Source organism: Nocardia sp. A7, from assembly GCF_046549215.1.
In the GTDB taxonomy this organism is placed as follows: domain Bacteria; phylum Actinomycetota; class Actinomycetes; order Mycobacteriales; family Mycobacteriaceae; genus Nocardia.
Genome location: NZ_JAJPWE010000001.1, coordinates 1,884,616 through 1,942,286, shown reverse-complemented (window position 1 = coordinate 1,942,286; position 57,671 = coordinate 1,884,616). Strand labels below are relative to the sequence as shown.

Here is a 57,671-nt window from a genome sequence, read left to right as displayed (position 1 = left end):
TCGAGCCTCGGTGCAGGTCGGGGCGGTGATCCGGAAATCGCGCGACAGTTGGCCGCCGCGGCCGCGCGGCGTCGGCGTCCGCTGCACATCCAGATCGCGGGCCGCGCGCTCAGCGGGCGGACCACCGTGCTCGCCGCGCTCGCGTTGTTGTCGGCGCAGGAGACCCCGCCGGTCGATCAGCCCGAGTTGCCAGATCCGGTTCTCGACGGTGATCTGGTCATCTACGTGCTGGCCGGTGCGCCACAGGCCGCCGACTACCGCCTGCTCGCCACTGTGCCGAAGGGTCGCGGGTTGGTTGTACTCAACAAGGCCGACGCGGTGGGCGCGCGGTGGGGCGAGGCCGTGGCCGCGGCGCAGCGGCACGCGCAGGAACTCGGGCTGCCCACTGTGCCGATCGTCGCCTCTGTTGCCGCAAGGACCAGGGCGGGAGCGGTGAGCGCCGACGATCTGAGCGACCTGCGCAGGCTCGCGGTCGGGCCTGATGTGCCCTCGGTGCTGGCGGCCGATCTGTTCATCGGCAGCGGTTCCGATCAGGACGCGCGCAGGCGGCTGATCGCCAACTGGGACCTCTACGGCGTGGACTGCGCGCTGTCTGCGCTGCGCGCCGATCCCGATCTGCCCGCGTCGGCGATCATCCAGATCCTGCACTCCGCCAGCGGAATCGATCCGCTGCACAAGCTGGTCCACCGCCGGTACGAGCAGGTCGAAGCGGTGCGCGGCGGCGAACTGCTCGACGAGCTGACCCGGCTGGCCGCCCGCGCGGTCCCCGGCGACGGTGGCCGCGCCCGCGAACTGATCGAGCACTATCTCGCCGGTGACGAAGCGCTCTGGGCCGGACTGTGCGCGGGACTGGCCTGTCCGCAGGTCTCGCACCTGGCCGCAGGCTATCCGTCACCCGCGCCCACCGACGCCGACGAGGCACTCGCCCGCGCCACCCGCTGGCGTGCTGTCGTGTCCAGCGATATGCCGCCTGCCGCCCGCCGCGCCGCGCTGCGCGTCCACAACGGTTACGTCAGAGCCTGGGAGCGGATGTCAAGTGCCGGCCTCTGAGGGCCCCGATCGGTGGTTGGCCGAGGCCGCGCGAGGCAGCGGCGACTCGCCGGACGGTGAGTCTGTCGACGCGGCACGAAGCGACGGTCTTGCATCGGCGGTAGATGCGGTGATCGAACGGTGGAATCCACAGGGCGCCGCACTACTGCGCGCCATGACCGGTGCGGGTCATGGCACCAGTGTCGACTTCTACGCACCCGACGACGCCAACACCACCCTGCTGCGCACCGAACTCGCCCGCTTCGAACCCCATATCGACCTGACCGATCCCGCCTCGGGCACCGATCCCGCCGCGGCTCTCATCGTCTTCGACGCGGGCAGTGTTCTCGGCGCCGACATGTTCGCCCTGATCGACCGCCTCCGCGCCGCGGACCGGCGAATACTGCTCGCCATGAACGGCTTTCACGCCTACCAGGACTGGCGTGCGAGTCGGGATCGCAACCTCGAACTGCTCGCCGCCCGCGGCATCACCGACCTCGACATCGTCGCCGTCTCGGCCCGCATGTCCGCCGCGGCCCGCGCCGCCGACGACTCGGCCCTGCTCGACCGCTCCGGCGTGGCCGGACTGCACGCCGTCCTCGCCGCGGCCACCGCGCACGGCCCGGCCGACGGCGCTCAGCGCCGCGACGCCGTCCGCACCCGCGTACTGACCGACACCAGGGCACGCATCGACGAACAGATCACCGCTCTGCGCTCGGGCACCGACACCGCCCGGATCAGAGAGGAACGCATCGGTCTTGCCGCCGAGCGCGACGGCGGCCGCCAGACCGGGCTGGCCGCGGTGCGCAGCCAGGTCCAGCTCGCCCGCGTCGACCTGACCACCGAACTCGGCGCGATGGTGCGCGCGCTGCACACCCGGTCCCGTGCCGAACTCGACCGCTGTGACCGCGCCGAACTGCGCGATTACCCCCAGCGATTGCAGCAGGCGGCCGGTGAACTGTCGGTCACCGTCGACGCCGTCATCGACGGACGAGTCATCGAGGCCGCCCGCCGGATCGGCACCGCCGCGCCGACCGCCCGCAGGCGCGAGCCGGCGCCGCGGGTGGGCCCCGATCCCGGTAAGCGGCACCGAGGTGTCGAAGATCACCTCATGATCGCGCTCGGCGCGTCGGCCGGTGTCGGCCTCGGCCGGTTGATCGTGGCGCCGCTGTCGCTGGTGCCGACACTCGACGTGGCGAGCGTCCCGGTGACGCTGCTGCTCGGCGCGGGCGCGGCCGCCTGGGTCGTGCGCGCCCGCGGCCAGCTCGCCGAGCGCAACCACATGTCGCAGTGGGTCTCCGAGGCGCTGGTGAACATCAAAGCCCTGCTGGAGCAGCGTGTCGCGGCGGTGCTGGTCGACATCGAGGCCGAGCTGGCCGAGCACGTGGTGCGCGAATCGACCGCCCGCGCGATCGCCGTGGACCGGCGTGTCACCGAGCTCGACGCGCTCGCGCGCAGGCTCGTCGCGGAGCGTCCGGCACAGCTGACCGCGTGCGAGCGCGACATCGCCACGCTCGATCAACTGCCCGCGCGGGATTAACCGATACACCTGTGGGTACCTGTTAGGGAGCCCGATGCCGTATCGGTGGTCATATCGCGTTAACCTGGAGGCAGGAACCTGGGCGTCCGCTCTTGCCAGTCGATGCGCGGCCTGAAGTCTGTGTACGGCCTCTTCAGCCGTCTATCGGGGTTGTGCGGCGGTTGGTCACTGCGGACGCCTTCTGCCCATGGTGGCGATCGATGGATCGAACAACCGCACGATCTCAGGAGAGTTTTCATGACCTCAGCGACCATTCCTGGTCTTCGTGGATCCGACGGCAAGGTGCCGACCGAGCACAGTGAACTGCTCGCCTGGGTAAAGGAAGTCGCAGAGCTCACTACACCTGACCGCGTGGTCTGGGCCGACGGCTCCGACGCGGAATGGGATCGCCTGACCACCCAACTGGTCGAGGCGGGCACCTTCAAGCAGCTCGACGAGAAGAAGAAGCCCAATTCCTTCCTCGCGCTATCCGATCCTTCCGATGTGGCGCGCGTCGAATCGCGCACCTACATCTGTTCCAAGACCGAGGCCGAGTCCGGTCCGACCAACAACTGGGTCGACCCCGCCGAGATGCGCGCCACCATGACCGAGCTGTACCGCGGCTCGATGAAGGGCCGCACCATGTACGTGGTGCCGTTCTGCATGGGCCCGCTCGGCGCCGAGGACCCCAAGCTGGGCGTCGAGCTCACCGACTCCGAGTACGTGGTCGTCTCGATGCGCGTGATGACCCGCATGGGTGCCGCCGCGCTGGAGAAGCTTGGCACCGACCGCCCGTTCGTGAAGGCGCTGCACTCCGTGGGCGCCCCGCTCGCCGATGGCCAGGCCGACGTGCCGTGGCCGTGCAGCGACACCAAGTACATCACCCACTTCCCCGAGGACCGTGAGATCTGGTCCTTCGGTTCGGGCTACGGCGGCAACGCGCTGCTCGGCAAGAAGTGCTACTCGCTGCGCATCGCCTCGGCGATGGCCCACGACGAGGGCTGGCTGGCCGAGCACATGCTGATCCTCAAGCTGATCTCGCCCGAGAACAAGAACTACTACATCGCCGCCGCGTTCCCGAGCGCCTGTGGCAAGACCAACCTCGCGATGATCCAGCCGACCATCCCCGGCTGGCGCGCGGAGACCCTGGGCGACGACATCGCCTGGATGCGTTTCGGCGAGGACGGTCAGCTCTACGCCGTGAACCCGGAGTTCGGTTTCTTCGGCGTCGCGCCGGGCACCAACCACAGCTCCAACCCCAACGCGATGGCCACCATCGACGCGGGCAACACCGTCTACACCAACGTCGCCCAGACCGACGACAACGATGTGTGGTGGGAGGGTCTCGAAGGCGACCCGCAGCACCTGATCGATTGGAAGGGCAACGACTGGACCCCCGAGTCGGAGGGCCACGCCGCGCACCCGAACTCGCGCTACTGCACCCCGATGTCGCAGTGCCCCACCCTGGCACCCGAGTGGGACGACCCGCAGGGCGTGCCGATCTCGGCCATCCTGTTCGGCGGTCGCCGCAAGACCACCGTCCCGCTGGTGACCGAGTCGTTCGGCTGGGAGCACGGCGTGTTCATGGGCGCCACCATGGGTTCGGAGCAGACCGCCGCCGCCGAGGGCACGGTCGGCACCGTGCGCCGCGACCCGATGGCGATGCTGCCGTTCCTCGGCTACCACGTGGGCGACTACCTCAACCACTGGATCGACCTCGGCAAGAACGCCGACTCGAACAAGCTGCCGAAGATCTTCTACGTCAACTGGTTCCGTCGTGGCGACGACGGCCGCTTCCTGTGGCCCGGATTCGGTGAGAACTCCCGCGTGCTGGAGTGGATCGTCGGCCGCATCGAAGGCCGTTCGGGCGCAACGGCAACCGCGGTCGGCAACGTCCCCTCGGCCGCCGATCTCGACCTGGCCGGCCTCGACGTGGTCGCCGCCGACGTCGACGAGGCGCTCGCGGTGAACGCCGACGAGTGGCGCAAGGAGATCCCGTCGATCGAGGAATGGTTCGAGTTCGTCGGCGAGAAGCTGCCTTCGGGCGTGCGTGACGAGTTCGAGGCACTCAAGGAGCGCCTGGGCTAGTCGCTAGTCGCCCCCTACGAACACGAAACCGCCCGTACCTTTTTCGGTACGGGCGGTTTCGGCTTTCGACGGGTCGGACGATTTCGGTGGTCTCTTTATGGGTATATCTTTTGATGTCAGAGAGTCGTCGGCCGGATCAGCGGTACCGTCGCCTATATTTCCTCTCGAGCTGAAACCCCTGCGAGACTCCTGCACCGCCACGCGGTCAACGATGAGATCGACGCTGAGAGGTGGTTTGACGCATGACCGATCTGGTGACCGGATTCGAGTCCGACACCTATTCGAGCACGCCCCTACAGCGTGTGGCGGGCCGACTGGAGCGGGTCCTGCCCCCGGGCTGGCGGGTCGAGGTCGTCGACCTACCGGCCCGGGGTGAGGTGGCCGCGCAACCGGTTCTGCGGGTACTCATGCCGGAGAACTAGGGGGAGCTGGTTACTCTGCGGTCCAGCCCATCGGCATCAGGACCGACTTCTGTTCGCAGAAGGCATCGAGGCCTTCCGGGCCGTTCTCGCGGCCGATACCCGAGTTCTTGTAGCCGCCGAACGGTGCGGTCGGGTCGAAGGCGTACCAGTTGATCGCGAAGGTGCCGGTGCGGATTCGGGCCGCGACCTCGACGCCGTGCTCGATATCGGTGGTCCACACCGAACCGGCGAGCCCGTAATCGGAGTCGTTGGCGATGGCGATGGCCTCGTCCTCGGTCTCGTACGGGATCACCGAGAGCACCGGGCCGAAGATCTCCTCCTGGGCGATGGTGCTCGCGTTGTCGACGTCGGCGAAGATCGTCGGCTCGACGAACCAGCCGCGCTCCACGCCCGCGGGCCTGCCACCGCCGAGCACCAGTCGTGCGCCCTCCGCCTTGCCCTTGGCGATGTAGCTTTCGACGCGGTCGCGCTGCTTTTCGCTGATCAGCGGGCCGAGCTGGGTGGCGGGATCGGTCGGGTCACCGGTCTGCATGGTCTGCACGTGCGCGACCAATGCCTCGACGATCTCGTCATAGCGACTGCGCGGCGCGAGGATTCGGGTCTGCGCGACGCAGCCCTGTCCGCTGTTCATCAACCCGGAGAACGCCAGCAGGGGAATGCTGGCGGCCAGGTCGACATCGGGCAGCACGATCGCGGCCGACTTGCCGCCGAGTTCCAGCGAGACGGTCTTGAGCTGCTCACCGGCCAGGGCGGCCAGCTTCCTGCCGACTGGGGTGCTGCCGGTGAAGGTCACCTTGTCGACGCCGGGGTGGCCCGCGAGGTACTCACTGGCCTCGGCTTCGGCGGGCAGCACCGAGAGCACGCCGTCGGGCAGGCCCGCCTCGGTGAAGAGGTCGGCGAGGATGTTCGCGGTCAACGGTGTCAGCGGCGAAGGTTTGAGAACAACGGTGCATCCGGCCAGCAACGCGGGTCCGAGCTTGTTGGCGGCGAGGAACAACGGGACATTCCAGGCGGTGATCGCGGCAACGACGCCGCGCGGTTCCCGTGATACACGCGAGGTTCCGAACAGGCCGACCCGAGTCTCGTTCCAAGCGAACGTTTTCGCGAGTTCGACGATCGCGTCCAATGCGGCGACGGCGGGAATCTGATTGAGTGTCAAGGCCGCTAACGTCGGCGCACCCATTTCCGCGGTGAGCGCCGCGACCAATTCCGGCGAACGCTGCTCGATCAGCCGGGCGACCTTGCTGAGTACCTCGGCTCGTTCCAGTGGAGGTGTCGATGGCCACGGCCCGCTGTCGAACGCGTCGCGCGCCGCGGCGACTGCCGCGTCGACGTCGGCGTTCGTTACCGCAGGCACGCTGCCGACGGTCTCCTCCGTTGCCGGGGAGACTACCGAAATGCGGTCACTACCGGCCGGGGTGGTCCACTTCCCGCCGATGAACAGACTGTCGTAGTGCATGAGAACACGTTACAGTTTTGCGGGCGAATTGTCTGCAACCTGTTCTAATTCGCTGCGGCACAACGGCTGTGAAGATTGCGAATTCCGACCTGCCGGTTCGCGATTCGGGGAAACGCACTATTGCGTTCCGGTGGTGAAAAGGGGATGCTTTAGCTACTGATCAGCTCGCTCGATTCATCGGACATTAACAGCGAATTGGGGAGACCGACGCATGGCTGTGCAAGTGATCGGCCGATCGTTGATGACCAGCGACCAGACCGACCATCAAGCGAAAAGTGTGGGTAGCGGCGGATGGGTTGTCTCATTCCTGCCGGGCCGCACACTCACGATCGAGCAGGCGACTGCCGCCATCCAGGCCGCTGAAGCGGTCGCGATGGTCGGCGCGCTGGCCGATCAGGTCGGTCTGACCACGTTGGAGACCGTTGGCCTGGCGATTCAGGAATCGCCGTGGGTCAGGGCGTTACCCGAGCCGATTCGGAGGTCGCGGCGCTTGAGCTGGCTGGCGTGATCACACTTTGGTAGCCACCACTACCAGGTTGCTGACCAGTAGCTCTCGGATCACCGGAACCCGGACGAGCCACCAGGCCCACCGCGGGTGGTAGCGCGGAAAAATAGTCCGCACGTCGGCTGAAGTGGTTGCTGCCCAGCGCAACCCGTCTTCTGCCGTCACCGCGAACAGTGACCGGCCGAACCTGTTCTTGGGTTCGTGTCCGTGCTTGCGCCGGTACCGGCGGGCCGCGAACTCGCCACCGACGTAATGCCACAGGCCGGTCTCGTGACCGCCGAAAGGCCCGTGCCACACCGTGTACGAGTACACGATGAGGCCGCCGGGTTTGGTCACCCGCACCATCTCGTCCGCCATCAGCCACGGCTGCGGCACGTGCTCGGCGACGTTGGAGGAGAAGCAGACGTCGAAGGCGTTGTCGCGGAACGGCAACGCCATCCCCGACCCGCGCACCGAGCCCGACACCCGCAGCCCGGCCGCGTGCATCTCCGATGGATCCGGCTCCACCGACACATAGCGTGCGCCCACCGCGGTGAACTCGTCGGCGAAGTAACCGGGGCCACCGCCGACATCGAGGACAACGGTGCCGGTGAGGCCGCGGCCGGTGATGTCGGCGTAGAAGTCGCTGATCAGCTCGGCGCTGTCGGTGGCGATGCCGCCGTAGAAGCGGGCCGGGTCGGTCTGCTCGAAGCGGAAGCTGGTGAGCAGGCGCAGCGAGCGGCGCAGGGTCGCCCTGCGCGCGAACCTGGATCGGTCGCGTCGCGTGGCGGGCTGCTCGGTTCTCGGCTGGGTGGCGGTCGACACGGGGCAGAGTTTATTGGGAGCCCATTCGGGCGCGGCCGGTGGTGGGGAGTTGGGCGGGCTGGTCCGGGGTGCGATCGCTTGATCTGGGCGGACACTGTCGATAGGGCGGTGTTGCGCAGCGCACACCCGCTAGTGTGGGGGCCGACGTTTGTCTGCCCCCGAACCGATTGCGAGACCCGACCGTGCGTGAAGTCCTCCTACTCTGCTGGCGTGACACCGGGCACCCGCAGGGCGGGGGCAGCGAGCGGTATCTGGAACAGGTCGGTGCCCAGCTGGCCGCGCGTGGCATCAAGGTCACCCTGCGTACGGCCGGGTATCCCGGTGCGCCCAAGCGCGAGCGGATCGACGGGATCGACATCAGTCGCGCGGGTGGGCGCTTCACCGTGTACCCCCGCGCGCTGGCCGCCATCGTGGCCGGTCGGCTCGGTTTCGGCCCGCTGAAGGGCCTTCGCCCCGACGTGGTGATCGACACCCAGAACGGCATCCCCTTCTTCGCCACCGCCACGGGCGTGCCCTCGGTGGTGCTGGTGCATCACGGGCACCGCGAGCAGTGGCCGGTCGCCGGTCGCCTGGTCGGGCGGATCGGCTGGTGGATCGAATCCACGCTGTCCCCGCGCGTGCACCGCGACAATCAGTACCTCACCGTCTCGCTGCCCTCGGCCGAAGAGCTGTCGGTGCTCGGCGTGGACCGTGCACGCGTCGCGGTGGTCCGCAACGGTGCCGAACCGGTCCCCGCCGACGTCGTCCCCGGTGCCGACGCCACCCGCGCCACCCACCCGCGCATCGCGGTGCTCTCGCGCCTTGTTCCGCACAAGCAGATCGAAGACGCCCTCACCGCCGTCGCCCACCTGCGCGAACGTTTCCCCGACGTGCACCTCGACGTCATCGGCGACGGCTGGTGGGCCCCCAATCTGCGCGACTGTGCCGCCGCCCTCGGCATCGCCGACGCCGTCACCTTCCACGGTCACGTCGACGAACGCCGCAAACACGAGATCCTCTCGACCGCCTGGGTCCATGTGATGCCCTCGCGCAAGGAAGGCTGGGGCCTGGCCGTCATCGAAGCCGCCCAGCACGGCGTCCCCACCATCGGCTACCGCAGCTCCCGAGGTCTCACCGACTCCATCATCGACGGCGTCACCGGCCTGCTCGTCGACGACGCCGCTGCCCTCGCCGCGGCCGCCGCCGACCTCCTCGCCGACGCGGACGCGCGTTCGGTCATGGGCGAAAAGGCCCGAGCTCGCGCAGGCGAGTTCTCCTGGGAACAAACCGGCGCCGGGGTGCACACGGTCCTTGCCGCCGCGGCCTGTGGAGAACGGGTCTCCGGGCTGGTCGCACCGCGCGACTGAACAACCCGGTCGCGGAACCGTTCGTCGATACTTCAGCGGGGATAGCGCGGCCGAGCCGGGCCACGCCTGATCATGTGACGCTCGAACGGTTCGCCGGGCGAGGCTGTGCCGCGGGGCGTAGTGCGGCGGCGGTCAGGCCCGCGAGTAGGAGGGCGGCCCAGAGCAGGTGGGCTGCGGTGGAGGCTCCGCGCTGGGTGGGCGTGGCAGTGTCGAGAGCGGCGGGGTCGGGGATTCGGTAGAGGGCTAGATCGGGGTCCTGGTAAGCGAGTTCGGCTGTGTCGAGGGTGTTTTCGGATGCGCCGACGGGGCCGGGGGTGGTGCGTTCTATGAGGATCCAGCCGACACCCAGGGTTGCGAGATCCGTGGCCGGGGCCCCTCGGAGTAGGGCTTCCTCGACGGTGCGGGCGCGGTTGCCCTCGCCGGTCACCGCGTAGCCGCGGACTCGGAGTTCGCCGGTTTGCAGGACGTCGTTGGGGAGGATTCGGGGGGCGGGGTCGAGGACGGGAGCTGTTCCGCTGTACGGGAATCGGCGGAACATGCCGGCGGGGAGTACGGCAACGTCGCCGGGGGCGTCGATGTGGTCGACGACCTGTTGCCAGCCCGCGGGGTAGTGGACGGGGCGCATGGCACCGCCGACTCCCCATGCGAGGTCGGCGAGAGGGAGCGTGAGGAGAAGTATGAAAAGAGTGGCGGTGGCTCGTATTCCGATGCCACCGGGGTGTGTAGTCGCGTGTGCGCTGGAGATCGGCGTCGTGGTGGCCGCATTCGACACCTCGCTCGCTGAATCCGCATCCTGGCTCGGCCGCCCACCGGTCAGTAGTCGGCGGCTCGCCGTAGTGACGGTTCGGCACGCGGTGGCCGCGCACAGTACGTAGGCGGGCATCGCAAGTGCCACGTACTTCTGCGTATCCCGCAGCAATCCGGCACCGGGAACGTGCACCACCAGCCATTCCCCGGCGGCCAGCCCCCAGCTGGTCGCGCCGAGAGCCGGGAGCACGATCGCTACCGCCGCGATCACCAGCAGCGTCCGCCCGTCACGCCCGAGCGCCCACACCGCCCGCACCCCGCAGGCGACGATGCCGAGCAGCAACAGCGTGCCGACCAGCGCGAGGGGAGTTGTGCGGCTCGCGGGCACGGCCTCGCCGTTCCAGATCCCGCCCAGCCCGGCGAGGCTGCCGAGCGTCCCGAGCCACGGTTCGGCGCGTGCCGCGAACGCGGATACCCCGGCCGGGTCCGAGGGCTCGGCGCCCGATCCGAGCGCGGTCGCGGTCAGCCAGGGCGCGCAGGTCGCGATCCAGAGAACAGTGGCGGGGAGAAACGCCCGTCGCCCGACCAGCGACAGCCCGATGACAGCGGCCAGCAGCGAACCGGTCGGGGTCAACCCGGCAGCGGCGAAGCTCGCGGTCAGTGCGGCCCAACCACCGAGAGAGCCGGCGCGGCAAGCGAACCCGAAGCGTGGGGTCGCGGCTCCCTTGTCGGCAGAGTCTGCGCGCCCGGGTTCATGCGAGCTGTCGACAGAGTCGGTGTGGCGGGATGGGTGCGCGCTGTCGACAGAATCGTGATGCGCAGCGGATTCTCTGCTGCCGGTGGCTGTTCGGATGCGCGTGGCCGCGAGAGCGGTCCAGGGGAGGGCGGCGTAACCGGCGAGCAGGCTCCAGTGGCCCTGGAGAAGTCGTTCCGCGACATAGGGATTCCACAGCGCGACGGTCGCCGCGACCAGTTGTGCGCCGGTGGAATCGGAAACGAAGTGTCGGGCCAGCGCTGCTGCTCCGTATCCGGCCGACCACAGCGCGACGATGAGGATCGCCTTCACGAGAATCCCACCGTCGATCACCGGCGAGAGCACGGCGAGTAAGGCATCCTGCGGAACGGCGCGGGGCGCGGCCGCGCCGACGCCGAGTGCGGAATCGGTGAGGAAGGAGCGCGGGGTACTCACCGCGTCGCGCAGCAGCAGGTAGCCCGATCCGGCGAGCGGTCCGACGATGATCATCGTGAGCAGCGCGCAGTATCCGGCCACCGAGGCCCTTGCTCGCCCGCTACTCGTCACGTCCACGCACCTTACGTCCCGTCGGGCCGCGCCGTGGCGGGGGTCGAATAGGCGCTGTTGGGGGCCGAATCGCTCGAAGGTGAGTCCGCTCGGACTCACATTTTCGGGGTAGGCGTGATGGCGAACACAGTGGGGTGCGACGATGGGGCGTGTCCTCAGTCCGCCGCCCCCCTGTCGTTGCCGATCTGACCTGGGTCACGGCGGGCGCGATGACCGCCAACGTCGCCGGCTACCTGCTGCAATTGCTGGCGGCGAGCTGGTTGGGGGTCGAGGGGTACAGCGAGTTCGCGAGTTTGCTCGCGGTGCAGTTGTTGTGTGCCGTCCCCGCCCTGGCCATGCAGAACGTGGTCGCCCGGGAAATGGTGCGCGGCGCGTCGCCGCGTGCGGTGCGGGCGATGATGTGGCGGTGCGCCGCGTTGGTCGCCGCGGTCGCGGTGGTGCTGATTCCGGTGGTGGCCGGAGTGCTCGACGTGGGCGTCTGGGCCGCTGCCGCCGCACTCGGCGCGGCGCCCGCGTTGGTGATCCTCTCGGGTGAGCAGGGAATCCTGCAGGGCGGCAATCACTTCCGCGTGCTTGCGACGGTGCTCGCGATGGCGGGTACGGCGCGGGTCGCACCCGCGCTGCTCGCGCTCGCGCTCGGCGGTGGTGCTGCCGGTGCGCTGTGGGCAGGGGCGGCCGGCATCGTCGGTGCGGCAATCATCGCCGGCCGCATCGCGCGATCGACGACTCCCGCTCAGGATCAGCCGACCGACCACGGCAGCGGTGCTGCGGGCGACGCGGCGCCCGGCACGAAGCAGGACGACATCGTTTCGAATGACCGAGAGCTCGCGACCGCGACGAGGACGGTCGGCGTCCTGCCGGTACTCCGCGCCGTCCAGGTGCAGGCGGCGCTCATGGCCCTGTCCTCGGTCGACCTGATCATTGTGCGCATCGTTCTCGACGAGGTCGACGCGAGCCGCTATTCGCTGGGCACCATCGCCACCAAGATCGCGTTCTGGCTGCCCCAAGCTGTCGGCGTCGTGCTGTATCCCCGGATGGCCCAGCCCACCCATTCGGCTCGCGCCATCCGCGACGCGCTCTCGGTCCTCTCGGCGATCGGCGTCGTAGCGGTGATCGGCGCCGCACTGGCGGCACCCCTGGCACCGCTTTTCGCCGGTGCCGACTACGCACCCATCCAGGGCATGCTGTGGCTGTTCGCCCTGCACGGCGCGATCCTGGCGGTCCTGCAGGGCGCCCTGCTCTCAGCGATCGCCGTCGAACGCACCGCCCTGGCCGCCGTCACCTGGATCGGCCTGGCCATCGAGATAACCCTGATGCTCGCCTTCGCCCGCACCATCGAATCCCTGATCGGCACAGCGGTCTCGGTAGCCGCCATCACCACCGCGATCGTCGCCGTCGTAGTCCTGCGCACAGCCCGCACCCACCCAGCCCCGGCCGGGCGGGTCTGACACGTCGCCACCCTCGCATCGGGTGACGCTGTTGTGTCTCCCTTGTGCGCACGGTGTGTCCCGAACGCAAAACAGCCCCGGTCAAAGACCGGGGCTGTTTAAAGCGTCTCCGCCTACCGACGCTTGTCGATATCGATCTGCTCGGTAGGAGCGTCGTAGTCTCCACGCGGGAACTGCGTGGTCGGCGTGTCATCCCCATCCCACCGAGTCGCACCAGTGTCATCCGGTGCGGCAGTGGGCGCGGGCGTTGGACGCGATCCCCGAGGAGTCGCGTGCGCCGGAGTGCCACCACCACGCAACCCGAGGAACAACCCCGCCAGCAACGCCAGCACGCCGAGCACGCCGAACACGATCGGCAGCACCCGACCGAACAGCGACAGCTTGTCGGTGTTCTCCTTTGCGATGGCGATCTGCGACTCGACGGTCGCCTCGTCGAACACGATGTGCGACTTCAGCGCGGTGACCTCGGGCTTGTCGCCGGAGCGCGCGTAGAACAGGTGGATCGACTCGCCACCCTTGATGACGGTGCCGGTCTGCGGCTCGACCCACAGGTCGCGCACGTTGGTGTAGTAGCGCGTCATGGTGACGGGAGCGTCGTTGCGCTCGTCCACGCCCCACTTGGCGGCGGGCAGGGTGAGTCGGTTGGTCGGCGACTGCTGCACGTCCCAGGTGCTGGTGACCGGCGCGGTCATCTGGAACCGGTACACCTTCATGCTGTTGATCTCGGTCTCTTCGATGAAGTTCGCGTCGAAGGACTTGCGCACGTTGATGTCGAAGTACGGGTAGGTCTTCTTCTCGGTGCCGATCGGGAATCGGTAGCCGATGCCGGTGTGCTGCACCGGCTCCATCACGCTGCCTTGCTTGTCCACGGTCACCGCGATCGACCCGTTGGGCTCGGCCTCCACCGGCATGCCGGTGGTGCGCGAGATGGTGACACGGTCGATGGCGGCGGTGAGCAGGCCGGTGTCGCCCTGCACGTCGGTGCGCCGCAGCGTCTGACCGGCCTGCAGCGTCATCTCGTCGGCGTCGGAGGGCTCCTCGACGGTGACGAAACGCTGGGAGACCAGCGGCACATCCTTGTTCACCACGGCAGCACCGTCACCCGAGGTCAACGACTTGGAGTCGAGGACGAGGCTTTCCTCGCCCGGCTGATTCTCCGCGATCGTGGTGATCTCGAGGTCGAGTGGAGTCTTGGCGACTTTGCTCACCGTGTAGGTGGGGATCATCAGCGCGGCGACGAGTAACGCCGCGCCCAGACCCACGAGCACGCAGGCGACCGTTCTTCTGGTACCGGCACTCAGTGCCATGCAAACTCTCCTCGTCGTTCGAACACGGATGGCCCGGTGGTCTGGTATTGCACCACAGGCACTCGTGAGCCCCGACACTAACAGCCCAGGCCGCGAAGGTGCGGCGCTGTGCCGTGGAAATCGCCGACACGGCAGACTGGACCCCGATGACGACCGCCACCGCCCCCGTTTCGCCCTCGCGCGCCTTCATTCCCGCCCTCGAAGGGATGCGCGGAATGGCGGCGCTCGGAGTGCTGGTCACCCACGTCGCGTTCCAGACCGGAACGAGCCGGACCCCGGTCCTCGGCCCGATCCTGGAACGCTTCGATATGGCGGTCGCGATCTTCTTCGCGCTGTCCGGTTTCTTGCTGTGGCGCCCGCACGCGGCGGCCGCGCACGGTCACGATCGCGCCCCGCGGGCCTCCCGCTATCTGCTGCACCGGGTGGCCAGGGTGCTACCCGCCTACTGGGTCGTCGTGGTGTTCGTGCTGGTGTTGCTGCCCGGCGCGGCGCATTCGGCGAACCTGCCGGTGTGGTTGTCGAATCTGTTTCTGCTGCAGGTGTTCGTGCCGTTGACGTTGACCGATGGGCTCACGCAGATGTGGAGCCTGTCGGTGGAGATGGCGTTCTACCTGGTGTTGCCGCTGCTGGCGTGGCTGGTCGTGCGATTGCGTGGTCGGGCGGCCCGGTGGCGGGTGCCGGTGCTGCTCGGATTGATCGCGGTGAGCCTGACCTGGAATCTGTGGCCGGTCCCCTCGCCCGACGCGATCCACGCCGACAACTGGTTGCCCGCCTATCTGCCGTGGTTCGCGGCGGGCATGGTCCTCGCGGAACTGACCTGCCTGGTGCGACCGGAGGCGCGATGGGCGCGCCTGTTGTCGAGTCAGCCGCTGATGTGGGCGCTGGCGCTGGCGGCTTTTCTGCTCTCGGCGACCGAATTCGGCGGCCCGGCCGGCCTGGAGCGCGCCCAACCGTGGCAGTACGCGATGAAGATGGTGCTCGGCACGGTCATCGGCTTCGGCCTGCTCGCCCCCCTGGTGATCCGCCGGCCCGGCGCCGCCAATCGTTGGCTGGAATCGAGTACCGCCGCGATTCTCGGCCGCTGGTCGTACGGGATCTTCCTGTGGCATCTGGTGGTGCTCACGGTGGTCTTCCCGGTCTTCGGCATCATCCCCTTCAACGGCCACTTCCTCTATGTGATCACCCTGACCACCGCGTTGACCCTCCCGCTCGCCGCCGCGAGCTTCGCCCTGGTCGAGGAGCCTGCCCGCCGCTGGGCCGCGCGCTGGGATCGGCGGACCGCGGCGCGCGTCGACAGCGGGGCGGAATCGATCTCGTCGGTGCGCTGAGTCACGGTCAGCGGCGGCGTGGGAGCGCCGCGACGCCGACGGCGACGACCGCGATGACGGCCGGTGCCTGCGCCCAGAGCGAGCCGCCCATGTACTCGGTGCCCGAGCGCCAAGTCCCGGTCGACAAAGCCGCGGCGGAGATCAGCGTCCCGATACCGGCGAACCAGGGCAGCGTCGCTGCCGTCATCGTGGGCCGGAAGTAGCTGCAGCCCAACGCGATCAGCGTGAACGCCGCACCGAACGGCCCGGAGATGACAGTGATCACGCCGGTCAACCCGACCGCCGCGACCCACCGGATACCCCAGGTGCCCGGTGCCTGCCCGACGTCGGGCAGCGGGCGCCGCCGGGGAATCGCAAGCAGCGCAAGGGGAATCAGCAACAACAGTCCGCCGAAGATCGCCAGCCGATACCAGCGGTCCGCCGGGAACGACACCGTGATCTCCCCGTCGGTTCCAGGCGGAACGAGCCAAGCCTGCTGCCAACCGTCGACAACGACCGGCGAGAGTTCCCGCCCGTCGGCCGTGTGCGCCTGCCAGCCGACATTGGTGCTCAGCGGCAGGACGAGCAGCTCGGTACTTGGAGCCGGATTTCCGGCATCGGCGGGGCTGTCGAGGGGTATGTCGGCCGTGGTTTCGCGCGGTTCGGCAGGGTTGTCGGTGGGTGCGGCCGCCGTGGTATCGCTGGGTTCGCCGGGGCTGCTCGGGGTTGCGTTCGTCGGGGTGTTGGGTGCGCCCGGGTAGGGGTCGGTGCGTGGGAGGCGCAGGCGGTCGACGGTGAAGAGTTCGGTGGGGGCGACGGTGAGGTCGGGGTGACCGGGGAGGAGTTCGATATCGGCGGCGTCCTCCTGGCACGGTTGCGCGGAAACCGGTGCACCCGAGCGCAGTTCGTCGGCGGTGGCGGTGATCGTGGTGTGGACGGCGCGCCCACCGATGGCGATCACCGGTCCCACCTCGCAGCCGATGGTGACGAGCCGGTCGCCGGGGGCATGTGCCGGGTACTCGGGGCCGAGCACTTCGACTTCGGCCAGGCCGGTGGGCTGGGTGAGGACGAAGCCGAGTGCGGTGCGGTCGAGTACCTCGTTCCAGCTCTGGATGCTGATCTCGATGCGATCGGTTTCGTTGGGGTACAACGAGATTCGGGCCGGTTCGCCGTGCTCACGCTCGGGCAGTTCGCGGAGCTGCGGGCCGTTGCCCATGTTCACCGCGACGGAGGTGGCTGTCGCGGGCAAGCCGCCGAGTGCGGTGGTGATGTCGAGGCCGGTCACCAGCGCCGGTTCCGGAAGTTCCAGTACCAGCGTGGGTTTGCCGCCCGCGGGTTCACGGACGGTGGGCTCGGGTGCGGTCCAGGTGGTCTTCGGATCGCCGTCGGTGGCGGCGAAGGCGGAACCGCGCAGGTCGGCGACATCGGCCTGGCCACGTGCCACCGGCCGGGACGGGTCGGTGAGCAGCGCCTCCAGCGCGGGTCCGGGTCGGGTGCGCACGGTGAGGTCGGTGCCGACGGTGAGCGGTTCCGGCACCGAGAGAGTGCGTCCGAAGATGCCGGGCTCTTCGGCGGGCAGCCCGAGTCCCTTGCTGCAGTGCACGCGGTCGGGACCGTCGAAACAGTTTCCGCGACCGGGGAATTCCTGTCCGAGATCCCACCCGCTGACAGTCGTTCCCGCCGCGACATCGGGCAGCACGATCCGGTGCCGGATGTCGACGCGCACCGGCGCTTCCCGGTTGGAGTAGTCGTCGAGCGTGAGTTCGCTGATTCCGAATTGCCCGCCACGAGTGCCGGTTTCGGTGCGCGCGGCGCTGATCATCACCCAGTCGGATTTGCCCGCTGGCAGCGCGACGGACACGGGTTCGCCGGGTTCGGTGATCCGTGCCGACACGGTCCCGCGCGAGGTGCGGACCTCGACCCACTTCACCGGATCGCCCAGTGCCGCCGCTGTCGTGGTGAAACGGAGCGAGCCGTTGGCGATCGGCTTGTCGAGATCGAGTCGAATCCATTGTCCGAGTGCCGATTCGGAACCATTGCTGATCCACGCGGTGCTCGGATCGCCGTCGACGGCCGCCGCGGTCGAGCTACCGGGTGCCGCCCCGCCGATCTGGGTGGCGTCGGCGGCGGAGCTGGATGCGGTGACCTTCGCGCCCGACCATTCGCCCTGCACGAGTTCGGTGCCGTCGACCGGATAGTCGGGGACCAGATTGTGGGTGCGTCGCGCGTCGTCGGCGGCGCGGACCGCGGAGTTGTGGTTGTCGACCCGGCCGAAGTCGGACTCGCGATCCATCGGGGTGTCGGTCAGCAGGACGGGTCGCGGCGGTAACCCGGCGCGTCGCGCGTCCGCTTCGAGAAGTACGGGCGCCGTGGGGTTCTCGCCGTCTCGGCGCACCCGTTCGAGAACTTCGGGACCGCCACGGACAACGGGCGTCGAGTCCAGCCCGACGGTGTAAGCGCCGGGTAATCGGGGTGGTGCGCCGGTGCCGCTACGCACGTCGACGGGCGTGCCTGGCGGTGGCACATCGACGCGGTAGATCTCGACCGCCGGATACGCGGGCAGCAGATCGTTGTCGACCACCAGCCCCGCGTCCGCCGCGCGTGGCCCGATGAGTGCGCCGAACGAGGTCACCTTGGTCAGCCCCGGCGACCCCTCGATCGCGCGGTGCGCCAGCATCGGCCGCGTGGAACGCGATGTCTCGGGGTCCAAGTCGTTGCGCAACACCAGGATTCCGATGCCCTGATCCGCCAGGGTCGCCGCGAGACCGGTCGAGGGCCTGCCGTCGGCGATCAGTCGCTGCACCGAATCCATCGCGCGGATCGTGCCCGGCGGATTCAGCGGAACCGCGTCACGCACGGCCCACGGAGTCTTCGCCAACGCCTGTAGCGGTTCGTCGCGGGTGAGTCCCCAGATCTGACTGCCGAACGGCGCGCCGGGTACGACCAGCGCGCGGGTGTCGGCGGCATTGGCGGCGAGCCAGTCGGCGGTATCGGTCCAGTAGGCGGGCACCCGATCGTAGGCGCCGCGCGGGGCGAGTCGACCGGTCCACGCCAGTGAGGTCGCGAGGGTGAGCGCGGCCAGGACCAGCGCGGCCACCGCGACGAGCCGATCACGCTCGGGATGGGCGAAAGAGCTGCGCCACACCGGCATCGGCACGGAAGCGGGCAGGGCGACGCGGCCGAGCAGGTGTGCCAGCCCGACCACCAGCGGCAGCCGGATCAGCGGCTCGAGCTTGTGCACATTGCGCAGCGGCGCACCGCCGGAGTCGAGGAAGATCCGCACCGATTCGGCGAACGGCCCACCGAGCGTCCCGACGTACCCCGCGCAGATCCCCGCCAGCCCCACGCACAGGATCACCGCGAACCTGCCCCGATACGGCATCGACGACCGCGCGAGTCCGGCCATCCCCGCCGCCGCGAGCAAGCCGGTCGCCAGCACCGCGGCCGGTTGGGTCACCAGCACCGCACCGGCGATACGTTCCGGCGAGACGAACGGCGTCCAACTATCGGTGCCGCGCAATACCTCGCTCAACGCCGCCCACTGCGTCGTCACCCCGGACGACTCGATGAAGTCGAGGAACGGCGGACTCACCTTCCCGAGCAACAGCAGCGGCACGACCCACCAAAAAGTGGCAAGGACCAGCAGCGGAATCCACGCCCGGGTAAACCGCCACCACTGCCGATCCGGCCGATACGAGGCCCACCACAGCGCGGCGGGCAGGAACGCCGCCACGGTCGCGACCGCGTTCACCGACCCCATCAGCGCCAGTGCCAGCGCACTCCCGGCGGGCGAGAGCGGGCCGCCCCGCCGTCGCTTCATCGCCGTGCCGAGTGCGGCGGGCGCGAGCAGAACCCACGGCGCCAGCATCATCGGCAACGTTTCCGAGGAGATCGAGCCGAGTGTCGTGAGCACCCGCGGTGACAAGGCGAACGCGATGCCCGCGATGACCCGTGACCCGCGCGAGCCGATGCCGAGCGTTTCGCACAGCTTGACGATTCCCCAGAACCCGGCGAGCAGCAGCAACGCCCACCAGACGCGCTGGGTGACCCAGGCGGGCAGGTGCAGGATGTGACCCGCGGAGAAGAAGGCGCCGTGGGGGAAGAAGTAGCCGTAGGCCTGGTTCTGGACCTGGCCCATCGTGGCCTGGCTGTTCCACAGGTGCGACGCCCGCGCGAGGAAACCGAGGGGGTTCTGTGCGAGGTCGTACTTGGTGTCGGCGACGGTGAGGCCGGGCGCCTGCGCGAAGGTCAGTACGAAGGCGGCTACTACCGAGCCGACGAGCCAGCGCCAACCCAGTGGCGCCTTGTCCGGTTGCCCCGATGTGGGGCGCGACGCGCGGGCGTGCGCCTCAGCGGCTGCCGTATTCAGGGGCGTTGAGCAGCGAGGAGTCTTTGTCACCGCTGCGGTCGATCGAAGGTGCCGTGTTCTGCTGCACCGCCGCGGTGATCGCGAAGACGGCGATCGCGCTCAGCAGGGCGCCGCCGACCGCGCTGGCAACAGCCGGAACAGCAAACTTCATCGCGCACTCCAATACGCTCGGCGTCGGGCCTGTCTCGGTCAACCTAGCAGGTGTACCGGCCTCGGTCAGTCGTTGGGCAGCTCGCAACGCAGGGCGCCGAGCAGGGTGCGAAGTTTGGTCGTCGTTTCGGCCAGTTCGGCCAGTGGATCGGAGGCCGCCACGATCCCGCCGCCCGCGCTTGCTCGCAGGACGCGTCGATCGGCCGACAGCTCGCCGCCGCGAATCGCGACGACCCACTCGCCGTCGCCGTCATCGCCACACCAGCCCACCGCGCCGCCGTAGAACCCGCGCCACGGTTCGTCGGTGGTGATGGCGTCGAGCGCGGCGGCGAAGGGCGTGCCGTTGACGGCGGGGGTTGGGTGCAGCAGCAGCGCCAGGTCGAGTGCGGTCGTCGACGGGTCACGCAGCACGCCGTGGATGGGCGTGGCCAGGTGCCAGACCTGTTCGGTGCTGAGGAGCTCGGGCGCGTCGGGGATGTGCAGCTCCGCGCAGACGGGGGTCAGCTGCTGCCGGATCCAATCGATCACGAAGGCGTGTTCGTCGTGATTTTTGCTGCTGGACAACAGTTCTCGCGCCTGTGCCGCGTCTTCGGCCGGGTCGGCGCGGCGCGCGAGGGTGCCCGCGAGCGGATGCAGGCTCACCCGGTCGCCGTGTCGCGCGACGAGCACCTCGGGTGTCGCACCGATCAGCGTCTCGCCGTGGCGGCCCGCAGCGGACAGGTCGACCGCGTACACGGACGCGTTCGGATGCCTGGTCAGCAGGTGTGCGGCCAGCACGTCCAGGTCGAGGGGCGCGTCGGCCTCCAGCACCAGCGACCGTGCGGCCACCACCTTGCGCAGCTCGTTCGTCGGATCGCCCAGTTGCTCGACCAGCTTCGTCACCCGCGCCACATGCTCTGCCGCACTTGGTATCTCGGCGACCACCCGAACACCCGGCAACTCCGGCAGTGCGGCGGGTCGCCACGGTCCCGCGGTGTGCAGCACGCTCTCGGGCTGCCAGAGCGCGGCCACCTCGCGCGGATCGAACGGCAGCGCGCCGACGATCAACTTCGGGGCGGGGGTCTGACGCAGCGCCTCGATCGCCGTCCGCGGATCGGAATACGTCGCGCGCGCGCCTGACGTGCGCAATACCGCGTCGGGCCGAGCGAGCAGAAATCCGTTCATGGTGTTTCGACCATAACGCCGCCGTCGGCGACCCGAGCCCGGAGAGCGACCGAACTCTCAGTCGAGCTACTGCTCCGGCGGTACCAGGAAGACCGGCCGATGCCCGTGCTTGAGTACGGCCTCGGCCACGCTGCTGTGCAACAGCGCCCGCAACCCCGTTGAACCGCGCGTACCAGCGACGATGATGTCGACATCGAGCTCATCGGCACAGTCCACGATGGCGTTCCAGATCGTGGTGGTGCACTCGGCGGTGCGCGGTTCGGCATCGATTCCGGCCAGTTTCGCCAGGTGCACGCCCTCGGCGTTGATCTTGCGGGCGTCGGAGTAGGCGATGTCCTCCACCTCTTCGTCGGGCACCCAGTCCGGCTGCATCACCCCGGCGAGTCCCGAGATGCGCGCGGCTTGGCGCACCATCGGTTCCCATGCGGTGAGCAGAATCGCGCGTTCGGCGGTGAGGAACCGCCCCGCGTACGCGACGGCTCGTTTGGCATGTTCGGAACCGTCGTAGGCGATGAGCATCCGATCGCATGCCATGACGACCTCCTGCGCTGGTCGGAGCGGCTTTTCCCTCAGATTACCCCGGGTTGGGTGGTATCGATCCGAACTCCGGTGGTGGGGTTCGCACCGGCAGCGGGCTACCGTGGAGCGCATGCGGAAATCGCCTGTGGTCGTGTTCGCGGTCCTCGCCGCCGTTGCTACCGGCTGTTCGGGAGGTTCGTCGACCGAGACGACGCCCGCGGCGAGTAGCGCGGGGGTCCCCTCCTCGGTCGCCACCGGCGAATCGGGAGCGTCCCCGTCGGCGACGCCGGTCCAAAACAATTGCGGCGCGGACTATCTCGCGAAACTCTCTCAGCGCGAGAAGCTCGCCCAGTTGCTGACCGTCGGCATCACCGGTTCGGCCGACGCGTCGAATGTGGTGAGTTCCGAGCAGGTCGGCGGCATCTTCGTCGGCAGCTGGACCGATCCGAGCCTGCTGGACAAGACCGCGCTCGACGCGGTGAAGGCCAAGGCCAAGGTGCCGCTGATGGTGACCATCGACGAAGAGGGCGGGCGTGTCTCGCGCGCGAAGAACGTGATCGGTGCCGCGCCGTCGGCCCGGGAGATCGCGCAGACCCAGACCCCTGAGCAGTTCTACCAGTTCACCCTGACCAGGTCGAAGGCACTCAAGGACGTCGGCATCACGGTCGATTTCGCGCCCGACGTCGATGTGAGCAGCCAGCCCGACAACAGCGTGATCGGCGACCGCTCCTTCAGCGACGATCCGAAGGTCGTCTCCGAATTCGCGGGCGCCTACATCCGCGCGTCCAACCAGGTGGGCCTCGGCTCGGTGATCAAGCACTTCCCCGGCCACGGCTCGGGGTCGGGCGACTCGCACACCGGCGCCGTGACCACCCCGCCGCTGGATCAGTTGCAGGACTCCGACCTGGTTCCGTTCCGCGACCTGGTGAACTCCGGCGCGGCAGTGATGGTCGGCCACCTCGATGTCCCCGGACTGACCGAGCCCGACGTGCCCGCCAGCATCAGCCCGGCCGTGATGACGCTGCTGCGTGAGGGCAAGGGTTACGGTGCCCCGCCGTTCAACGGTCCGATCTTCACCGACGATCTCAGCGGCATGGCCGCCATCACCGCTCGCATGTCCATCGACGAAGCGGTCGAGGCCACCCTCGTCGCCGGCGCCGACAATGCCCTGTGGATCAGTAGCGATGCGGTGCCCCAGGTACTCGACCGTTTGGAACAGTCGGTGGCTAGTGGCAAACTGCCCGCCGACCGGGTCGACACTTCCGTACTGCGGATGGCGCGCTACAAGGGCGTAGCGCTGGGCTGCTGATCGCACCCGGCGACTGTGCGGCAAATGAGCGCAGGTTAACTTACCTTCAAGTAAGATAGGTGGTTCACCCTGCGGTAGGAGAGTGAATGGCAGGCGGGACCAAGCGACTTCCCCGGGCGGTTCGTGAGCAGCAGATGCTCGATGCCGCTGTCGAGGTGTTCGCGCGCAAGGGCTTCCACGATACGTCGATGGACGCCATCGCCGCCGAGGCGAAGATCTCCAAACCCATGCTCTACCTGTACTACGGCTCCAAGGACGAGCTGTTTCGCGCCTGCATCCAGCGCGAGGGCTTACGTTTCATCGAGGCCGTCGCGCCCGCGGGCAACCCGCAGCTGACCCCGCACGAACAGGTCCGCACCGCGCTAGAGGGCTTCCTCGATTTCGTCGACCGCAACCGGCAGTCCTGGCAGGTTCTCTACCGGCAGGCGATCGGTCAGCAAACTTTCGCCTCCGAAATCGACAATGCCAGGGAACGCGTCATCGAGCTCACCGCGAAACTGCTGGAATCCAGCGCCAAGAACGCCGACCCCGGCACCAATTTCGAGGTCGTCGCGGCGGCGGTGATCGGTGCGGGCGAGGCCATCGCCGACCGGGTCGCCAGCGGGCGGATCGAAGTGGCGGAGGCGGTGGACCTGCTCGACGATCTCGCCTGGCGCGGTCTGGCCGGTCGCAAGAAGCCCGAGTAGCGGTTGCGCCCACCCCGTCGGCCTGCGATCCTGCACGGTTAACTGGTTCGCGAAAGACGGGGTGGCAGTGTTCGGTGTGTTGAAGCCGTGTGCGCACGGTGCGGCGAAATACGGCATCGATCCGGGGCAGTGGCAGGCGCACATGTGCGGGCTCTGTCTGGGTCTGCGTGACGGGCACGGTCAATTGGCCCGCGCGGCAACCAATACCGATGCGATCGTGCTCAGTGTGCTCACGGAGGCGCAGGCCGGAGCTGGTGCGCGCACGATGGCGGCGCCGTGCCCGTTGCGGGGGATGCGGCGCGCTTCCGTGGTGAGCGCGAATGCGCCCGGTGTGCAGTTGGCGGCGACGGCGTCGCTGTTGTTGGGCGCGGCCAAGATCGGCGACCACGTAGATGACGGGGATGCCTCGGTTCTCGCCCGCGGGCCGATGCGCAAGGTGTCCAACACCTGGGCCGTGCGCGCACAGCGGCAAGCCGACCTGATCGGGCTCGATGTGCAGCCCATGTTGGCCGCGATCGCATCGCAGTCCGCACTTGAAGCTGTTGCGGTGCAGCCTGATCGGCGCCTCGAGGCTGTGCAGGTGATCACGCTCGATGAGCTCACCGGCCCGACTCAGCTCTGTGCCGCGACGCTGTTCGGGCACACCGCCACGCTGGCCGGTCGCCCGGAAAACGTCGCGGCCCTGCAGGAGATCGGGCGCCATGTCGGTCGCATCGCGCACCTGGCCGACGCCATCGAAGACCTCGAACGAGACCGGGCGCGCGGTCGTTTCAATCCGCTCGAGGCCACCGGCACCGATTTGCCCCGCGCCTACGATCTGCTGCGCGAGAGCGAATCTCGCATTCGGCAGGCCGCGTCGGAGGCCGAACTCGACCAGCTGCCGACCGTGCGCTGGGCACTGCTCGATCCGCTGGCGAGCCTGCTGCGCCGCTTGGGCCAAGGGCTCGGCATCGCGGTCGGGCATGCTTGCCGTACTTCTGTGACGGCTCAACAGCAATCGCCGTACGAGTTCCCGTCCCCGCCCGGACAACGCCCGAACCGGCCGAGCCCGTTCAAGGCCGGCGGTCTGGTCCTCGGCGTCTACTGCACCGGCATGGCCTGCTGCATCGACCACACCAGTCCGTGCACCGGCGAACAGAAGGATGCCTGGGCCAAGCACTGCGACTGTGGCAGTTGCGGGGACTGCTGCAGTGGTTGTGGGGACTGCTGCAGTTGCTGCGGCGACGACGGCTGCTGCGGTGACTGCGGTTGCGACTGCAACTGCTGACGAAAAAGGCCCGCGCGGTGGCGAATCCGCCGACCGCGCGAGCCTCTTACCGTCGAACCCCTACTCGCACTTGACGACCGGGATCGGGTCGTACTTCACCGTGCGCGTATGTCGCGATACCTGCGCACCCGACTTGGCGTCGGTGATCACCCTGGTATCGGAGATGGTGAAACCGGGCGCACCCTCGGAGGCGATGCAGTCCTTACCCTTGGGCAGCACCACCTCGTTGGGTTCGGTCGGCTTCGACTTCTCACCCGTAATTGATTCCACGTTCACGGTTTTGGTGCCCCACAACCGCACGGTGATCTCGGATCCGGTGGCCACGGCCTGAATGTAGACACCGGTCGTGCCGGTGTTACGGAACGCCAAGTCGATCGCACCGTCGAACACGGTCGCCTCACGCGCGGCCGGGTAGCGCGAGATGTAGTAGCTGTGCTCGGTGTGTCCGCCGTCTTCCATCCCCGCGAAGTAGGCGGCGTTGTAGAGCGTGGTGGCGAACTGGCTGATGCCGCCGCCGACCGCGGTACTCGGCCTGCCCTTGTCGATGATGCCGGACTCCACATAGCCCTCCGCGGTGGTACGCGGACCGGTGAACTCGTTGAGCGAGAAAGTATCTCCCGGCTTCACCACCGCGCCGTCGACTTTGGCGGCGACCGTGCGGATGTTCACGCCGGAGGGTCCACTGAAGCCGCCGGTGGTGAACTGGCCGATCGTCTCGTTGATCCCGAGCGCGGCCGCGGCCTCGGTGGTGAGCTTGGGTTCGATCCGCTGATACACCACCGGGCTGGTGCGCGGACCCGGCTGCGTGAGCAGTGCGGGCAGCTTCTCCAGCGTCTTCGGCCAGTCGACCTTCTCGCCGACCACGGCGGGTACCACGGTCGGCTTACCCGCGCCGACGGTGAAGGTGGCGTCCTTGGGTTCCACCTCGGAGGTCACCAATTGTGGTGCGAGCAAGGCGATTGCGGCGTCGCTGTTGAACTGGGGCGCCAGCCCGCCGTTGCCGTCGGGTACGAACGCGAGCACATCGGCGATCTGGCCGGGCGACAGTGCGGCCTGAACATCCTTGCCGGACAGGGCGATCGGTGACGCGACAGCCGGTGTCGCGATATCGCGCAACGCCGCCTGCACGGCATCGTTACGCACCGCAACGGGCGCGGCCACCACGGGCAGATCCAGTTGGCTGCTCGCGGCCCAGCGGTCGGTGATGGTGGCGCGCGCGGCCTCGGTGTCGAGCACCCGGCCCGGTACCGGCGCGACCGCGACGGGCCTGCCGTTCTCGAACCGGATCGTGCCTTCGACGGTCGGATTGTCGTGGGCGCGGAAACTCGTGAGCTGTGCGTCGAGGGCGGCGGCGTCCACTGTGCTCGACACCGGCACCTCGCGGGTGCCGAACAGGGAGAGCAGTCGGCTCACCGGGTTCAGCGGCTGGCTACCGACGGCCTCCCAGGTGCGGTCGTAGTCCACTGCCAGACCGGCGGCAGCGGGCACCATGCTCGCCTGCACGTCGCCGATCCGCACGGGTAGGGGTCGTTCGGCCTTGGGGCCGAGTTCGGTGTGCAGCAGGGCGTCGGCCTCGCCCTGGTCCATCCCGCCGATGTCGATACCGGCGACGACGACGCCGCGTGCCACCTCACCCGTACTCAGGGCGAGGTCGGCCAGGTAGGCGGCGGTGCCGACGGCCAGTACCGCGCCGACCGCGATGCCGATCCGCTTGACCAGCTGCTGCTGGTTGTTGGCAGGCGGGGTCGGCGGCTGGGCCGGGCCGGGGGTGGGCGACCAGCGATCGCGGGTCACGGTGTTCAAGGGCTGGGTGAGGGCGGTGGTGTCCGGATCGAAAGTGCGATTTGACTCGAGCAGCTTGCGTAATCCGACCTCGCCCCTTCGGTCGGCCGGTTGTCCGGCGGTCGACTCGCTGGGCACGGAGGTCCTTCCGTTAGGTTGGCCCCGAATGTTTGCGGGGTCCGGCCCGAGGGTAACGCGCATCGGCGCGCTCGGCAGCTCGGCGACCGGCTGTCGGCAACAGAAAGGCTCCGCGTAGTTGCCGGGTCGGGGGTCTGGCAACTACACGGAGCCGATCTGTTTATCGGGGTCAGGAGCGGGGCGTTACAGCCCATTCGGAAGAATTTCGGCACGCGCGACGACGCCGCCCTCAGCCGCTGCTCGGCGCCGCGAGACAATCGAGGTGAGACTCGACACCCCCGGACCGGATTACGAGGAGAACTGATGCAGCTGGGAATGATCGGCCTCGGCCGGATGGGCGCCAACATCGTGCGCCGCATCGTGCGCGACGGCCACACCGCCGTAGGTTACGAGCGCCACCCGGGGGCCATTTCCGAGCTGGAGTCCGAACTCGGTGACAAGTTCAGCGGCACGACCGACCTGGCCGAGTTCATCGGCAGGCTCGAGGTGCCCCGTGTGGTGTGGGTGATGATTCCCGCCGGTGCCACCGGTGCGGTGATCGAGCAGGTCGCCGAGCTGCTCGAGCCCGGCGACATCATCATCGACGGTGGCAACAGCCGCTACCACGAGGACATCAAGCGTGCGAAGGCTCTGGAGCCCAAGGGTATTCACTACCTCGACATCGGCACCTCGGGCGGCGTGTTCGGCCTGCAGCGCGGCTACTGCCTGATGATCGGCGGCAACCAGGCGCAGGTCGACTACCTCGAGCCGCTGCTGGCGACCATCGCCCCCGGCTACGAGTCGGCCCCACGCACCCCTGGTCGCACCGGTGAGCTGTCGCAGGCGGAGAAGGGATACCTGCTGTGCGGTCCGCACGGTGCGGGCCACTTCGTGAAGATGGTGCACAACGGCATCGAATACGGCGCGATGGGCGCCTACGCCGAGGGTCTCAACATCCTGAAGCACGCCAACGCGGGCTCGGAGTACCTGCACGGTGAGCACTCCGCCGAGGAGACGCCGATGGAGCACCCCGAGTACTACATGTACGACCTGGACATTCCGGCCATCACCGAGGTGTGGCGTCGCGGTTCGGTGGTGGCCTCGTGGCTCCTCGATCTCACCGCGTCGGCCCTGGTCGCCGACCCCGAGCTGGACTCCTACGGCGGCCGCGTCTCCGACTCCGGCGAAGGCCGCTGGACGATCGACGCCGCCATCGACACCGCCGTCCCCGTCCCGGTCCTCTCCGCCGCCCTCTACCAGCGCTTCTCCTCGCGCGGCCAAGCCCTCTACGCCGACAAGATGCTCTCGGCCATGCGAAAGGCGTTCGGCGGCCACAACGAGCTGCCGCAGAAGTAGCCAGACGCGTATATCCCGAAAGGCGTTCGGCGGCCACAACGAGCTGCCTCCCGCCTAGCCCCCTTGACACCGCCAACCGGCCTTTCCGCACGTGGGAAGGCCGGTTGGCGCGTTTCCGGGGTAATTTGAAGTATGAATGTTCCACAAAAAGGGGAACGTGTTCCTGTTCTTAGGACAAGCGTCCAGTAGGGCCGTTACGTTGTGGCCCGAAGGGGGTCAGCCTTGGAGGAAATCATGTTCCGGACTTCGCGCATCGCCGCGGGCATCGCCACTACTGCCCTGGTCGTCGCCGGTGTCGGTGTCGGCTTCGGATCCGGCGTCGCCACGGCCGCCGGCTGCGCGGTGAGCAGTCACGACACCAAACAGGACTGGAGCACCGTCGGTGTCACCCACGTCTACGACAAGATCGCCAGTGCCGAGCAGATCGGCGTCGGCACCTCGGTCACCTACAAGGTGATCGTCGGGACCACCGGGATCGGCAACCCGTACGTCAACACCATCACCGACTTCCCGCCGGTCGGCTTCGGCGCACCGACCAAGGCCACCATCACCGCCTATCACGCGGTCGGCGGGCAGGTCACCGAGGATGTCACCGCCGTGCCCAACGCGGGCGGCTGGAAGGTGACGAGCACCGGTTGGTTCGTGAACTCGGGCAACCCGGTCACCCTGACCATCACCTACCCGGTGCCGAGCGGCATCAAGGCGGGTCAGCTGGTCACCAGCGGCGGTGTCGGGGTGGCGGGCACGGTGGGCGTCAGCAACGAAATGCCCGACCTCACCGCCTGTTTCACCGCGCGTACCGCCAACGCGGGGGAGACCGTGATCGGCAGCCTCGGCGACAACGGGCTCGGCTCCGATGATGGCCAGCTGAGCTCCACCGGCTCGCTGAGCGACATCATCTCCGACGTGCTGGGCGATCTGATCGGTAGCTGATCGCGTAGCACCGGGTCGCCGGGGCGGTCTCGCGCTGCCGCCCCGGCGCTCCAGTCTCACTGTGGCGCATATTGTTTCGAAATTCTGTGAGGAATCGTGTTCACCTGTAAGCGGATGGTGCTGACCGCACTCGCTGTCATCGCATCGTCGGTCGCCGCGATCGGGACCGCCGGTGCGGACGGATCGCGGCTGGATCGGATCGAACGGCCCGGTCAGCGGCAGCAGACGCTGCACGTGTACTCCGCGTCGATGGACCGGGTGATCCCGCTGCAGGTCCTCACGCCGCACGACACCAGCGCGCCGCGACCAACTCTGTATCTGCTCAACGGCGCCGGCGGCGGCGAGGACATCGCCAACTGGTACAACCAGACCGACATCGTGCAGTTCTTCGCCGAAAAGAACGTCAACGTCGTCACGCCCGCGGTGGGTGCCTTCTCGTACTACACCGACTGGCAGCGCGACGATCCGAAGCTGGGCCGCAACAAATGGCAGACCTTCCTCACCGAGGAACTCCCGCCGATCATCGACGCCGCCCTGCACACCACCGGCGTGAATGCCATTGCGGGCCTGTCGATGTCGGCCACCGCGGTCCTCAACCTGGCGATCGCCGCGCCCGACCGCTACCGCGCGGTCGGCGCATACAGCGGCTGCGCCTCGGTCGATGACCCGATAGGTCGCGCCGCCATCGACCTGGTCCTCGCCCGCGGCGGCGCCGACCCGGCCAATATGTGGGGCCCACCCGGCGACCCCGCCTGGCGCGCGAACGACGCCTATCTCAACGCGGAACGCTTGCGCGGCAAAGCGATCTACCTGTCGAGCGCGAACGGCCTGCCCGGCCCGGCCGAAGCCCTCCCACCCGGCGCGACGCCCGGAAAGGTCATCGGCATGACCGACCAGATCCTCCTCGGCGGCGCCATCGAAGCCGCCGCCAACCTGTGCACCCAGCGCCTCGCCGCCCGCCTCGCGGAACTGAACATCCCCGCCCACACCGAATTTCGCCCCGCGGGTACCCACACCTGGCGGTACTGGGAACAAGACCTGCACATCTCCTGGCCACTCATCGCCGCCGCCATCGACGCGAGCTGACAGTGCTTCGCGTGAGTCGAATGGCTTGTAGCACTAAATAATTCAAGTCGTCAAGCCCATGGAAGCTATGGATAACGCTCGTATCGAGGCACCCGATGTGGGTATCAGATTCGCTCAGTTTTTCCCTTGAAAGGCTTGTTATGCATCGTCGAATGATCCGAGTCCTTGTTGCCACCGCGGCTGTCGCCGGTATCGCCGCAGGCGCGCCCACCGCGCTCGCCGCCCCCGCGCAGCCGACTGTCGTGGCCGAATCGGCTTCCGCTGGAACCGGTTCCGCTCTGATCGATCTTCCGCTCGGCGTCGTCAAGCTTCTCATCTGCGGGATTTGGGGGTCGACGGAGCCGAACCCGAACCCGATCTGCCGCTGAGGTCTGACAACGAACGGCGGGTGGTCTCTGAAGAATCAGAAACCACCCGCCGTCGCTGTGTGATCAGCGCTGACTAGCGCTCGATGATCGCCACCACGCCCTGGCCGCCTGCCGCGCAGATGGAAACCAGCGCGCGGCCGGATCCCTTCTCCGCCAGCATCTTCGCGGTCGAGGCGACGATGCGCCCGCCGGTCGCGGCGAACGGGTGGCCCGCGGCGAGCGAGGAGCCGTTGATGTTGAGCTTGCTGCGGTCGATGGAGCCGAGTGCTCCGTCGAGGCCGAGGCGCTCCTTGCAGTAGGCGTCGGACTCCCACGCGGCCATGGTGGCCAGCACCACGGAGGCGAAGGCCTCGTGGATCTCGTAGTAGTCGAAGTCCTGCAGGGTCAGGCCGTTGCGGGCCAGCAGGCGCGCGACCGCGTAGGTCGGCGCCATCAGCAGGCCGTCGGGGCCGTGGATGTAATCCACCGCGGCGACCTCGGAGTCCACCAGGTGCGCGAGCACCGGCAGCTTGTGCTCGGCGGCCCACTCGTCGGTGGACAGCAGCACCGCCGACGCGCCGTCGGTGAGCGGGGTCGAGTTGCCCGCGGTCATGGTGGCGCCGCCCGCCTTGACGCCGAACACCGGCTTCAGGGTGGACAGCTTCTCCACGGTTGAGCCGGGACGCAGGTTGTCGTCACGGGTCAGGCCGAGGAACGGGGTGATCAGGTCGTCGAAGAAGCCACGGTCGTAGGCGGCGGCCATGTTCTTGTGCGAGAGGTAGGCCAGTTCGTCCTGCGCCTCGCGGGCCACGCCGAATTCCTTGGCGGTGATCGCGGCGTGTTCACCCATCGACAGCCCGGTGCGTGGCTCGGCGTTGCGCGGGATCTCGATGCCGAGCATCGAGGGGCGCAGCTGGCCCACCAGCTTGAGCTTGTCCTTGTTGGTCCTGGCGCGGTTGGCGGTGAGCATCCACTCGCGCATGTCCTCGCTCACGCCGATCGGCGCGTCGGAGGTGGTGTCGGCGCCGCCGCCGATGCCGGACTCGATGCGGCCGAGCGCGATCGCGTCACCGACGGTGACGATCGACTGCAGGCCGGTGCCGCAGGCGAGCTGCAGGTCGTGGGCCGGGGTGTAGGGCGAGAGCTTCGAGCCGAGCACGCTTTCGCGGATCAGGCTGTGCTCGCCGACCTTCTTGAGCACCGCGCCGCCGACCACCATGCCGAGACGCTCGCCCTGCAGGCCGAACCGGCTGACCAGCCCGTCGAGCGCGGCGGTGAACATGTCCTGGTTGGACGCTTTCGCGTAAGCCTTGTCGGAGCGCGCGAACGGGATGCGGTTGCCGCCAACGATGGCAACCGGGCGCTGTGTCTTGGCGGCCGTGGTCGGGGTCTTCGCCGAGCGGGCTTTGCTTGTCACTCGAGTTCTCCATGGTCTCGTCGGGTTCCGGGTAACGCGTGCCGGTGGAATGGCCCCCGTGCGGTCACAGCGTCGTATCGGTTTACATTAAACTTACTCCGGAGTAAGTTCGTTGTCGACACCGTACCCGCAAGTGTGCGCTCACACGGGGGACACTGAGCGGAGCACGGACACACACTCGTCGAGCACAGAGAAGGTAGGAACAGTGGCAGCCAAGAGCAAGGGTGCACCGAACCTCTACGGATCTTTCATCCACTCCGCCCCCGGCGCGTTCCTCGCGAGCAAGCTGGGCCTCCCGCAGCCGGCCGCACTGCGCCGCTACAAGGCGGGCGAGCCCGCCCTGCCCGGTCCGGTACTGATCGGTGGCAAGGGCCGCCTGGCCGAGCCGGTCCGCGCGCTGCTGTCGGATTACACCGTCGCGGATTCGCTCGACTCGGGCACCAAGTACGGCGCGCTGGTCTTCGACGCCACCGGCATCGACTCGATCGACAAGCTCGCGCAGCTGTTCGAATTCTTCCAGCCCGCCATGCGCAACCTCGCTCCTTCGGGCCGTGTCGTGGTTCTCGGCACCACCCCCGAACTGGTCGGCTCGGTCGACGAGCAGATCGCCCAGCGCGCGCTCGAGGGCTTCACCCGTTCGGTCGCCAAGGAGCTGCTGCGCGGCGCCACCGGCCAGCTCGTCTACGTGCACCCCGAATCCGGTTCTGCCGCAACGGGTCTCGAGTCGACCCTGCGCTTCCTGCTCTCAGGTAAGTCGGCCTTCGTCGACGGCCAGGTCATCCGGGTCGGTGCCGCCGACTCCGTCGCTCCCGCTTCGTGGGACAAGCCCCTCGCGGGCAAGGTTGCCGTGGTCACCGGTGCCGCGCGCGGTATCGGCGCCACCATCGCCGAGGTGTTCGCCCGTGACGGCGCCACCGTGATCGTCGCTGACATCCCCGCCGCGGGCGAGGCGCTGTCCGACACCGCGAACAAGATCGGCGCCACCGCACTGGCCCTCGACGTCACCGCCCCCGACGCCGCCGAGCGCCTGGCCGAGTTCGCCACCGAGCGTTTCGGCGGCATCGACATCGTCGTCCACAACGCGGGCATCACCCGCGACAAGCTGCTCGCCAACATGGACGAGGGCCGCTGGAACTCGGTGATCAACGTCAATCTCGCTGCCCCGCACCGCATCACCTCCGGCCTCGTCGCCAAGGGCGTGCTGAAGGAAGGCGGCCGCGTGATCGACGTGTCCTCCATCGCGGGCATCGCGGGCAACCGCGGCCAGACCAATTACGGCGCCTCCAAGGCGGGCGTCATCGGCATGGTCGACGCCGAGGCGCCGCTGCTGGCCGAGAAGGGCATCACCATCAACGCGGTTGCCCCCGGCTTCATCGAGACCGCGATGACCGCCGCCATCCCCGTCGGCACCCGTGAGGCCGGTCGCCTGATGAGCTCGCTGCTGCAGGGTGGCCAGACCGTCGACGTCGCCGAGACCATCGCCTACTTCGCGAGCCCCGCGTCGAACGCGGTGAGCGGCAACGTGGTTCGTGTCTGCGGTCAGAGCCTGATCGGCGCCTGATGACCCAGACGATCACCCTCACCGAGGTTCCCCGCAACGGCGGCCTGTACGCGAAGGCGGCGCTGGGCGCCATCCCGCTGCCCGCCGCGCTGTCGGGTCGCAAGCCGACCCTGCCCGACCGTCGCGTCGTCGTGGAAGGAGTGCGGGTCGACCCCGACCACCTCGCTGACTACTGCCACGCCACCGGCCTGCGTTTCAGCGACACCCTGCCGCTGACGTACCCGTTCATCCTCAGCTTCCCGCTGGCGATGCAACTCGTCGTCGCACGGGATTTCCCGTTCAGCGCGGTCGGTGCGGTGCACTTCGAGAACGTCATCGAACGCACCCGTGAGATCTCGCTGTCCGAACCGCTCGATTTCGCCACCCACATCGAGAACCTCCGTGAACACCCGAAAGGCCTTCTGGTCGACGCGATCACGGAGATCAGTGTCGGCCGTGAACTCGTCTGGCGTCAGGTCACCACCTTCCTGCACCAGCAGCGCACGTCCCTGTCGGGCGGCCCCAAGTCGGCGCCTCCCGCCGACGAGGTGCCCCCGCCCCCGCTGCGCGTGCAGCGCGTCGATCAGAAGATGATCAACCGCTACGCCGCCGCCTCCGGTGACCACAACCCGATCCATGTCTCCGGAATCGGCGCCAAGGCAATGGGTTTCCCGCAAACCATCGCCCACGGCATGTGGTCCGCCGCCGCGATCCTCGGCACCATCGAGGGCCGCGTCCCCGAAAAGACCACCTACGCGGTCAAATTCGGCAAGCCGATCTTCCTTCCGTCCTCGGTCAACATCTACGCCGACCAGGCCGGATCGGGCTGGGACCTCTCCATCCTGCACCCGAAAAAGGGCTACCCACACCTCACCGCAACCCTGCGCTGAGTCTCCACCGACGGGGCCGCACACTCCAGGGGGGTGTGCGGCCCTTATCGGTATTCGGACACGGCGAATCGGTCGTCACCAGGGAATTGTGTTCGGGCCCTTGTGCTTTCGCGCGTGTGTGCGAATCGCCATCCTGTCAGCTGCCGTTACAAGTAATTGCTGTGATTTTACTCATCAGCCAAAATGTGTTCGCTCAATAATTGCCGTAGGTCGTTCTGATGCCCATTTTGGTCTACCGTCCGGTGCTTTCTTCTGCGTGCTAAGGAATTGCCCGTGGCGCGTTGGGCTGACTTTGTGGTGTTGCCCGGCTGTCAATACCGCGTGCCGGCGTCACCGGGCAACTACCCGGCATCTGAACACTGTGGTGGCCGAATTACGAGCATTCCGCATCCTCTGAAACGCGGGTAGAACTTCTCTTGCCCTGCGATCGTTCGGTCGCGGCGGCGCGTTCACCTGATCCAGATCCGTGGCTAGAAGTGTTGTGGAGGAAGCGTTGTGAACAAGATCAGTCTTTCGAATCGGGGGATTCTTCGGACGGTTGCTGTCGTGGGGGCGGCGCTGTCACTGGTCGCCGGCGCCGGGGCGGCGGCAGGCGCGGACACCGGAAGCGGTGAGACCGGGAGTGGGGTAATCGACACGGGCAGTGGGATTCTGGGCGATCTGCTCGATACCGGCAGCGGAATCCTGGGCGGCGGCTCGAGCGGCGGATCGTCCGAGACCGTGCAGCCGTGCAACCGCTCGACCAAGTCCGGTGGGGCGGGCGTCACCAACACGACGCATCAGCTCGGCGTCGCCGGGCCGACCTCGTTCGTCCTCACCTACGAAACCCTCAACATTCCTGACCGCATTCAGGTCTTCTACGACGGCGGGCAGGTCCTCGACACCGGCTACGTCGGCGACAACACCAACGAGGGCACCGGATCCCGGGTCGTTTCGTTGCCCGCCGGGTCGTCGTCGACAGTGAGTGTTCGGGTCACGGGGCCCAATGACACCCAGTGGGAGTACACGGTCAACTGCCCGTCGTAGCGTTCCGGTTCACCCGAAGCTGAGTTCGGACGCGTGGGCCCCGCAACCGGCGGCACCGAGGACGACGCCACCACCGGTTCGGCCAGCAGCCTTGCCGCCGATCATCGCGGCGCTGACCATCGGTTCGGCAGCGGCGGAAGTAGAGTCGGTGGAAACCACTCCCGCTTCCTGGCACACCACGGACGACGAGTGCCCTGCGATGAGCAGGGCACTCGTCGTTTCGATCGCTGAGAGCATGCCCATGACGGCTGTCGGCTCCCGTCGCTCAGTGTTGCCCACCTGGCACTAAGATCGCTGGCTATGGGTTGGTAGGCCCTGTTCGAACTATTTGCGGTGCGGTGTGACGAAACTGATCAGGTAATTGTCGATCCGATGTTTCTGGTCTTTCTGGTCGTCACACTGATCGGCCTGACCGAGGGGGCGCGTTGCTGAAGTACGCCGGTGTCGGCCTGCTCGTTGTCGGATTGCGCTCGCCGCTATGACGCACTCGCTGGCCGATCGGCACCACGAGGCGCTCGCCATCCCCGACTCTCTGGCGGCGGTGGTCGGCGACCGGTCGATTGTGTTGGAGCGCCGACCTCATAATGCGTGGGTCGACGTGACTGCACTCGTGCTGGCTGGAGCACGTGGTGGTAGTCGGGTATGCGCAGACGATGGCAACACGATGGAGCTTCTGGTAGCTCCCGAATTCGTCTGCACCCCACGAGAATTGGTCGTCGGGGTCGGTTTTGGTGCCGTGGAAGGAGGCCGGTGCCCCCGTCGGGCAAGTCGTCGGCGAGATGGGCTCGGCGGACGGCGGCCAGCCTGTCTGAGTGACAGTGGCGGGCTGATAGATCCCGCTGGCAAGGCAATGACGAACTATTCGATGATGTGATGGTGCGGTATGACTAAAGCTGTTGACGTGGTGACTGATTCGGCCGAATCAGTCGAAGGTAAAGCCCTGGCCCGTGGCGGCCGGTTCGAGTTTCTGGATGCGCTTCGAGGTTTGGCGGCCTTGGCGGTGGTGATCGGGCATTGTGGCGAGCGACTGTGGCCCGAATATGCACGGTTCTCGTCGTCGTATTTCGGTGCCGGGATGTTCGGGGTCTTTGTCTTCTTTATCGTCAGCGGTTTCATCATCCCCGCATCGCTGGAGCGGGGGAGGTCGCTGGGCGCCTTCTGGGTCGGCCGGTTTTTCCGACTGTTCCCGCTGTTCTGGGGCTGTCTGATCGCGGCGATGATCCTGCATTCCGTAGGCCGGTTCAGTCTGCAACCGGGCTTTCTGGCCGATCCCGCATGGCACATTCTCACGAATGCCACCATGGCGCAGTTCTTTCTCGGCGCACCGAATACTCAGGTGATCGGGGCCGCGTGGACACTCGCCTACGAGTTGGCGTTCTACCTGTTCGTGTCGCTGTTGTTCCTCGGTGGGCTCAACCGTCGATCGGTGCCGCTGGCCGTCCTCGCGATCGGCTCGATCGTCGCGGCACTGTTCCTGCCGGTCGCGATGGTCAACGGTCCCGAGTCGAGCCTCGCTAGTCGCCTGATGGTTGTGGTTGCGACCGTGGCCATCGCGGTCTTCTTCGCTCGCCGTGCGGTCGAGAGGCGCTCGGCCGTAGCAGCGGTCCTACTCGCTTCGATCGCCGTCCCGTTGGTTCTCAACCAACCCGGTCCGTCGGCATACTCCGCCACGATCTTCGCAACGATGTTCGTCGGCACGGTGCTCTACCGGATGACGGCGGGCGAGATCAGCAGCAGGCTCGGCTGGACGATATTCGGGTTCGCCGCGTGCGTGATCCTCGGGTTCAAGTTCGTTGTCGAGCAGCCCCACCTGGACCCGGCGACCGGCGCGTGGATCCCCTGGTGGAAGGAAGCCGTCACCATGGTCTGCGCCTACCTTTTGTTCGCGGCTGCGCTGCTACTGCGCCGATATTCCTTCCCACGCCCCTTGCTGTTCCTCGGGCGGATCAGTTTCTCGCTGTATCTCATGCACGCCCTTGTGCTGGGCGCCATAGACCCCTGGAAAACATCGGTCCTCGGGATATCGGCGGCCTGGCTCACATGGGGCACCTGGGTGATCGGCTCGATCGCCCTCGCGACTCTGACCTACCACACGATCGAGAAGCCCTTCCACAACCTCGGCCGCCGTCTGATGGACAAGATGGACGCGCGAGCACGACCGGTCGCGACCCCGGTCGTCTAACTCATCACTCAACGACGAATGCCCCGCGATGGGTGGCGTTCAGCTGTGCCTGGCCGCCCGAAGTCCGTTGACGTAAGCGGCGACGATCCGCAGATCCCCTTCGGACAACCCCGAGAGGTCGACGATTCCCTCGACCGGTTGGGGGCGAGTCGGCTCCGGCTCGACCGGGTCCAGACCCGTTTGCGCCAGCAGTGGCTCGGCATCGAGCCCGACTGCGTCTGCCATCGCCTGCAAGGTTTCGGCCGTGGTGCTGGCCTGAACCTTCTGTCCGCGCTTGTACTGGGTCCCGTTCTCGACCTGTGTCCACAGGCTCGTGCTGATTCGTGCTGCTTTCGCGGCTCGGTCCATCGACATCTCGCGCTCCTTGCGAGCAAGCCGCAGGGTGGCGCTGACCTCGGGAGGAACCACCGCGCTCCGTTGTCTCACCATGCAGCGAGGGTAGCAGATTGTTTGCACTCATGTACGGAGTGTATGCAGTCGACAGCTGCGAATTTGCGAAGCAAACGGAGCTTGTACTTGTTGAATGTAACAGCGTCACGCGAATTTGTTTGTGCGAACAGGTATCTGGGTAAGCGGCGAGATCGCTCGGCTTGACAGATGTGTGGCAACAACGTTGCATACAACGAGTGTTCGATTGTGGGTCCCAGTAGGAGCCGCTACTCGACGCCGCCCAGCCGCGCCACACCATTTCGGCCGCGTAGCAGGGTGCAACCGGGGCTCCGGCCCGCTATAGATCGAAGGAGCGAGTCATGGGCACAGACGATGCCATCACGGCGTCGAACCGCATGCGTGAGGATTCATGCGGCGTGACCCCATTGGACAGGTGGCCCGACGACAGCCACCTGTACCTGGATCGAGAGGCTGCGCGAGACCTTGCTCGAATGCTCGGCGACATCCCCGATCTGGCCGAGGATTTGGTGGACGCGCGCACGCGTCAGACCCGATTCGGCACGGTGGACTACCGCACGCGCAACGGTGCACGGGAACAACGGCTTCCGTTCAACCCGGCCGCTGCTCATGCGGCGGACCACCTCCAGTCGGTCCTGGTGGCATGGGTTCGGTTGGTATGCGAACAGCGCGGTGTTACCTACGGTGGCGCCGCAAGCATTGATGGAATGGCAGAGTGGTTGCAACGCAACATCATTGCGCTGGCAATGACCGAGGGTGTGGAGTCCGCACCCGCCGAGATCGGTGCGGCGATCGAGGCGGCGGAGACGGTGGTATGTCCGCCGGCCGAGATCGCGGCTGTTGACGCCGATCTGGTTCTGCGCGCAAGGGCCGTCCGCCTCCACGCCGCCGCAATCGGCAAGCTCGCCGAACAGCTGGGCGATGGCTACCGGAATCTCACCGCTCGACGGGTGCGCACGCTTCGTAGGGCGGGCCTGCTCTCCCCGGTGCCGGGCCCGTGGTCAGCGGACTGGCCCGAATTATTCGTCGTCGGAGATGTTTTGGATGCCCACCGCACCCTTCCGGCACGGCAATACACGAAAGATGCATAGCGAGAACGCAAGTGAACCAGCGGGGCGTCGGCAGATTGTTGCCGACGCCCCGCTGGCATTGTCGGACTGCCATGGCGTCCCTCAGTACCGGCTCAAAGGGCTTAGGCCGCAGCATGTTCGAGCATCTCGCGGCGGGCCGGACTCCTCGAAAAAGCTACCCGCACCAGCGGGTTTGTCCCATCTGAGGTCGGGGGTTGACATCTCGAGGTCGATGACGCAAACTAGTGCCAGCGGGAATTTGCATGCCCAAATGCGCTCCAGTGCATGATATTTGGCGCCAGGCAGCCCTCTCCTCCCGCAGATCCTGATCGGGCCTCAGATCACATCAACGCTAGAATGAGCCGAGAGCTCTCGACCGAGAGTCTCAACATTTCGGCTGCTGGGTGAGGTTTTTCTGTGTCAGGTGCATTCGATGCATTCGTTCCCGACGACTCGGGTCAGCCAACCGGGAACAGATCCCCTCGTGAAGGCGGCGGGTCGAACCACAGCGCGAACGACTCGGTACCAGGTAGAAGGAACCGCGGCCATGTCGACCTTTCCGAAATCTGCGTAGAAGACCTCCAAGTCGTCGCCGGCGCGGTGGATCGATGGCGCTCACGCCGGGCGCCGAACAACGTGACGCACAGCACTTCTCGGTGACCTGACATACAGCATCCGGCACCGTCTCCGGTGGTGATGATGCGACGGGTCGTGATCGGTTCCGAGTTGTGAGAGTTGTGTATTTTCCATGGGTGGTGAAGGTGAGTCGGACGCTACGGTCGCTAGCCGACAAGATATCGCGGTGCAGCGCAACAGGTTCAATGCCCAAGAGGCTGCGTTCGACCAGGGAATCAGGGTCGATTCGGCCGTGGTCTTCGACTTCGTGTCGTTCTGGTCCGTCGCGGACCGTGCCATCCTGATCCAAGCGGATCTGTCCGGTCACGTACGAAACGAAGTCATCGCCCACGCGGTGGCTCACATCGAGATGGCCGACTCGCGCGAACTGGAAGCGGCGCTCGACGGTCAGCGATGGCGAGGCCGGATCGAGATGCAGGTCCACGATGTCGTCGCACAGCGCCTCATCACGGTGGGTGACCTCCGTGATGCGCTCGAGATCTGCGACAACATCACCGATCTCGCCGCACTCCTCGGGGTCACCGATTTCCTGCTCGGTTGGCGATTACAGCACCTGGCGAACGAGGAATTCGCCATGATCCCGGTGCACTTGCTGCACCGCCTGGATTGGCTGCCCGGGATGCCCACCGAATACCCCTACCGATGCTTGTGGCCGACGTCGAGTTCGGGCGATATCCTGCGCCAACTGGCACCAGGCCGACACCACCGGTAACCCCTTCTTCCTCAGCCCTCGTTCCATGAAAAGGAACGGGGGCTTTGCTGTTGGCGCTTGCCGAGCGTCGTTCGTACTCGTGCGGCAGGCCCCCGCCCGCCGCATGCCCGCCCCTGGCGCGCCCGTCTCCCGCAGCTCGCTGTGGTCGAAAGACGTCGTCGCAGCGCAGGGGCGAAACGGTCCCGCTCCGGAGGCGCAGTCGTCCGGAGCGGGACCTCCAACCCAACGTCTGAGAGAGGTCTGAACATGTCACTGTGGTCTCCGAAAGGAACGCCCCGCACCATCGATGTACTGGTGGTCGGTGGCACCTGGAACCCCGGCGGCGACGGCGTCACCGGTGCCTTCGTCGACGCGCTGAACAAGTCGATGTTCACCCCTCGCATGATCCCGTACCCCGCCGACTACGGCTCGCACGTGAGCTACACCGAAAGCGTCGCCGAAGGCAAACGTGCGCTGCTGGCCGCCATCGACCGGTCTCCGAATCCCGTTGTGCTGGCAGGGTACTCGCAAGGCGCTGCGGTAGCCGGTGACCTCGCGGCGGAGATCGGTCGCGGCGCGTATCCGGGTCGTGAGGTAATCGCCTGCGCGCTGATCGCCGATCCGCGTCGACCGGCGGGCCAGTACCTCGGCGACACCGATCCCGGCGGTTATGGCGTGGTCGGCGAGCGCCCGATCGACGGCATCCCCGCCTATTGGGCCGCGGCACCCGGTGATCCCATCACCGCACTGCCCGCGGGCAATCCCTTGCGGACCATCGCGGACCTGAGCGCCTTCTTCAGCTTCGCCAGCGCGAACTCGGCGATCCGATGGGCTCAGCGGATGCTCGACACGGCGACTCGAAAGCAATTGCAGCGCTGGTGGTCTCCGTCGAACTGGAGCCACTGGACCGGAGCCATCGCCTACTCCCGCGGCTATTTGTTCGACGGGAGACATACCACCGACTACGTCCGCTACGGCCATGCCCGCGCACTAGCCCAGGCGCTGAACCGCGATGTCGCCGAAGGGCGCATCTGAGACCCGCGAAAACCTTTGGGAAGGAACACATCATGAGAGTCAGCAAGACCCCAGAGCCCGCGCTGGTCCGGTCGGTACTCGTCGCTGTCACGGGTGTCCTCGCGTATCTGCTCGGTCGCGAGATCGATGCCGTGTGGATCGAAACACTGCTCACCCTTTACGGATTGGCGACGCCACTGATCGCCGGCGCCATCATCAGGCCTGCTGTTAGCCCGGTGACCGGATCGGTGGGTGAACCGGATGGCATCGTGGTTAAGCCCTGAACTCGTGCAAGCGGGCGGCATGGCCCTCGCCACCGTCATCGGCGCGGTGACAGCGTGGCAGGCCCGCGAAGTCGCCAAGTTGCGTGAGCGGGTGGTCGCGCTCGAGGAGCAGGCCGCCGACGATCACCTCCGTTTCCGCGACGCGATCCGGCTGATTCGCGCACTTCAGCGCCACATCGATGAATTGCTCGGCTTCCTACGCCTGCATGTCCCCGGCATGGAGCCCCCGGTGGCGGACTACAAAATCCCCGCCACCCTCCAAGAAGAAATCTGACGGCGACCCCCGCCGTTCCCGAACTGCATGCGGTCGGCCCCCGGAGAACACTCGATACGGTGCGGGATTCGAGCCCGCCGCATGCCGCGCTCCTGACGCGCCCGTCTCCCGCAGGTGGTCTGCGGTCGTAGACGTCGCCGCTGCGTCAGGAGTGACGGTCCCGCCCTCGGCGCTTCCCCTCGTCCACGGGGGCGGGACCCCAAACCTTCACTCACACAAGGAGACACCTATGGGTTGGACAGGAGACCCGGTATGGCTGGCCGACGTGCTACGCGATGCCGGCCTGGACGTCATCGAGCACGAAGGCTGGCGCGACCGAGGCCACGGCGACTTCCGTGACATCCGCGGCGTGCTCTGCCACCACACCGCGGGCGGCGGCAAAAACGACTGGCGCATCGTCCAGGACGGCCGCGCCGACCTGCCCGGCCCCCTCGCCCAGCTCGTCCTCGAACGCGACGGCACCTTCCGCGTGATCGCCGCCGGTGTCTGCTGGCACGCAGGCCGAGGCTCCTGGCCGGGCTGGCCCACCGACAACGCCAACTACCACGTGATCGGCATCGAAGCCGTCTCTCGCGGCGACGGAACCGACTGGACCCCAGCACAACTCGACGCCTACAAGCGCGGCTGCGCGGCGATCCTCGCGCGCATCGGCGCAGACGCCGAGGACTGCGTGGCCCATCGCGAGTACTCGCACGAAGGAAAAATCGACCCCGCCGGTATCGACATGGACGAGTTCCGCTGCGACGTACAGGCATTCATCGACGGAAAGGACGCTCCGATGAGCGCATCCGAAGTCACCCGGATCCAGGATTTCATCACCGCGTTCTGCGGCCCGATCGGCACCGATGTCAAGGACATTCGCGAGCAGCTGTGTGGTAGCCAGCAGCGCGATGCGGGCATGTTCGCGGGCTGGGAACAGCTCGATGGGATGACCGTGGTCGATGCCATGGCCGACATCCTGGACCGCCTGAAAGCCCTCGAAACGTCGGCAACCGAGAGGAGGTGACTTCCATGCTTCCCGTCCTGCTCGTCCTGCTCGAACTGGCCGTGCTGCTCGCCCCGGTGATCCTGCCGCTGCTCGGCCTGTCCTAACTCCACACCCGCAACCACGCAAAGGCCCGGCCAGCAGGCACGGGCCATTTTCATGCCCAAAAGCTCGGGAGGCTCCACCACATGTCCGGCAAGGAAATCATCGGCTCGGTCGACTTCGGCACCAACGAAACGTCGCCTCCGGAATACGTCCAGACCGAATCCGGACAGCTGGTCACTCCCGAGTTTCTGGCGTTCCTCCAACAAGCTATGTCGGGAAAGCTCGCCGAGCCCGACCACGACGACGAACTCGACCCGGAGGTTCGTGCACTTGCCGAGGAACTTTCGGTCATCCACCTGCCCGAGTGGACCAGCCCTGTCGGCCGCAAGCTGGCCGAACCGACCGTCACTTCGATCAAGCAGGCGACTCGGGTCGCAGAGTATCTGATCAAGCGTGGTGTGCGTGTGCACCCCGAACTCGAGGAGATCCGGTGGATCCCGACACCTGCCGGTGCCCCGGGTGCTTTCGATACCGGTGCTCACATCACCCCGGATGCCGAAGGCAATTGGCCTACGCCTGATGCGGAGGAGTTCTACGACTTCGACGAGATATCTGTCAAGCAGGTCGAGGGGAGTGCGTGGTACGCGACTCATCCCCGCGGGATCGCGTGTGAGGGGAAGACGAAGTCGGAGGCGTATGCGGCGATGGTCGCTGAGCTGCGTCGCCGGATCGACGATGCGGAGCCGCCGCAGTGAACGGGCCGGTACCGGATCCGACGGGCGATGGGCGGTGGTTGCAGAGCCTGACTCCACTCGGTGCGGAGTCTCGCGCGCCCGACCGTCAACCCCGGGTTTTCAACCACTCAGGAATGACCCCGGCATCGGCTTCGCGAGCGTACAACAGGGTTCTCTCTGGTCGAGCACTCGATTCGGCCGGGCAGGGGATACAAACGGCAGTTCCCATCGCAGACGTTCAAGGTTTGAAGGGCGAATACAACCCAGGTACCCATCGGGAGCAGCGGACACCCGATCCGACCACCCCGACGGGTGAAACGCCATCAACTCCAGCGCAGACCCAGCCGACACAACCCAGCCGTGAAGGTCGGCCTCGGACGGACAGCCCGAAACCTGGCGTCGTTCCTGAGTCGTCATCGCCGGTCTCCGTCCAGCCTTCAGGCACGGAAGGCAGTGGTCCGCTCTTCGACCGCCCTGATATTTCGGGAAAGAAGGAGGGCGACACATGGACCGTCGTCCGTGACGGGCTTACTCATACGTACACCATTCCGATTGGCAATGGAAACAGAAGTGTGGACCAGGAAGTCACCCGTGATGGTGTCATGGTCGGAAATTCGCGAGTGGTCTATGGGGAGAACGGTGGGGTGCAGCAGTGGGTCGACGTAGTCGGCAGCGCTTCCCTCTACGCTCAGCAGGATTCCGCAAACTCGAATCAGTACACCCAGCTTTTCGATAACGGAACTTCCACGTCCGGAACCCCGGACAGTGTCCTAGGGACGCTACCAGACCTGAACACCACGTTCACGCTGGTGGACAACGGAGTCCCGATCGGAAGTCTCGAACAAATCAGCACCGAGCCGGGCTTGTACCACACTGCATACATTAATAGGGATGGCGATGTCTCCGTTTGGCGTACCAACGAGACCGAGCACGGCGGGCTGGTAACCAACCCGATTGAGTTCACGGATAACACGGGTCACGGCTGGTTTGCCGGAAACCTGTCGGGCGGGCCGCTGTGGGAGATCGCGCCAAAACTCGATGGATCGAGCCTGTATACGAACACTGAACTAACGAATAATGGAACTCATATTCGAGTCTGGGATCCTGGCAATGAAATGAAATCAGACAAATTCTACTCGAATTCTGGGGTGGGAGGATATCTTGCCCTAACCGACGCGGACGGTATAACCGTCGACGGAGATGACGGGTCGCACACGCGATATGACCGTCTTGGTGCGCTTATTGAATCACGAGGGCCTACTAAGAAGGATCCAAAACCAGACCTCCGCAGCAACTACGAGAGATTCACATCGTTCAGTCGTGACGTTGCTACCGGATTCGAACGCGCCTACGATGAGATGAAAACGGGAATTGCAGCCCTCGCAGGTCAGCAGGACCGTGATGTGGACGGTTGGGGCAGTCGATTCGTGCTCAGCGTGATGGACGGCAGCCTTAAAGACGCGTGGCTTGGATTGGCGACGAGTGGGCTGGGTGTGAGTGTTGGATTGGGATTTACCGCGATCGATATCGCGGCGATTTCGGTTGGGCAAGGTAGCTGGAAGCAACTGGGTCGCGACATTTTGGGAACTGGAAACGAAGTTTCGATATTTGCGACCGGTGCCGACTGGACGCAAGCTGGCGAAGCACCCGGTGAGACCGTTGGGCGCGGATTGTTCGGCGCGATGCTTCTGCTGAGCCCGAAAGGAATCAATGCGACAACCAGTAAACTTCCCCCTCCGAGCGTAGTTAACGCTGCAATAAAGAACGCGGCAAATGCCGCGATCCATAACACATCAGCCAGTCTGGGAAACATCGGGCGATCCTTCGGTCGGCCGACACTTGCTCCGGCCAACGTACGCGGCTTCCCGAGCACAGGTCGTATACCGGGTCCGACCAATTTTGCAACCTCCACTGGAAGTACGCCTTCCGCCCACCACCCCGACATCGCGCCGAATGTCAGCCCGAGCACCGCAAACCCAACCGGGCAAACGCCGCGACACTCGACATCGGGAACAACCGGGAACCGAGGTTCGACCGAAGTACCGGATTCAGATCGGCCGAACAGCGAAGCGCGGCCGTCCGCCCGGGCGGTGACAACAAGTGAGGGCACACTTGAGGGCGCCGCTCCGCGCTCGACTTCTGGCTCGACAATCCGTAATAGTCGGCCTGTTTCCTCCAATAGCAACGTGGGTCCCGCACCGACGAGCCCGGCGACAACTCCGCAGCGTCTTAGTGATGTGGTATTGCCGGATGGAACGACGCTGGGAACGAGGAGATCCGGAAGGTCGGTCTACGGGGATGCTGAATATCACGCTGATGCTTCTCGCTTACCGATGGCAGCTGTGGGACGGCTCGATCCGCCGCCACCTCGTAAGAAAATAGGCCTCGGTAAACGTAAACCGGCCGGATTTGTGGATGGTATGGACAACAGAGGTCACATGATTCCAGAATCCGGTGTCCGCAATCAGGCTGATGCGAATGTTCAGGAAAATTCTATAGCGGAGCATGCTCGATTGAACGGCAAATGGAAAGCGAAGTGGGAGCGGGCAGCTATAAAATATGCGCGCGTGCATCGCGGTGTAACGATGCTCTCGTTGGTGTTGGAGCGTAATCCTGTTACTGATCGCCCGGTCAGGATCCAGCATTCGTTGTTCGATCTCCACGGTTTAGAGATTCCAGGGTTCACGGTTGTGATGTACAATCCAACTACGCCGGGTCGCGTAACCGTGCGAACCGACCCGCCCAATCCTGTTTACCCCAGTCCGTGATCATTATAGTTCCGTTGAAGGGTGCGTTCTATGCCTGATTTTTCTCTCGATCTGCATGCTGAGCTAGACAGAGAGATCGGACAGCTGGTGTTAACGGAGATGTATGAAGACGATAACTCGGCAGACCTCGTGATCGGCGTCGTTGGCGATCAGTTCAGTATCACCCTGAATTCGAATATGCAGCCGATCATCTTTCCGGATGACGACCTGTTGGAGACAGTCGGGCGGTTGGTGTCTCTTCATGCCGAGTACGATTCGCAATTGCGAACCGCTACTTATCATTACGAAAAAGAGCCCGCCGGGACATGGGTCATGGCTGCAAATTTTGAATACAACCGCCCCGAGAGCATAGATTAGGTGCGCAATGTGGTCGCAGTACTGTCTGCTGCATGAAGGCGTTGCCTAACGCAGGGCGTGGCCTATAGGGGATTATCCCGATCGGTTGACCGGTCGGGATTTTTCATGCCCAAATCTTGGTCCAATTAATTTCTGTTCAAGGACTTGACATGAATGAAAAGATACTGTTTTCTGATATCGAACAAACTTTGGTCGATTATCTGACGACGCAACTCGCTGCGGTATCCGATACCGCGACTGTGGTCAGCCGGGTCCCGGACCCGCGTCCGGCCCGGTTGGTGCGAGTTACCAGAAACGACCGAAAAGCCCGAGTCGATGTCGAGGATCGTGAGGGGCGTCGTAGCGCTCACCTGATTCTCGATCGTCCTCGTGTTGTTCTCGAATGCACCGACGACGCCGGCACGGCGGCAACACTTGCCGCGATCGTGCGTTCGATCCTGAGTGCGGCCGCTCCCGGCTACCTGGGCACTGTGTGGTGCGACCAGGTCGAGGATGCCGGCATGGAGAACGACACCGATCCGGTGACAGCCGCGCCGCGGTACACACTTGTCGCCGACCTGATTGTGCGGGGCACTGTCCTCGCCTGACTCCGATTCGGAGTCGAACTGAAGTACCCATCCCGAGGGCCTGCGCAACAATCCCAAGGGAGATAACAACAATGGCTCTGCCTTCCAGTAATTTCATCGGCGCCGGTACCCCCAACCTGGCCGTTTCCGGCGGTGTCCTGGTGGCGCCGCTCAACACCACCCTGCCGACCACCGCGGCCGGCACCATCGCCCCCGCCTTCAAGGCCCTGGGTTATGTCTCCGAGGACGGCATCGAGTCGCTCGGTGAGCGCAAGGTCGAGACGGTCAAGGACTGGAACGCCGACATCATCGCCCAGCTGCAGACCGAGCACTCGGTCCGTTTCGGCCTCACCCTGTACGCGGTGTGGGACCAGGATGTGCTCAGCGAGATCTTCGGTGAGAACAATGTGACCGCCACCGCGGCGACCTCCACCTCGGGCAAGCTGATCAACGTCCGGGAGACCGGCGTGGTTCTGCCGCGTCGCGCGTGGGTCTTCGACATGAAGACCGAGGACAAGAAGCTCCGCATCGTGCTGCCGAACGCCAAGATCTCCTCGATCACCGAGAAGAAGTTCGTGTCCAACGAGCTGGCCGGCTTCACGATCAACGTCGAGGCATTCAAGGACGATTCCGGCATCAAGGCGTACCGCTACCTGGATGACGGTCTCAAGACTGCCTGATTAAAAGCCCCCAACGGCGGCGGGTAAAACACCTATGCGCAGGCCCGCCCGCCGCCGTTGGGCCCTCCCTATTTTCTAAAAACCCACACTCAATCGAAAGGGTCTGCTACCCATGACTTCTCCTGCTGCACCCATCAAAATCACCCAGCCTGCGGTCGTGAAGAACGACTTCACCTACACCGTCGACGGCGCCGATATCGTGCTGCCGTCGCTGTCCTACCTCAAGCCCGGCCTCGTTCGCCGGATCCGTCGCCTCGGCGATGTCGACGCGATGTACACCCTGCTCGAGCTGAGCCTGACCCCCGAGGCATTGGCCGCGCTCGACGAGATGGATCCCGACGCCTACCACCAGCTGCTCGAGGCGTGGCGCGCGCACTCGGGGCTGAGCCTGGGGGAATCCTAAGCCTCGATGCTCTTCTCGAAGAGTACAGCGAGGCAATCGAATACGACCTGATCGTCCTGGGGCTCCGGTTACGGATGCTCGGCACCGACGCACTCGATTGGGCCGACCTGCGATCGATCGTGAAGCACCTGCCGCTCGAGTCGGCGCTGCTTCGGGTGATGCACCCGGAAGGGAGTCGATGGCAGACCGCTGAGCACCTGTTGGCAGATGTCGCCGACAGCCTTCGATGGTTGGCGTGGGCCCGGACCGACGACGGCCGACGCGGGCGCAACATGCCCGAGCCGATCGTTCGCCCTGGCAGGAAGTCGAATCGTGAACGAGTCGGCACGGCAACGGAACTCGACCAGATGAACGACTTCCTCGGCTGGAACGACTAGGTGGCTGCAGCCCCGGAGCGGTCGAACGCAGAAAGTGGATACCAATTGTGAAGAAGAAACGCCCAACGGCGATGACATTGCCGGACGTTCTTGCGATGACCACGAGCGGCACACCGGCTCCGGGAAAGCGGATCAGGCTGCCGAGCGGGGCCGTCTGGGAAGGCGGCTCCGGCGGCGGGACCGCCACGATCACCCTGCCGGAGGAGGCGCCGGTCACCCTCGGTGAGGATGGCCGGATTCCCCCGAACAGCCTGATCGGCGCCGGTTTGTTCGGTCTGCTGTCCGACGTGCTCGGCACCGGGCCGAGTGCGATCGCCGAGCGAGTGGCGGGGCAGGCCATGGATCTGCTCCGTCCGGATACGGACGCGACCGACACCAAAACCCGTCTGATCAAGTTCTCGTCGAAGACTACGCTGCTCAATCCAGCGAAGTCCGAGACCGGAATCGACAATGCGATAGTTGAAAATGTAAGCGCTCCTGCTGGTTACGCAGGCGGTGGCTCGGTCCGTGGTCCTGGCACCGGTAGCAGCGATTCGATCCTGGCTCGGCTGTCGAACGGCGAGTTCGTAGTCAACGCTGCCGCGACCGCCGGTGCGTTGCCGTTGCTGGAAGCGATCAATGCCGGCTGGGTTCCCTCGCCCGGATACCTGGGCGGCATGCTTCCCGGCTTCGCCGGCGGCGGTTTGGTCGGCGACACGGGCATGGGCGATCCGGAGAAGTGGCGCGATCTGCTCGGGACCGGGCTGATCGCGGACGTGATCGGCGGCATCGGCGGTGCCGCGATCAATGCCGCGGGTACCGCGGGTGCGGCGCTCGGCGGTGCTCTGGCGCCTGTGCTGGGTGCGGGCGGGCTGTTCGGCCGTCGCACACCTGAACCGATGAAGGTCGACTTGGGCGCCAACTCGCCGTTCACCGGCGAAGGGCCACCGATCTCTGCTGCGCTCAACGTTGAGCCGCAGGGGCTGATGAGCGCGATGCCCGCGTTCGCCCAGGAGTCGACTTCGTCGCGACAGGGCTCTACGGCACCGCTTTCCGCGCTGTCGGAGGCGTTGTCCGCGGGGATCGTCGCCTCGGCGACGGAAGCCGGTGGTCGGGTCGGTGCGGCGTTGGGTGCGGCTATCGCGCCCGCGCTCGGACCGGCTGGGCAGTTGGCGCCGGAGATCGGCGAGCAGCTCGGGCAGACGATCGGGTCTCGGTTCGGTGGTGGGTTCGCGGCGTCTATGTCGTTGAAGTCCGCGATCGGAGCGATGCCGACAGACGGCTCAGAGCTGTCCTCGGGCGGCAGCGCCGGTGGTTCGGTCGCACCGGGTGGTGCGTCGCCGATGACGCCGAGGGGCTTCGGCGGTGGCGACGGTGGTGCGAGTGGTGGTTCGAACAGCGTTGTTGTCACCGGCGGGTCCGGTGGTGGTTCGAGCACGATGTATGTGCCCAATGGCGCCGGTGGATATTCGGCTGTCGGGCCATCCACGACGCCGCGTACGCCAAGCCTGAGTGAGGGTCTCAAAGGCACGAGCCTTGCCGACCCCACGCATTTCACAACGTACGGCGGAGCCGACTACATCGACCGCGGATCGATCGTCGGTAGCGAGCTGGCGAAGAACTTCGGTGGGTCGCTGGGCCTCAGCGACACCACAGCCCTGCGTGAAGCCGGTTCTACGGTCGGTGCGCTGGCCGGGGCCCTCGGCATCCCGTCGATCTCCAACGCACTCTCAGTCGACGGTGAGCTCGCCAAGCAGCTCGGGATCAATTCCGACAGTGAATTCTTCGTACCGTTCGAACAGCAAAAGGCGTTCGATAACGACGAAGGGTCGAACCTCACAGCCGGCATTCAGGGCTTCCTTTCCGGTAACTCCTCGGGTGGCCTGGTCAAAGGCATCACCGGGGCGGCGAAGGGCGTGGCACAGGACTTGGCGGGTCAGGCGGGCAGCTTCATCGGCGCCGGCCTCGGTACCGCTATCGCCGGCCCAGCCGGCGCTGCGGTCGGTAGCGTGCTCGGATCCCTCATCGGATCGACGGTGGCGGGCAAGGCGGTCGACCTGGTCGCCAAACCAGTCGAATGGTTGGCAAGCACCGCGAAGGAAGTCGTCGGAACCGGCTTCGGTCTGACGGACTTGGCCGACGGCGTCGGCGGGCACACCGCCCGCGGCGACATCTTCAACTTCAACGGTATGGACCCCAAGAGCGTGCAGATGTCCATCGCCCGAGTTCAACGCCGCCAGACGTTTGTGGCACAACGAGGAGGAGGACTCGGTCGATGATCCACCAAATGCTCAACACGCAGGACACCAAGATCGTGGTGTGGGACAACAACGGCAGGGTCTGGCATCTCGCGGGCCCGAACGCCGGTCGCGAAGGTGTAAGGCTCTCGGCACAAACAGGTTTCATGTTCGCGCCGGTCCAGCTACTCACCACCGAAGGGGCCCGCCAAGACGGCGCCACCTTCGCCCGATCGGTCCGCTGGAAGAAGGAATGGGACTTCCTCGCCATCATCTCCACAGCGAGCGGCGCGCAGGAGTCCAACCCGGTCCGCGAATTCCTCGCCGTGCACGACGCGTGGTTCCGTGGCTGGTCCACCGACAAGCCCGTGACCGTCGGCTATTTCACCCGGCACCAAGGCTGGCGGTTCCAGCAATTCCAGCTCGACACCGCCCCTGAACCTTCGGGCGATATCGATCCGGCGCGCAACGGTTTCGCGATGTACAAGATGTCGGCGACCGCGATGGATCCGCTCGAGCGGCACTTCGACGAGACCATGGTGTGGACGAACGCCTCCGGTGTGGGCGAGGGCATTCTGCGCCTGCGCAATGCCGCGGATCAGCCGGCCTGGCCGCGCTACACGATGAACGGCCCCGGCCGTTGGTCGATCCTCGACCCGGTCGAGGGCCTGGACCAGCCGCGCATGGTCCAAACGCCGCGCCTAACCGCAGGCCAAACCCTGCGCATCGACACCCACCCACGCCATCGCACAGCCCGCCTCTACACCGAGGGCAACACGGCCGGCGTGAATGTCTGGGGCCAACTCGCCGGCCGCCGGTGGCTCGCCTCGCTTGACCCGTGGACCAGCACCGACATCGTGGTGAAGGTCGAAGACGGGACCACTGATTCGAGCATCATCGGGGCACTGACACCGAGGTCGTCACGACCGTTCTGATCCTGCGTTCCAACTGAACATCGCTTGAGAGAGAGCCCAATCCCCTTTTTCGGGGGTTGGGCTCTCTCGATTTCTAAGGAGGTATCGCGATGGTGGTACCAGAGCCTTTCGTGGCCTATGACCACACCCAATTCTCCGAATGGCTCGCATCCTTGACCCCATTGGGGGCGGGATCCGGGTCAAGTCCCGCACGAGAACCGCAGGTGCACAACCTAAACGGGATGACTGCCGCTTCGGCGGCGCGGGCATATGAACGGATGCTCGGGGTTCGTGCAATGGACAACCGTGCGCTCGACCAAATCCCTTCGGCCTACTCGATTTCCGATCCAGTCACGACCACTCCGCAGCGTCCGACCCCGGCGAAGCCCACGACACCACCTCCCACGGGTGCTGCACCAACCGGACCTGTGCAACCAGGAATCAATACACCGAGCCCCACAGAGGCAGCTACACCGAATCCTGTCCCGTCGCCGCCACCGTCGCCGGTGGTGACAGATCCGAATGCGCCGACTGGGCCCGTGCAACCAGGTGTAACGACGCCAGCCCCAGCACCAGCACCAACCCCGACGCCAGCGACGCCGTCTCCAGGACCTTCGCAGCCAGGCGTGAATATCCCGCCTCCCCCAACCGATCCGCTGTTGGATGCAAACGGGCCGAACAAGGACCCGCTGCCCATGCCGTCCACTGAAGGTCAGCAGGTGGGCAAGTCATGGACAGAGGAGCGACCAAACGGAATTACGGTCGACTACACGATCCCACAGGGCAACGGACTCAATACAGTTGATGCAATCGTTAGGGACTCTCAAGGGAACATTCTATCCAGAGCCCGCATCGTACGAGTTGAAGAGATTGACGGCACGGCGAAATATGTCCGATGGCAGAGTCACGCCGGAGGCGGAGCTTCATACTATGAATCGGGCGCGCCTGGTCAACTAGGGTATGGACAACACTTCGCCCCCGGCACCTCCACCAGTGGATTACCCACATCGGTATTCGATGCCTCGCCTGACCTGACAAAAGTCCGCACCATCTCGTTAGACAAAGATGGTAATCCGGTCGGTTACGACGTTGGTTCTCGAAATGGGCTCGGCCTCTACGACAACCTCCATTCGGATATGTACAACAATCTCACTTTCACGGAGACAAGCTTTGATCCAGCCGGCGGGCTGGAATCCCGGTTCACTGGGCAGATCGATGCTGGTGGCAGTGGTTGGATAATCGATCAGGAGGACAACCGTTGGGACGTATACCCCGATACCGACGGCAACTCGGTGCAGCGCCGGATCAACCCCATAACCAACGGGTACGAATTCTTGTACTCCGAGGGCGGGATCCAGGTGCACGAACTGCGAGACAAATCCGGCAGGTTGATAAATCTCACGAAGACCGGGCCTGATGGCAAACCGATCAAGCAACTTCTCCGGGTCGGCGACAGCCTCGCTGTAGGTACTCCTGACGTTAGCGGGAAGCTGAGGTTCGCCTTCACTGATTCCACGGGGGTTGGAAATTCGCTCTTAGTCATGCCTTGGGAAGATCGGGCCCGGCCACGGTCTGCCGAGCTGACGTTCTTGCCGAATGGTGGCCTTAGGTTTGTTTACACCGACGGTGGACTGGCCGAATTCGGTCCAGACGGAAAGTCGACGTCATACAAGCCGCCCAAAGACACCCGTGCGTTGTGGAAGAAGGCGGTTTCCTTCGCTGGCAACTACTACTACGGGATGGGCACCAGCGCTCTCGGTGCTATCGAAGGAATCGGTGCTCTTACAGGCATCAACGATGAGGTAAACCGTGCTGCCAACCTAGTCGGCGCTAAAACCGAACTCTTCAGCCGTGAAGACGCACTCAAAGGTATTGCTGGCGGTGTCGGTGAGGTGTTCGGCACCGCATTTGCCGCATACAAGACCCTGGGTGTAGAGGGCTACGGACTGGGTTCGGGCGAACAGTCGCTCGATGAGGCATGGCGAAACATCCGCCGCGCAGTGGGCGCAAATTGGAACGCTACCTCGAAGCTGGCGATCGGTACAGATTGGGAGGGTGCCTCCGGGCACCTGGCCGAAACTTTGGGACATGCTTCCTTCGGAGCTGCGATGTTCTTTGTGCCGGTTAAGGGTGTTGGTGCAGTTGGAAAGGGTGGAAAGCCGCATTCTGGCGGCTCCGTAGGTGGCGCTTTCAATCCTTCGCTGGTCAGCGTGGCTACTCGTTACCTTGACGGACGCGCTACTGCGCCGAAGGTGCTGAAGGACGGATCCGCTTCGAGGGCGGTCCAGTATGGCCGCGAAAGGGTGGGACAACTCAATCATTGGATGAATCAACCCGTCAAGTCTCTGGAGTTTACTGCCACTGTATTTGCGCAAATCTTTGACAACCTGCAACCTAAGGGTATTCTCGCAGACGGGCGATACAACACGGGAATTAATCCGACTGCCGTACCTAACAGATTTGCATCGAATAGCGGCCCTGCGGGGGGGTCTAGCAGTAGGGGCAGTAGAAATTCCGAAGAAGCTATTGCGGTCAACTCTCGCGTGCGTCGTGCAGCTGCTGAGTCGGTTCTAGGGCATCATCTAGATAAGATCACTGATTTGGATGGCTGGCTAAAGATGCATTCAAAGAAGGCTGACGCGGAGTTTGCGCAGACCATTTTCGAGTTATCGGAAGTTGTGAGGGTTCTGGACCGGGATCCTTCGATGAAAGTTCGCACTGCACTGGAACTCGGCCCAGACGGAAAGATTCCGGAGAAGGCTGTCGCCGAGTTCGACCTTCTGTTTACCCCTGCGTCGGGTTCGCAACCGATTCGTGTCGAGGTAACGACCGTGAAAAAGGCATTGAGGAAACCCGATGATCTGACAGTCGGAATTCAGCACGGCCTCGTCAAAATTCATACGCGCCAGAAACTCGGGATCCCACTCACGGGGCCCCTTGAGGTGGTAATATATGGCGAGGTCGGAAGGGCTACGTTAAACCTAAAGGGAATGAATTTGGAATTGTATCCCGATGGCACTGTAGTGCGGAGCAGGCCGACTGGGGAGGCTATCTCGGCTGGAAACATTTTTGATGATCTACTGAAGAACCTGAATCGTGATAGTCCGAGAGGTGTGTCTGACTTGGATAGAATTACCGTCGTCGACAGGTCAACGGGTGCGGTACTCGCCGAGCTGGTTAATGTAAATTCTCAATGGAGCAGGGCTGCAGATGGTAGATAGTCCCCCCGGGGTAGCGATGAATCTTATGGATTCTCCCGGTCGCGTAATACTGATGAGTCGAGAATTGGATGTCCATGAGGACTCGCATGCCGATACATATCGGCTCGCCCTCGATGCACTCTATGGCGTACTCGGTAGTTATTGTCGACCGCTATCATTTGAGATCCTCTACTCATACTGGAACGATGAGTATTATTTCCCCGTGACTTTCAATGACGTGAAACCGCCCGCTGAAATGCTGGCAACATCGCCTTCGCTTCCTGGGCTGGCGCGGTATCCGGTACATGCCGATCGTCCTATGTACGTCGAAGGTGAGCTATGTCGATCGACTGTTGATGACTATATCAATTCGTCAGAGCTGAACTGCGGGTATGTCGAGGGCCATTCAATTGGCTGGATATCGATGGAGGTGCGTTCGTCTATGGCACTGATCGCCGGAATGGGCGCCGGCGTCTCAAAAATTGTTGTGGACCGCAATGGAGAAAAAATAGTTCAGAGTGTCGTTTCTGTCGGTGAACAACTCTGGGGGTATGGTCCTCAGGACGGGTTTCTTAGTCCACCGATCGGGGTCAGGATCTCTCGTGATGAGGGCTGCCTGAGCTTAGAATTGGCACAGTTCTGGTCTATCTGGATCGATGGTGGGGTGGGTGAACCTTACATTTTCGAAGGGGTTTCCGGGCTTGAGCGGAATGGATGGATTCGTTCCGAATAAGTAATGCTGGGTATGGCTAATTGTGACCGCGTAAAGAAAGTAGCGCATTGAGTCGATTTGCGGAGATAATCGTAATTGCCCGTGATGGATGGTCTGCGATGGAGCCGTTGACGCAGCCGGATCCTGATCGGGAGTGGCATCAATGCTTTACGCCGGTGGACGACTCGGTGTTTGAGGGGTCCTGTAATGGGTCATCCGATTGCTACATGTGGGTAATTCAGTTCTACCGTCATAACTGGACGGGGCTCCTGAAGCACCTCGCGGGGCTCGACTGGCCCGACCCGTACTCTGTGCAGGTCTTGATCCGCGACGAGGAGGATGACTGCTTCGGGCTGTGGATGCTCCTCGGCGGAAAGATGACCGAAATTCCGTTGGTCAGCACTGAAAGGATCCCGAGTGATCAGTTGATCACGGGTGGTGTGCTGATCAGGCCGGAGAGGTATGCCGAGCCTTCTGGGAGCGAGTCGGACTGACTCCCCCCAGGGGGAGGTGGCGCTTCGCCTTGTCATTGAAAACCTCAACTCGAACGAGTTGGGGTTTTTTTGTACCCAAAATCAAGGAAAGGTGGTGGGAGGATGAGTGTTTGGGACCCGCATGCGGAATCGCGGCGGATGGATGAGATGTTTCGGGTCGAGCAAGATGATGCTCGGGATCAAGAGGTTCTGGTTCGGTACTGGGACAAGGACATGCAGGAGGTGGGGGAGGAGCGGAGTTATCTGTCGTTGCAGGTGAGTTTTCCGCGGAACTCGGCCGGCGGGTTGAAGATGATCTGTCCGCGCGACATGGTGCACTTCGACCATCTGTTCGGCAATCATGCGGACACAACCCTGCCGATCACCGTGAACACCAGGGGTTTTCGGTGGGACGGGTACATCACCAAGGCTTCGATCGTTCGGGACGACAACGGTGTCGAGACCGTGGACATCGAGGCGATTCACGCGTGGAACCATGTGTCGACGATCTGCTGCTGGGCGAGTCCGTTCGCGCCGGTGCTCGCGCAGTTCCCTCGTCACCACATCCTGTTCGGGCCCGTTCGGACGCTGGTGACGACGTACCTGACAACGAATCTGATGCGGCTGCAAGGGAATACGACGTTTCCGATCGCGGTCGTTCCGGTCGACCCGCGGACCGACACCAGTCGGTGGAGCGCGGCTTCGGCGCGATTCGATATGGCGGACAAGCTGTTCCAGCCGATGCTCGAAGACTCGGGGGTGATGTTGACAGCTCGGTTCTTCCTGCCAGGAGAGGACGAGCAGCCGGCGCCCGAGTGGTTCTACCTCGACAAGCCGACCGTGGTGTTGGAGACGGTGGACAAGTCGGGTGTTACGGGCCCGACCGGGTCGCTGCTCGACGGAATCCTCTCGTGGTTCGAGGAATTCGCCGATGACGGCACCACGCCGATGCGGTATCCGAAGTTCGACTCGACCAACGAGTACGAAGCTGTGTACGGGACGCCGGGCAAGTTCGGCACCATGCGGAATCTGCCGTGGGTGTGGTACTTCGAGGGTGAGTATTCCGGGATCGGCGCCTCCGAGATCGCCCTGCACAAACCGACGGCGACCGACATCATCGTCGGTGGTCGTTCGCCGGGCTGGGTGAACGCAGGCATCGAGATGGCGATCAAGGGACTGCTGTCGCTGATCGGCCTCGACTGGCTCTATCGCGGCCAGCTCGACGATGTGTTCCTCGCCTGGATGGTCTACCGGGATATGGCTCGGGTCGACAAAGCAGGCCCCTACGCCTTCCGCGAGGTGTTCATCACCGGCAGCGACAAGGCGTTCACGCTCGACGGGTTCGTCGCCGCTCGGCAGGGCCTGCATCTGTCGCGGGGTTACACCAGTCACAAGGTGACAATCCAGGACAACGCGCCCTACCTCATCGGCCGTGACTTCGGT

At 65.6% G+C, this 57,671-nt stretch carries 50 protein-coding genes (2 of these 50 only partly in view); 38 read left to right on the top strand and 12 right to left on the bottom strand.

What is annotated here, in order from left to right; genetic code table 11:
- The 4 genes from ACLJPD_RS08815 to ACLJPD_RS08800 form a co-directional block, all read left to right on the top strand.
- Positions 1 to 1,050, top strand: partial view of a hypothetical protein gene (locus tag ACLJPD_RS08815; protein WP_410871361.1) — the 3' portion only. It extends 60 nt beyond the left edge of the window; 1,050 of the gene's 1,110 nt are visible here — the last part of the coding sequence; the start codon falls outside the window, past its left edge; it ends in the stop codon at positions 1,048 to 1,050.
- Complete coding sequence (locus tag ACLJPD_RS08810) at positions 1,037 to 2,569, top strand: hypothetical protein (RefSeq protein WP_410871360.1); 1,533 nt, start codon at positions 1,037 to 1,039, stop codon at positions 2,567 to 2,569. The genes ACLJPD_RS08815 and ACLJPD_RS08810 overlap by 14 nt, the downstream gene beginning before the upstream one ends.
- Before the next feature lie 237 nt (positions 2,570 to 2,806).
- The gene (locus tag ACLJPD_RS08805; protein ID WP_410871359.1) at positions 2,807 to 4,636 is read left to right on the top strand and encodes a phosphoenolpyruvate carboxykinase (GTP); all 1,830 of its coding nucleotides are present in this window, start codon (positions 2,807 to 2,809) and stop codon (positions 4,634 to 4,636) included.
- A 242-nt stretch (positions 4,637 to 4,878) separates the two neighbouring features.
- Entirely contained in the window at positions 4,879 to 5,058 is a 180-nt protein-coding gene (locus tag ACLJPD_RS08800) for a hypothetical protein (RefSeq protein ID WP_410871358.1), read from the top strand.
- 10 nt (positions 5,059 to 5,068) lie between these two features.
- On the opposite strand, the gene ACLJPD_RS08795 is transcribed toward ACLJPD_RS08800, so the two are convergent.
- On the bottom strand, positions 5,069 to 6,517 hold the full coding sequence (locus tag ACLJPD_RS08795) for an aldehyde dehydrogenase (RefSeq protein ID WP_410871357.1): 1,449 nt from the start codon (positions 6,515 to 6,517) through the stop codon (positions 5,069 to 5,071).
- A 211-nt stretch (positions 6,518 to 6,728) separates the two neighbouring features.
- Here ACLJPD_RS08795 and ACLJPD_RS08790 point away from each other — a divergent pair, with 211 nt between their 5' ends.
- On the top strand, positions 6,729 to 7,025 hold the full coding sequence (locus tag ACLJPD_RS08790) for a hypothetical protein (protein WP_378904684.1): 297 nt from the start codon (positions 6,729 to 6,731) through the stop codon (positions 7,023 to 7,025).
- Here ACLJPD_RS08790 and ACLJPD_RS08785 read toward each other — a convergent pair whose 3' ends face one another.
- A complete protein-coding gene (locus ACLJPD_RS08785; protein ID WP_410871356.1) occupies positions 7,026 to 7,826 on the bottom strand; it encodes a class I SAM-dependent methyltransferase in 801 nt (266 codons plus the stop codon). It abuts the gene before it with no gap.
- 182 nt (positions 7,827 to 8,008) lie between these two features.
- On the opposite strand from ACLJPD_RS08785, the gene ACLJPD_RS08780 reads away from it, so the two are divergent.
- Positions 8,009 to 9,172, top strand: coding sequence for a glycosyltransferase family 4 protein (locus ACLJPD_RS08780; RefSeq protein WP_410871355.1), 1,164 nt, complete (start codon positions 8,009 to 8,011; stop codon positions 9,170 to 9,172).
- A 70-nt stretch (positions 9,173 to 9,242) separates the two neighbouring features.
- Here ACLJPD_RS08780 and ACLJPD_RS08775 read toward each other — a convergent pair whose 3' ends face one another.
- Positions 9,243 to 11,219 carry a hypothetical protein gene (locus ACLJPD_RS08775; RefSeq protein ID WP_410871354.1) on the bottom strand — a complete coding sequence of 659 codons (1,977 nt, stop codon included), beginning with the start codon at positions 11,217 to 11,219 and terminating at the stop codon, positions 9,243 to 9,245.
- Between the two features lie 209 nt (positions 11,220 to 11,428).
- Between ACLJPD_RS08775 and ACLJPD_RS08770 the strand changes: the two genes are divergently transcribed.
- Positions 11,429 to 12,667, top strand: coding sequence for a polysaccharide biosynthesis protein (locus tag ACLJPD_RS08770; RefSeq protein WP_410871970.1), 1,239 nt, complete (start codon positions 11,429 to 11,431; stop codon positions 12,665 to 12,667).
- A 113-nt stretch (positions 12,668 to 12,780) separates the two neighbouring features.
- On the opposite strand, the gene ACLJPD_RS08765 is transcribed toward ACLJPD_RS08770, so the two are convergent.
- Positions 12,781 to 13,974, bottom strand: a complete 1,194-nt coding sequence (locus tag ACLJPD_RS08765) for a DUF3068 domain-containing protein (RefSeq protein ID WP_410871353.1) — start codon at positions 13,972 to 13,974, stop codon at positions 12,781 to 12,783.
- A gap of 146 nt (positions 13,975 to 14,120) precedes the next feature.
- Here ACLJPD_RS08765 and ACLJPD_RS08760 point away from each other — a divergent pair, with 146 nt between their 5' ends.
- On the top strand, positions 14,121 to 15,302 hold the full coding sequence (locus ACLJPD_RS08760; RefSeq protein ID WP_410871352.1) for an acyltransferase family protein: 1,182 nt from the start codon (positions 14,121 to 14,123) through the stop codon (positions 15,300 to 15,302).
- A 7-nt stretch (positions 15,303 to 15,309) separates the two neighbouring features.
- Here ACLJPD_RS08760 and ACLJPD_RS08755 read toward each other — a convergent pair whose 3' ends face one another.
- The 4 genes from ACLJPD_RS08755 to ACLJPD_RS08740 all read right to left on the bottom strand — a co-directional run bounded on the left by ACLJPD_RS08755 (position 15,310) and on the right by ACLJPD_RS08740 (position 21,498).
- The gene (locus tag ACLJPD_RS08755) at positions 15,310 to 19,680 is read right to left on the bottom strand and encodes an alpha-(1->3)-arabinofuranosyltransferase (protein WP_410871351.1); all 4,371 of its coding nucleotides are present in this window, start codon (positions 19,678 to 19,680) and stop codon (positions 15,310 to 15,312) included.
- The gene (locus ACLJPD_RS08750) at positions 19,631 to 19,801 is read right to left on the bottom strand and encodes a DUF2613 domain-containing protein (protein ID WP_022566695.1); all 171 of its coding nucleotides are present in this window, start codon (positions 19,799 to 19,801) and stop codon (positions 19,631 to 19,633) included. The genes ACLJPD_RS08755 and ACLJPD_RS08750 overlap by 50 nt, the downstream gene beginning before the upstream one ends.
- Positions 19,802 to 19,866: 65 nt before the next feature.
- The gene (locus tag ACLJPD_RS08745; protein WP_410871350.1) at positions 19,867 to 20,964 is read right to left on the bottom strand and encodes an isochorismate synthase MenF; all 1,098 of its coding nucleotides are present in this window, start codon (positions 20,962 to 20,964) and stop codon (positions 19,867 to 19,869) included.
- Between the two features lie 66 nt (positions 20,965 to 21,030).
- Positions 21,031 to 21,498: a universal stress protein gene (locus tag ACLJPD_RS08740; RefSeq protein ID WP_410871349.1), complete on the bottom strand. Its 468-nt coding sequence runs from the start codon at positions 21,496 to 21,498 to the stop codon at positions 21,031 to 21,033.
- A 115-nt stretch (positions 21,499 to 21,613) separates the two neighbouring features.
- Here ACLJPD_RS08740 and ACLJPD_RS08735 point away from each other — a divergent pair, with 115 nt between their 5' ends.
- From ACLJPD_RS08735 to ACLJPD_RS08725, 3 genes are all read left to right on the top strand, one after another.
- A complete protein-coding gene (locus tag ACLJPD_RS08735; RefSeq protein ID WP_410871348.1) occupies positions 21,614 to 22,792 on the top strand; it encodes a glycoside hydrolase family 3 N-terminal domain-containing protein in 1,179 nt (392 codons plus the stop codon).
- Positions 22,793 to 22,878: 86 nt separating this feature from the next.
- Complete coding sequence (locus ACLJPD_RS08730; RefSeq protein WP_410871347.1) at positions 22,879 to 23,478, top strand: TetR/AcrR family transcriptional regulator; 600 nt, start codon at positions 22,879 to 22,881, stop codon at positions 23,476 to 23,478.
- 61 nt (positions 23,479 to 23,539) lie between these two features.
- Complete coding sequence (locus ACLJPD_RS08725) at positions 23,540 to 24,745, top strand: DUF5685 family protein (protein WP_410871346.1); 1,206 nt, start codon at positions 23,540 to 23,542, stop codon at positions 24,743 to 24,745.
- Positions 24,746 to 24,805: 60 nt separating this feature from the next.
- On the opposite strand, the gene ACLJPD_RS08720 is transcribed toward ACLJPD_RS08725, so the two are convergent.
- Positions 24,806 to 26,665, bottom strand: coding sequence for a VanW family protein (locus ACLJPD_RS08720; RefSeq protein ID WP_410871345.1), 1,860 nt, complete (start codon positions 26,663 to 26,665; stop codon positions 24,806 to 24,808).
- Positions 26,666 to 26,968: 303 nt separating this feature from the next.
- Here ACLJPD_RS08720 and gnd point away from each other — a divergent pair, with 303 nt between their 5' ends.
- The 4 genes from gnd (at position 26,969) to ACLJPD_RS08700 (ending at position 30,387) form a co-directional block, all read left to right on the top strand.
- The gene (gnd, locus tag ACLJPD_RS08715) at positions 26,969 to 28,000 is read left to right on the top strand and encodes a phosphogluconate dehydrogenase (NAD(+)-dependent, decarboxylating) (protein ID WP_410871344.1); all 1,032 of its coding nucleotides are present in this window, start codon (positions 26,969 to 26,971) and stop codon (positions 27,998 to 28,000) included.
- A 234-nt stretch (positions 28,001 to 28,234) separates the two neighbouring features.
- Positions 28,235 to 28,933: a hypothetical protein gene (locus ACLJPD_RS08710; RefSeq protein WP_410871343.1), complete on the top strand. Its 699-nt coding sequence runs from the start codon at positions 28,235 to 28,237 to the stop codon at positions 28,931 to 28,933.
- 114 nt (positions 28,934 to 29,047) lie between these two features.
- Complete coding sequence (locus ACLJPD_RS08705) at positions 29,048 to 30,019, top strand: alpha/beta hydrolase (protein WP_410871969.1); 972 nt, start codon at positions 29,048 to 29,050, stop codon at positions 30,017 to 30,019.
- A 152-nt stretch (positions 30,020 to 30,171) separates the two neighbouring features.
- Positions 30,172 to 30,387, top strand: a complete 216-nt coding sequence (locus ACLJPD_RS08700) for a hypothetical protein (protein ID WP_410871342.1) — start codon at positions 30,172 to 30,174, stop codon at positions 30,385 to 30,387.
- Positions 30,388 to 30,460: 73 nt separating this feature from the next.
- On the opposite strand, the gene ACLJPD_RS08695 is transcribed toward ACLJPD_RS08700, so the two are convergent.
- Positions 30,461 to 31,783, bottom strand: a complete 1,323-nt coding sequence (locus tag ACLJPD_RS08695) for an acetyl-CoA C-acetyltransferase (RefSeq protein WP_410871341.1) — start codon at positions 31,781 to 31,783, stop codon at positions 30,461 to 30,463.
- A gap of 205 nt (positions 31,784 to 31,988) precedes the next feature.
- Between ACLJPD_RS08695 and ACLJPD_RS08690 the strand changes: the two genes are divergently transcribed.
- From ACLJPD_RS08690 to ACLJPD_RS08680, 3 genes are all read left to right on the top strand, one after another.
- Positions 31,989 to 33,344 (top strand): 3-oxoacyl-ACP reductase, encoded by a 1,356-nt coding sequence (locus ACLJPD_RS08690; RefSeq protein ID WP_410871340.1) that lies wholly within the window; start codon positions 31,989 to 31,991, stop codon positions 33,342 to 33,344.
- The gene (locus ACLJPD_RS08685; protein ID WP_410871339.1) at positions 33,344 to 34,213 is read left to right on the top strand and encodes a MaoC family dehydratase; all 870 of its coding nucleotides are present in this window, start codon (positions 33,344 to 33,346) and stop codon (positions 34,211 to 34,213) included. The genes ACLJPD_RS08690 and ACLJPD_RS08685 overlap by 1 nt, the downstream gene beginning before the upstream one ends.
- Before the next feature lie 495 nt (positions 34,214 to 34,708).
- Complete coding sequence (locus ACLJPD_RS08680) at positions 34,709 to 35,239, top strand: hypothetical protein (RefSeq protein ID WP_410871338.1); 531 nt, start codon at positions 34,709 to 34,711, stop codon at positions 35,237 to 35,239.
- 9 nt (positions 35,240 to 35,248) lie between these two features.
- On the opposite strand, the gene ACLJPD_RS08675 is transcribed toward ACLJPD_RS08680, so the two are convergent.
- Entirely contained in the window at positions 35,249 to 35,398 is a 150-nt protein-coding gene (locus tag ACLJPD_RS08675; protein WP_410871337.1) for a hypothetical protein, read from the bottom strand.
- A gap of 724 nt (positions 35,399 to 36,122) precedes the next feature.
- Here ACLJPD_RS08675 and ACLJPD_RS08670 point away from each other — a divergent pair.
- Positions 36,123 to 37,421 carry an acyltransferase family protein gene (locus ACLJPD_RS08670; protein WP_410871336.1) on the top strand — a complete coding sequence of 433 codons (1,299 nt, stop codon included), beginning with the start codon at positions 36,123 to 36,125 and terminating at the stop codon, positions 37,419 to 37,421.
- A gap of 39 nt (positions 37,422 to 37,460) precedes the next feature.
- Here the strand turns inward: ACLJPD_RS08670 and ACLJPD_RS08665 are convergent, their stop codons facing one another.
- Complete coding sequence (locus tag ACLJPD_RS08665; protein WP_410871335.1) at positions 37,461 to 37,850, bottom strand: helix-turn-helix domain-containing protein; 390 nt, start codon at positions 37,848 to 37,850, stop codon at positions 37,461 to 37,463.
- 320 nt (positions 37,851 to 38,170) lie between these two features.
- On the opposite strand from ACLJPD_RS08665, the gene ACLJPD_RS08660 reads away from it, so the two are divergent.
- The 19 genes from ACLJPD_RS08660 to ACLJPD_RS08570 form a co-directional block, all read left to right on the top strand.
- The gene (locus ACLJPD_RS08660; RefSeq protein ID WP_410871334.1) at positions 38,171 to 38,920 is read left to right on the top strand and encodes a hypothetical protein; all 750 of its coding nucleotides are present in this window, start codon (positions 38,171 to 38,173) and stop codon (positions 38,918 to 38,920) included.
- A 781-nt stretch (positions 38,921 to 39,701) separates the two neighbouring features.
- A complete protein-coding gene (locus ACLJPD_RS08655) occupies positions 39,702 to 40,247 on the top strand; it encodes a hypothetical protein (RefSeq protein ID WP_410871333.1) in 546 nt (181 codons plus the stop codon).
- Between the two features lie 246 nt (positions 40,248 to 40,493).
- Positions 40,494 to 41,261 (top strand): alpha/beta fold hydrolase, encoded by a 768-nt coding sequence (locus ACLJPD_RS08650; protein WP_410871332.1) that lies wholly within the window; start codon positions 40,494 to 40,496, stop codon positions 41,259 to 41,261.
- Positions 41,262 to 41,293: 32 nt separating this feature from the next.
- On the top strand, positions 41,294 to 41,524 hold the full coding sequence (locus tag ACLJPD_RS08645; RefSeq protein ID WP_410871331.1) for a hypothetical protein: 231 nt from the start codon (positions 41,294 to 41,296) through the stop codon (positions 41,522 to 41,524).
- A complete protein-coding gene (locus tag ACLJPD_RS08640; RefSeq protein WP_410871330.1) occupies positions 41,502 to 41,798 on the top strand; it encodes a hypothetical protein in 297 nt (98 codons plus the stop codon). The genes ACLJPD_RS08645 and ACLJPD_RS08640 overlap by 23 nt, the downstream gene beginning before the upstream one ends.
- Before the next feature lie 229 nt (positions 41,799 to 42,027).
- Entirely contained in the window at positions 42,028 to 42,804 is a 777-nt protein-coding gene (locus ACLJPD_RS08635) for an N-acetylmuramoyl-L-alanine amidase (RefSeq protein ID WP_410871329.1), read from the top strand.
- Positions 42,805 to 42,971: 167 nt separating this feature from the next.
- Positions 42,972 to 43,583 (top strand): hypothetical protein, encoded by a 612-nt coding sequence (locus tag ACLJPD_RS08630; RefSeq protein WP_410871328.1) that lies wholly within the window; start codon positions 42,972 to 42,974, stop codon positions 43,581 to 43,583.
- A 224-nt stretch (positions 43,584 to 43,807) separates the two neighbouring features.
- Positions 43,808 to 46,330 (top strand): hypothetical protein, encoded by a 2,523-nt coding sequence (locus ACLJPD_RS08625; protein ID WP_410871327.1) that lies wholly within the window; start codon positions 43,808 to 43,810, stop codon positions 46,328 to 46,330.
- 30 nt (positions 46,331 to 46,360) lie between these two features.
- Complete coding sequence (locus ACLJPD_RS08620; protein WP_410871326.1) at positions 46,361 to 46,687, top strand: hypothetical protein; 327 nt, start codon at positions 46,361 to 46,363, stop codon at positions 46,685 to 46,687.
- 116 nt (positions 46,688 to 46,803) lie between these two features.
- Positions 46,804 to 47,274: a hypothetical protein gene (locus tag ACLJPD_RS08615; protein ID WP_410871325.1), complete on the top strand. Its 471-nt coding sequence runs from the start codon at positions 46,804 to 46,806 to the stop codon at positions 47,272 to 47,274.
- Between the two features lie 71 nt (positions 47,275 to 47,345).
- The gene (locus ACLJPD_RS08610) at positions 47,346 to 47,933 is read left to right on the top strand and encodes a hypothetical protein (protein WP_410871324.1); all 588 of its coding nucleotides are present in this window, start codon (positions 47,346 to 47,348) and stop codon (positions 47,931 to 47,933) included.
- A gap of 112 nt (positions 47,934 to 48,045) precedes the next feature.
- Positions 48,046 to 48,336: a hypothetical protein gene (locus ACLJPD_RS08605; RefSeq protein WP_410871323.1), complete on the top strand. Its 291-nt coding sequence runs from the start codon at positions 48,046 to 48,048 to the stop codon at positions 48,334 to 48,336.
- Positions 48,337 to 48,410: 74 nt separating this feature from the next.
- Positions 48,411 to 48,713 carry a DUF5361 domain-containing protein gene (locus ACLJPD_RS08600; RefSeq protein ID WP_410871322.1) on the top strand — a complete coding sequence of 101 codons (303 nt, stop codon included), beginning with the start codon at positions 48,411 to 48,413 and terminating at the stop codon, positions 48,711 to 48,713.
- A 95-nt stretch (positions 48,714 to 48,808) separates the two neighbouring features.
- Positions 48,809 to 50,971 (top strand): hypothetical protein, encoded by a 2,163-nt coding sequence (locus ACLJPD_RS08595; protein WP_410871321.1) that lies wholly within the window; start codon positions 48,809 to 48,811, stop codon positions 50,969 to 50,971.
- 8 nt (positions 50,972 to 50,979) lie between these two features.
- Positions 50,980 to 51,864, top strand: coding sequence for a phage tail protein (locus ACLJPD_RS08590; RefSeq protein ID WP_410871320.1), 885 nt, complete (start codon positions 50,980 to 50,982; stop codon positions 51,862 to 51,864).
- A gap of 674 nt (positions 51,865 to 52,538) precedes the next feature.
- Positions 52,539 to 55,064, top strand: coding sequence for a hypothetical protein (locus tag ACLJPD_RS08585; protein ID WP_410871319.1), 2,526 nt, complete (start codon positions 52,539 to 52,541; stop codon positions 55,062 to 55,064).
- A 202-nt stretch (positions 55,065 to 55,266) separates the two neighbouring features.
- The gene (locus ACLJPD_RS08580) at positions 55,267 to 55,776 is read left to right on the top strand and encodes a hypothetical protein (RefSeq protein ID WP_410871318.1); all 510 of its coding nucleotides are present in this window, start codon (positions 55,267 to 55,269) and stop codon (positions 55,774 to 55,776) included.
- Between the two features lie 98 nt (positions 55,777 to 55,874).
- The gene (locus ACLJPD_RS08575; RefSeq protein WP_410871317.1) at positions 55,875 to 56,249 is read left to right on the top strand and encodes a hypothetical protein; all 375 of its coding nucleotides are present in this window, start codon (positions 55,875 to 55,877) and stop codon (positions 56,247 to 56,249) included.
- A gap of 102 nt (positions 56,250 to 56,351) precedes the next feature.
- Positions 56,352 to 57,671: the 5' portion of a phage tail protein gene (locus ACLJPD_RS08570; protein WP_410871316.1), read on the top strand. 234 nt of this gene lie beyond the right edge of the window; the window shows 1,320 of its 1,554 coding nt (coding positions 1-1,320); its start codon is at positions 56,352 to 56,354; the stop codon falls past the right edge of the window.

What these genes read in the sequence shown, in the direction of transcription:
- ACLJPD_RS08805 (WP_410871359.1), top strand. Translation starts at nt 2,807, where the DNA reads ATGACCTCAGCGACCATTCCTGGTCTTCGTGGATCCGACGGCAAGGTG.
- ACLJPD_RS08800 (WP_410871358.1), top strand. Translation starts at nt 4,879, where the DNA reads ATGACCGATCTGGTGACCGGATTCGAGTCCGACACCTATTCGAGCACG.
- ACLJPD_RS08795 (WP_410871357.1), bottom strand. Translation starts at nt 6,517, where the DNA reads ATGCACTACGACAGTCTGTTCATCGGCGGGAAGTGGACCACCCCGGCC.
- ACLJPD_RS08790 (WP_378904684.1), top strand. Translation starts at nt 6,729, where the DNA reads ATGGCTGTGCAAGTGATCGGCCGATCGTTGATGACCAGCGACCAGACC.
- ACLJPD_RS08770 (WP_410871970.1), top strand. Translation starts at nt 11,429, where the DNA reads ATGACCGCCAACGTCGCCGGCTACCTGCTGCAATTGCTGGCGGCGAGC.
- ACLJPD_RS08765 (WP_410871353.1), bottom strand. Translation starts at nt 13,974, where the DNA reads ATGGCACTGAGTGCCGGTACCAGAAGAACGGTCGCCTGCGTGCTCGTG.
- ACLJPD_RS08760 (WP_410871352.1), top strand. Translation starts at nt 14,121, where the DNA reads ATGACGACCGCCACCGCCCCCGTTTCGCCCTCGCGCGCCTTCATTCCC.
- ACLJPD_RS08750 (WP_022566695.1), bottom strand. Translation starts at nt 19,801, where the DNA reads ATGAAGTTTGCTGTTCCGGCTGTTGCCAGCGCGGTCGGCGGCGCCCTG.
- ACLJPD_RS08745 (WP_410871350.1), bottom strand. Translation starts at nt 20,964, where the DNA reads ATGAACGGATTTCTGCTCGCTCGGCCCGACGCGGTATTGCGCACGTCA.
- ACLJPD_RS08740 (WP_410871349.1), bottom strand. Translation starts at nt 21,498, where the DNA reads ATGGCATGCGATCGGATGCTCATCGCCTACGACGGTTCCGAACATGCC.
- ACLJPD_RS08735 (WP_410871348.1), top strand. Translation starts at nt 21,614, where the DNA reads ATGCGGAAATCGCCTGTGGTCGTGTTCGCGGTCCTCGCCGCCGTTGCT.
- ACLJPD_RS08730 (WP_410871347.1), top strand. Translation starts at nt 22,879, where the DNA reads ATGGCAGGCGGGACCAAGCGACTTCCCCGGGCGGTTCGTGAGCAGCAG.
- gnd (WP_410871344.1), top strand. Translation starts at nt 26,969, where the DNA reads ATGCAGCTGGGAATGATCGGCCTCGGCCGGATGGGCGCCAACATCGTG.
- ACLJPD_RS08710 (WP_410871343.1), top strand. Translation starts at nt 28,235, where the DNA reads ATGTTCCGGACTTCGCGCATCGCCGCGGGCATCGCCACTACTGCCCTG.
- ACLJPD_RS08705 (WP_410871969.1), top strand. Translation starts at nt 29,048, where the DNA reads ATGGTGCTGACCGCACTCGCTGTCATCGCATCGTCGGTCGCCGCGATC.
- ACLJPD_RS08700 (WP_410871342.1), top strand. Translation starts at nt 30,172, where the DNA reads ATGATCCGAGTCCTTGTTGCCACCGCGGCTGTCGCCGGTATCGCCGCA.
- ACLJPD_RS08685 (WP_410871339.1), top strand. Translation starts at nt 33,344, where the DNA reads ATGACCCAGACGATCACCCTCACCGAGGTTCCCCGCAACGGCGGCCTG.
- ACLJPD_RS08670 (WP_410871336.1), top strand. Translation starts at nt 36,123, where the DNA reads ATGACTAAAGCTGTTGACGTGGTGACTGATTCGGCCGAATCAGTCGAA.
- ACLJPD_RS08665 (WP_410871335.1), bottom strand. Translation starts at nt 37,850, where the DNA reads ATGGTGAGACAACGGAGCGCGGTGGTTCCTCCCGAGGTCAGCGCCACC.
- ACLJPD_RS08660 (WP_410871334.1), top strand. Translation starts at nt 38,171, where the DNA reads ATGGGCACAGACGATGCCATCACGGCGTCGAACCGCATGCGTGAGGAT.
- ACLJPD_RS08650 (WP_410871332.1), top strand. Translation starts at nt 40,494, where the DNA reads ATGTCACTGTGGTCTCCGAAAGGAACGCCCCGCACCATCGATGTACTG.
- ACLJPD_RS08645 (WP_410871331.1), top strand. Translation starts at nt 41,294, where the DNA reads ATGAGAGTCAGCAAGACCCCAGAGCCCGCGCTGGTCCGGTCGGTACTC.
- ACLJPD_RS08640 (WP_410871330.1), top strand. Translation starts at nt 41,502, where the DNA reads ATGGCATCGTGGTTAAGCCCTGAACTCGTGCAAGCGGGCGGCATGGCC.
- ACLJPD_RS08635 (WP_410871329.1), top strand. Translation starts at nt 42,028, where the DNA reads ATGGGTTGGACAGGAGACCCGGTATGGCTGGCCGACGTGCTACGCGAT.
- ACLJPD_RS08630 (WP_410871328.1), top strand. Translation starts at nt 42,972, where the DNA reads ATGTCCGGCAAGGAAATCATCGGCTCGGTCGACTTCGGCACCAACGAA.
- ACLJPD_RS08620 (WP_410871326.1), top strand. Translation starts at nt 46,361, where the DNA reads ATGCCTGATTTTTCTCTCGATCTGCATGCTGAGCTAGACAGAGAGATC.
- ACLJPD_RS08610 (WP_410871324.1), top strand. Translation starts at nt 47,346, where the DNA reads ATGGCTCTGCCTTCCAGTAATTTCATCGGCGCCGGTACCCCCAACCTG.
- ACLJPD_RS08605 (WP_410871323.1), top strand. Translation starts at nt 48,046, where the DNA reads ATGACTTCTCCTGCTGCACCCATCAAAATCACCCAGCCTGCGGTCGTG.
- ACLJPD_RS08600 (WP_410871322.1), top strand. Translation starts at nt 48,411, where the DNA reads ATGCTCGGCACCGACGCACTCGATTGGGCCGACCTGCGATCGATCGTG.
- ACLJPD_RS08595 (WP_410871321.1), top strand. Translation starts at nt 48,809, where the DNA reads ATGACCACGAGCGGCACACCGGCTCCGGGAAAGCGGATCAGGCTGCCG.
- ACLJPD_RS08590 (WP_410871320.1), top strand. Translation starts at nt 50,980, where the DNA reads ATGCTCAACACGCAGGACACCAAGATCGTGGTGTGGGACAACAACGGC.
- ACLJPD_RS08585 (WP_410871319.1), top strand. Translation starts at nt 52,539, where the DNA reads ATGCCGTCCACTGAAGGTCAGCAGGTGGGCAAGTCATGGACAGAGGAG.
- ACLJPD_RS08575 (WP_410871317.1), top strand. Translation starts at nt 55,875, where the DNA reads ATGGAGCCGTTGACGCAGCCGGATCCTGATCGGGAGTGGCATCAATGC.